This is a genomic window from Candidatus Baltobacteraceae bacterium (genome assembly GCA_035502855.1).
Classification (GTDB): Bacteria; Vulcanimicrobiota; Vulcanimicrobiia; order Vulcanimicrobiales; family Vulcanimicrobiaceae; genus Aquilonibacter.
Window position 1 is genome coordinate 1 of sequence record DATJTX010000035.1, and the last position, 43,233, is coordinate 43,233.

Sequence of the window (43,233 nt, forward strand, 5' to 3'; positions counted from 1 at the left end):
CGCTGCGGGTTTTCGACCCATGCGGACGTCAACGCGGCGCTGGAGATCCGCCGGCGAGCGCAGTTGGCGCTCTCAAGACTCCCGGATACCGGTGCGGAGCCGGTTGCAGCGTAGGATGCGTTGCAAGGCAGTCACAACGAATCCTAATATCGGTAGTTTTTTACCGGCGGAGATGAAGTGAAACGCAGGCGGGGCCGTTAAGGTTTTGTTTCGTGCGTTGCATGGGCCAAGCGGCCCCGTCCAGCGGGTTAGCCGCCCGACATGGCGCCGATGATGAGCAGCGGTTCGGCGCCGCTCGCGACCCGCTCGGGCAGCGGCGTATCGGGCGGCTCGTGCGAGAGGTCGCGTTCGCAGGCGAAGAAGCGGATGAAGGGGCGGCGCGTGTGCGTCGCGCGATCGCGAATCGTACCGAGCAGCATCGGATAGCGGCTTTCGATCGCCCCGAGCACGGAACCCAACGTCACGCCCTCGCCGAGATCGAACCGCACTTCGTCGTCGACCCGTGCGAGCGTACGCAGATGCGGCGGAAGCACGACGCGGATCACGGCAGCGTCTGTACCTCGACCGAGAGCACGGCCGGAAGATCGCGAACGATCGCGCTCCAGTTCTCGCCGGCATCGGCTGAAGCGTACACCTGGCCGCCGGTCGTGCCGAAGTAGATACCGCACGAATCGAGCGAGTCGACCGCCATCGCATCGCGCAGAACGTTGACGTAGCAATCGCGCTGCGGCAGGCCCGTGGTGAGCGCCTCCCACGCATCGCCGCCGGTGCGGCTGCGGTAGACACGCAGCTTCCCGTCGAGCGGGAAGTGTTCGGTGTCGCTCTTGATCGGAACGACGTAGATCGTCTCGGGTTCGTGTGCGTGCACGTCGATCGGAAAGCCGAAATCGGTCGGCAGATTGCCGCTGATTTCGCGCCACGAGCCGCCCGCATCGTCGCTGCGCATCACGTCCCAATGCTTCTGCATGAAGAGCACGTCCGGGTGCGAGGGATGCATGGCGATGCGGTGCACACAGTGGCCGACCTCGGCATCGGGGTCGGGAATTTGGGCGGATTTCAATCCCCGGTTGATAGGACGCCAGGTTTCTCCGCCGTCGTCGCTGCGAAACGCGCCGGCCGCGGAGATCGCGGTGAAGATGCGCTGCGGATCTTTCGGATCGATCAGGATCGTATGCAGACACATGCCGCCCGCGCCGGGCTGCCAGCTCGCGCCGGTGTTGTGCGTGCGCAAGCCCGAGAGCTCGCTCCAGGTTTTTCCGCCGTCATTCGAACGGAAGAGTGCCGCGTCTTCGGCACCGGCGTAGACGGTGTCGGGATCGGCGAGCGAGGGTTCGAGATGCCAGATGCGCTTGAACTCCCACGGACGCGGCGTGCCGTCGTACCACAGGTGCGTACCGGCAACGCCGTCGTACGCGAACGCGTTGCCGACCGTTTCCCAGGTCTTGCCGCCGTCATCCGAACGCTGCATCACCTGTCCGTGCCAGCCGGTGCTTTGCGAAGCGTAGACGCGGTTCGGATCGGCCGGCGACCCTTTTAGATGGTAGATCTCCCACCCGGCGAAGTGCGGGCCGTGGACGCTCCAGTTCTTGCGTTTGCCGTCGGCTTCGAGGACGAACGCGCCCTTGCGCGTCCCGACCAAAACACGCACGCCGCTCATCGGCGCTACGTCGTGCTAAAGCGGCGGCGAAGGGCACGCTCGCGCTGTTTGTATACCTTGATGGTCAGTTCCAGGCGCGACGTGGTGCCCGTTTTACGCAAAATGTGCGAGATATGGTTCTTGACGGTTTTGTCGGAAAGGCGTAGCTTCGAGGCGATCTCCTGATTGCGAAGACCGTTCAGCAGCTTCTGTAATACGTCGCGCTCAGCCGGGCTGAGCGACTCCTCGATTGTCGTCATGACACGGGTATTCGCCCCGGATCGCCGTAATCATACCCGTTGGGCTAAAATGACCAGCTAGGCCAAAGTGACCAACCGCAACCGCGCGAGAGGAGAACCGCAATGCTGAAACCGGGCGATAAGGTCTATATCGACGGAACGCAAGAAGAAGGCGTCGTCAAAGACGTGCATCCGCACGAGGTTACCGTACGCGTCGAGGTTGCCGGCGGTCACGAACTGCGCAAATACGCGCTGGAGGCGCTGCGCCTCGATCCGACGTTGGGCGAAGTCTCGAAGTTCGTCGACCACTAGACTTTCAGAGTGCTCGCTCCTTAGCCGTGTAATAGACGGAGTCCGGGAATTGGCGATCGCCGAACGCAAGGATTTGGATGCCGCCGTTTCCGGCTGCCCTGAAGATGAGGCGAAGGTCGGCGGTCTCGCGATTCTTCGACGGAAACTTGCTGCGCCGCCAAGAGTCCAGTTCGCGATCTAGTTCAATCCCAAAATCGCGCGGAGCCGCGAGTGCGCGTTGGATCTCGCTTGCAACCGCGATAATCGCGCGCGCATACTGCCCATCTTCAGGAAAGGCTCGCCGCAGATTCGCAAGATCCCTGGCAACGTACGCCGGAACAACGGCAACCCCGGTCGTCCGCAAAACGTCGTAGAAATTCTTCTTAGCATCTGCGGGTTTCGGCGACCTATTCGTCACGCGCCGTCAAGTCGTTATACTGTCGCTCGATGTCATCGATTACAACCGGCGTAACAGGAACGAAATTCGCGTTAGGTGCCCGGTCTGCAACGATGGTGTGGGCGGCTTGTTCTTCGTAGCGCTCGATGACCTGTTCAAGTTCGCGCAAGTGCGACTCGATGGCACGCCACGCGTGCGCATCGACGAGCACGCCGATCACGTCACTGCGCCGGCGCACCCGAAGCCGATGATGAGCCTCGAGCCGCTTGCGAAGAGTATCCTCCTCACGTAGCTCGCTCAGCGTAATATCTGCGTCTAAGTCGAAGCCCCCTAATGGTGTCATCCGCGTGTCCTCCCGTAAACAGCCTATTCCATCGACAATAAACTGTCAACATACCGCCAGGGCAAGTGCGTGAGAACTCGCCTACGCTGAGGGGGCAACGGTGGATGCGGCCCCTCGACTCCGCGTAGCGGAGCCTGTCCTGAGCGAGCGCAGCGAGTCGAAGGGCTCGGGATGACAAAGCGCTACGCTCGCGATGACAACGTAACGACGGTGGCGTTGCCGGCGAGGGCGGCGGCGAGCGGTTGCGGACCGCAGATGTAGGTCGCCGTGGCGCCGGATTCGACTGCGGCGATCGCGGCCTGCATTTTCGGAAGCATGCCGCCTTCGCAGGCGGGCGAGTTCACGAACGCGCGCGCCTCTTCGAGCGTGAGCCGATCGATGCCGCTAGCCGGATCAGCCGCATCGCGGCGCACGCGTTCGACGTTGGTGATCACGACGAACGCGCGCGCGTGCAGTGCGCCTGCGAGCGCCGCAGCGGCGAGGTCGGCGTTGACGTTGTAGGGATGCGCGTTGTCTTCGGCCGTGGCGAGCGGCGCGACGATCGGCAGATAGCCGGTCGCGAGCAAGGTATTGATGAGCGCGGGATCGCAGCCGGCAACTTCGCCGACGTAGCCGAGATCCTCACCGTGCGATCCATGCGCGCGCGTCGCGACGAGCGTTCCGGCGTCTTCTCCGCTGATGCCGACCGCGCGCGCGCCGAGCGCACTGCACGCGCGCACGAGCCGTTTGTTGATCGTCGCGCACAGCACCGCTTCGGTAATCTCGAGCGTCGCCGCGTCGGTGACCCGCAAGCCGTCGACCCGCCGGGTCGGCACCCCGCGTAGGTCGAGCCAGCGGTCGATCTCGGGACCGCCTCCGTGGACGAGCACGACCGGCGTGCCGCCTTGGTGGAGGGCGACGAGCTCGGCCAGGATGGGATCCCCCTTCGACAAGCTCAGGGTGACAGGGGGGGAGCTCGGGGTGACAGAGGCCCCCCCTACACCAAGAGCGTTGCCGCCGTACTTGACGACCACCGGACCAAAGGCCGAGGGGGTTGCATAATTATGCTCCATATGTATAAATATACAAGCAATGCCTTCCATCGCGCCAGCCCGCGGCAATACCCTGCGCGGGCGCAACATACTCGAGATCACGGACTTCTCGCCCGGCGAGTTGGCCGCGCTGCTCGCTCTGGCCCGCTACCTCAAGGCCGTTCCCGGCACCGAGGTGCGCACGCTCCTGCGCGGCCGCACCCTGATGCTGCTCTTCGAGAAGCCCAGCCTGCGCACGCGCGTATCCTTTGAAGTAGCGATGCAGCAGCTGGGCGGCCAGACGCTCTTTGCCGCCGGCAACGAGTTCATGATCGGGAGCCGCGAGACGCCCGAGGACGCGGCCCGCGTCCTCTCGCGCTACGTCGATGCGATCGTGGTGCGCACGCACGAGCACGCGCCGCTCACCCGTTTCGCCCATTCGGCCACGGTGCCGGTGATCAACGGCCTCTCGGCGGTTGCGCATCCGGCGCAAGCACTGGCCGATCTGCTTACCATCGAAGAGCGCTTCGGCACCGTCGAAGGGCTGACCATCGCCTACGTGGGCGACGGCAAGAACAACGTCGCGACCTCGCTCGCGCAAGCTGCGGTGATGCTCGGCGCGGTCGTGCACTTCGGTGCGCCACCGACCCATCGTCCGACCGAAGCGACGCTGACGCTCCTCAACAAACTGGGCGAAGCCGCCGGCGGGAACGCGCGCGCGTTCACCAATCCGATTCGCGCGGTGCGCGGCGCCGACGTGATCTATACCGACGTGTGGACGTCGATGGGCGAGGAGCGCTATCGCGAACGCAACGATGCGATGCTGCGTCCCTATTCCGTGACCGAAGAGCTGCTTTCGTACGCGCAGCCGCATGCGGTGTTCATGCACTGCCTGCCGGCGCATCGAGGCGAAGAAGTCAGCGCCGCCGTGATCGACGGTTTGCGCAGCGCCGTCTTCGATCAGGCCGAGAACCGTTTGCACGCGCAGAAGGCGCTGCTCGTGGCCTTGCTTACCGACGCCAAAGGAATGTTGTAGTCATGAAAGATCGTCGCCAACGGGCGATTCTCACGCTGGTCGCGACGCGGCCGGTTCACTCGCAAGACGAACTGGTCGCGCTGCTCGAAGCGCAGGGCTTCGCCGCCACGCAAGCAACCGTCTCGCGCGACATCAAGGAACTGGGTCTGGTCAAGGTGCCGATCAAGGTCAACGGCAACGGCCATGAGGACGATGCGCTCTTCAAATACGTGGTGCCCAACGCAACCGTCAACTACGTGAGCCGCCTGCACCGTGTGATCGCCGAACTGGCGGTCAGCATCCAAGGCAGCGTCAACCTGATCGTGATCAAGGCGCCGCCGGGCAGCGCGATGATGGTTGCCTCGGCAGTCGACGAAGCCGGCTGGCCGGAAATCTTGGGTACGCTCGGGGGCGATGACACGGTGATGATCGTCGTGCGCAGCGCCGAAGAGATGCCCGTGATCAAACAACGGTTCTTGGATTTGAAAGGAAGCAGCGCAGCGTGAGCCGCATCGTCCTCGCTTACTCCGGCGGTCTCGACACGTCGGTCCTCCTCAAGAAGTTGATCCTCGCCGGGAACGAGGTCGTCGCGATGACCGCGGATCTGGGTGAGTCGGACGGCGTCGCCGGCGCCGGCGCCGCCGCCGAACTCGAAAAGGTGCGCAAGAAAGCGCTCGCGCTGGGCGCGTACGACGCGGTGGTGATCGACGCGCGCGAGCGCTTCGTGAGCAACTACGTGCAGCCGGCGCTGGCGGCGAACGCGATGTACGAAGGCGTCTACCCGCTCTCGGCCGCGCTCTCGCGGCCGTTGATCGGCGCGCTGCTGGTCGAAGTCGCGCATCAATTCAGTGCCGACGCGGTCGCGCACGGCTGTACCGGCAAGGGCAACGACCAGGTGCGCATCGAGCTGGCGGTGCGCGCGCTCGATCCGGCGCTGACGGTGCGCGCGCCGCTGCGAGAATCGCCGCTCTCGCGTCCCGACGCGATCGTGTTCGCGGCCGAACACGGCATTCCGATCGCGCACTCGGCGGCGAAACCATATTCGGTCGACGCCAATCTGTGGGGCCGCTCGATCGAAGCGGGCGTGCTCGAAGACCCGTGGACGGCGCCGCCCGAGGACGCATACGCGTGGACCGCGTCGGCCGCCGTTCAACCGGCGAAGCCCGACGAGATCGTCCTGCACTTCGACGACGGCGTGCCCGCGTTGGATGACACGCGCGGTGCGGCGCTGATCGCCAAGCTCAATGCGCTCGCCGGCGTGCACGGCATCGGGCGCATCGATTTGGTCGAGGACCGGGTGATCGGTGTCAAGTCGCGCGAAGTTTACGAGGCGCCGGCGGCGACCGTGCTGCTGGCGGCGCACAAGGCGCTCGAGCGGCTGGTGCTCACGCGCGACGAGCTGCGGTTCAAGGCGAGCTGCGATCAGAAATACGCGGAGCTGGTCTACGACGGCTTGTGGATGTCGCCGCTGCGCGATGCGCTCGATGCTTTCAACGGCTCGTTCGCGGCGCGCGTAACCGGCGACGTACGCCTGTCGCTCTATCATGGCACCGTCACGACGGCGGGTGTGCGCTCGCCGTTCGCGCTCTACAACGAGTCGCTCGCGACCTACGGTGCAGGTGACACGTTCGACCATCGCGCCGCCGACGGGTTCATTCGCGTGTATGGGTTACCGCTGGATCAGTTGGCTGCGGTTCGGTCCCTCGACTCCGTTGCGCGGAGTCTGTGACACATTTGCAGTGGGGCGGCAGGTTCGGCGCCGCGCCCGATCCGGCGCTGCTCGCCTTCGGCTCGTCGCTGGAAGACGATCTCGTGCTCGCGCCGTTCGACGTGCAAACCTCGCAGGCGCACGTCGATGCGCTCGCGGGCGGCGGCATCATCGATCCCGCGGCGGCAGCCGCGCTGCACGGTGCGCTCGATGGCGTCGCAGCCGAGATCGAGAACGGAAGCTTCGATGCGTACGCGCGTGCGAGCGGCGCCGAGGACGTGCACGGTGCGATCGATGCGCGCGTGCGCGAGCTGCGCCCGCAGGCCGGTGCGCTCTTGCACGCCGGGCGCAGCCGTAACGATCAGGTCGCAACCACGCTCGCGCTCTACGCGCACGACCGCGCGCGGGCGGGCGCGCGGCGCACGCAGTCGATCGCGCGGCATCTGCTCGCGCGCGCCGTGGAAGAACTCAACGCGCAGACGCTGCTCGCGGCGACGACGCACATGCAGCCGGCACAGCCGGTGCTGCTGGCCTTCTGGCTTCAGACGGCCGCCGAACCGTTCGTTCGCGACGCAAAACGTTTCGCGCGCGTGGCCGATTCGGCACTGCATTCGTGTCCGCTCGGCTCGGGGGCGGTGTCGGGCTCGACCCTTCCGCTCGATCGCGAGGCGGCGTGCCGGCGCTTGGGATTCGAACGGCCCTCGCGCAATGCGATGGACGCGATCGGTACGCGTGAGAGCGCGCTCGACGTCGCGCACGCGTGCGCGCTTGCGCTCGTCAACGCTTCCCGCGTGAGCGCGGAGATCGTCGTGTGGGCGATGCCGGCGTTCGGGTACGTTCGCCTGGGCGACGCCAGTTCGACCGGCTCGAGCCTGATGCCGCAGAAGCGCAATCCCGACGTCTTCGAATTGGTGCGCGGCAGCGCGAGCGAGATTACCGGAGCGTATTTCGGTGCGCTCGCTTCGACCATCGGGTTGCCGCTTTCCTATCATCGCGATCTGCAGGAGACCAAACGCCTGACGATCGCGGTTTGCGAACGCGCGCTCGCGGCGCTCGACGCGTTCGAGCGGGCGCTGCGCGACACGAACTTCGTGCGGGCGAACCTGAACGCGCGCGCCGGCGAGGGATACACGGTTGCGACCGACATCGCGGATGCGCTGATTCAATCCGGTACGAGTGCGCGCGACGCGCACGCGTTCGTCGGCGCTGCGGTTCGCGCGGCGGAAGAAGCAGGGCGCGCGCTCGACGAGCGCGACCTCGACGCGCTCGCTCGAGAAGCCGGCCTTAAGAATCTTCACGCGCCGTTAACGCCGCAGGCGAGCGTGGCGGCGAAAATGACGAGCGGATCCACCTCGCCGGGTGCGGTGCGCGCGGGTCTTGCTTCGCTCGCCGCGGAATTGGATCAGATATGACGCGTGTGCACGTGTGGGGCGCCAGCGGCTACGCGGCGGGCGAAGCGATTCGATTGCTCGATCGGCACCCGTTCTTCGACGTGGGCGTGCTCGAAAGCCGCAGTCACGCGGGCGCCGCGCTCGCCGATCATTTTCCGCTCTTGCGCACGAGTGCGTACGTCTTTTCACCGGCGGGATCGGTTGCGTCGGCGCTGCAGGCCGGTGACGTGGTGATCGCCGCCGGCGGGCATGGGGAGGCGCAGACGCACGTCCCGGCGTTTCTCGACGCGGGCGCGCGCGTGGTCGATCTCTCGGCCGATTATCGCTTCGACGATCGCGCGGCGTACGGCTTGTGCGAATGGAACCGCGAAGTGATTGCGAGCGCGCCGTTGGTTGCCAACCCGGGCTGTTATCCGACGGCGAGTCTGCTCGGGCTGCTTCCGCTTCTGCAGCTCGCGACGCCGCTACAGCTCATCGTCGATGCAAAGAGCGGTATCACCGGCGCGGGGCGCAATCCGTCGGTCGGCTCGCTCTACGCCGAAGTTGCCGGCGATATTCGCGCCTACGGCATCGCGGGGCACCGGCATCAACCCGAGATCGAACGGTTCTTGCGCGTTCACGGCAGTGCCGCGCCGTTGCTTTTCACGCCGCACGTCGTTCCGCTCGCGCGCGGGATGCTCGCCGATTCGTACGCAGTCTTCGACCGCGTGCTCGATGAAGGCGCGGTGCGCGCCGCGTTTGCGAAAGCGTACGTGAGCAGCCCGTTTGTACGCATGCTCGAGGGCGAGCGCATCCCGAGCGTGGCCGCGGTGAACGGCACGAACGATGCGGAGCTGCGCGTCGACGTGGTCGGAAACACCGTGCGCGTGCTGTGCGCGATCGATAATCTCGGCAAAGGCGCAGCGGGTCAAGCCGTACAGAATCTCAACCTCATGCTGGGCTATCCCGAGGAGACCGGATTGCATGCTCGCGCCATTGTTGCAGGATGACGACGTCCGCCTCGTAGCCGTACGCGGCGGCATCGGCGCGGTGCCCGGCGTGCGTCTCGCCGGCGTGCACGCCGGCATCAAACCGCGCAAGCGCGATCTCGCGCTGATCGTTTTCGATGTGCCGCAGGCCTGTGCGTCCGTCATCACGACCAACGAGATCAAGGCTGCGCCGCTGCTGGTGAGCGCCGAACACATCGGGCAATCGGGCGGCGCGATGCGCGCCGTCGTGTGCAATTCGGGCTGCGCCAACGCGTGCACGGGCGAGCGCGGCGAGCGCGATAGCCGCGCGACCGCGCGGCAGACCGGCGCGCTGCTGAAGATTCCGATGACGAGCATCGTGATCGCCTCCACCGGCGTGATCGGCGTGCCGCTGCCGATGGATCGCGTGCAGCGCGGCCTCGAGCGCGCGATCGCCCAGCTCGAGAGCGGGATGAAGTCAAGCAACGACGCGGCAGAGGCGATTCTGACCACCGATCGCGTGCCGAAACTCGCAGCCTACGAGTTCTACGTCGGCGGGAAGAAATATACCGTCGGCGGGATCGCCAAAGGATCGGGGATGATCGCTCCCAACATGGCGACGATGCTCGCCTTCGTGGCGACCAATCTGCCGATGAGCCGAGAGGCGCTGCAGCGGGAACTGCGCGAAGCGTGCGATGCGAGCTTCAACATGATTTCGGTTGACGGCTGCATGTCGACCAACGACGCGGCCTATGCGTTCGCGCCCGCCGGCAAACAGGCACCGCCGGCGCCGTTTTCGCGCGCACTGCGCCAGGTTTGTTTGGACCTGGCGCTGGCGATGGTGGCCGACGGCGAGGGCGCGACCAAGACGCTCACCCTCCACGTGACCGGCGCGAAGGACGTCGCGCAAGCGCGCGCGATCGGGCGAGCCGCGATCAACAGCAATTTAGTTCGCACCGCGCTGTACGGTGAGGATCCGAACTGGGGACGCATCATCGCTGCGGCTGGTTCGGTCAACGCGGGACTCGATCCCGAGAAATGGTCGCTCTTGCTCAACGGCAAGACCTGGGTGCAGGTCGGCGCGATCGAAGCGCTCAGCGAAGCCGAGGCGCATCACGAACTGGAGATCACCGATATCGTGGTGGAATTGCGTTTGGGGCTGGGCGACGCGGCCGCCACCGCCTGGGGGTGCGACCTGTCAAAGGACTATGTCCGCATCAACGCAAGTTACCGCACATAGCCATGGATGCTCTTTTAGGTAATTATAATCGGGCGCCGGTGACGTTCGTGCGCGGCGAGGGCTGCTATCTCTTCGACGATCAGGGGCGGCGCTATCTCGATTTCATCGCCGGTATTGCGGTGTGTGCGCTCGGTCACAGCCATCCGTGGATCGCACAGGCGGTTTCGGAGCAAGCGCGCACGCTCGTTCACGTGAGCAATCTCTACTATCAGGAGCCGGCCGGCACTCTCGCGCGCGAATTGGTCGATCGCAGCGGCCTCGCGCGCGTGTTCTTCTGCAATTCGGGCACCGAAGCGAACGAAGCCGCGATCAAGCTCGCGCGCAAACGGGCGTTCCGTCGCGACGAGAAGGATCGCATGACGATCCTGGCCTGCACGGGATCGTTTCACGGGCGTACGTACGGCGCGCTGGCCGCTACCGACAACGCGAAGTATCAAGAGGGTTTCGGACCGATGCCGGCGGGCTTCGCGTTCACGCCGTTCAACGACGTCGCCGCGCTCGAGAAGAATTTGGACGAGCGCGTCGCCGCGTTCATCGTCGAGCCGGTGCAGGGAGAGAGCGGCGTCCACCCGGCGACGCCGGAATTTTTGGCTGCGGCGCGGCGGCTGTGCGATGCGCGCGGCGCGCTGCTGATCTTCGATGAGATTCAGTGCGGCATGGGACGGCTCGGACCGCTCTTCGCCTTCCAGCGCTTCGAAGTCACACCCGACGTGGTGACGATGGCGAAGGCGCTCGCGAACGGTTTACCCATCGGCGCGATGCTGGTGGCGGAGTGCGCGGCCGACGCGCTGCGTCCGGGCGATCACGGTTCGACGTTCGGCGGCTCGCCGATTCCGTGCGCGGCGGCGCTGGCGCATCTGCGCGTGCGCGATGCGATCGATCTCGCTTCGTACGTCGCGGTGCGCGAGGTACAGCTGATGGCGCGCCTGACCGATCTCGCGCTGGCGTTTCCCAACGCGATCGACGGGATGCGCGGAATAGGGCTTTTGGCCGCGCTGCAGTTGAAAGAGAAATATCCGGTTGGCGACGTCGTGACCGCGCTGCGCGAAGCCGGCGTGCTGGTCGGAAGCGCGGGCGGGAACTCACTGCGCTTCGCACCGCCGCTGGTGATCGGCGAAGAGGGCATCGACGAGGCCTACGACGCGCTCTACGACGTGCTCGCGAAGCTGGACGAACGCAAAGAACCGATCTTGGCAGGCTGAGCCTTGGGGTACATGTAGTTTGGCCTGCTCACGCGGCTGCAAATAGCTACTCACGCTTGTGGCAGAATGCGGATAGATAGGAACGATCTCGTAATTCGGCTAAAGCGTAATCCAGCGGGATGGAGCTTCCGTCTAACCGCCGAAAACGGCTAATGGCTCCTATCAAGATGAGCACCGTAGTCTTGACAGGAGTTTTTTCATGCGCAAGGCTTCATCGCGGTCCAAGATCGAGCATCCGAGACGGTCGGCCGTCGTCGCGGCCGTGCTCAGGCTGCTCCTCACATTGTCCGGAATGGGCTGCGCGATTGTGTTTAAAGAAGGTTTCGTCGCCATCGTTTCGGTGCTCGCATCGTATTTAATCCCCGTCGGCGGCTATCGCGTTCTGCGGGTGCAGGCCGTTGCGCTGGCCGCTATGGGCGCCTACGTATATACCGCGGTATCGCACGGCAGCGGAGAAGTCTTTTTCATCGTGGGCGCCGGATTATGTCTTGGCGCGATGGCGCAACGTTGAGCGTTCACTGAATCGATTGCGCGCGCCTTGGATCACCGGTGCAGGGCATGCGAAGGGCGCAGCGGTCGTCAGTAAGAACACGCTACCAACGGGGATGGAGCACCCCCTCGAACCGCCAATAATCGGCTGATGGCTCCTGGCCGGATCCGCTAAGCCAGGAGCTTTTTTATGTCACAACGCTCGCCGATGGGCGATCTTTTCGACGACCTTTGTCACGCCGAGGAAGCGGCGCGTGAACGGCTCCTCGCGGGCTGCGCGGATGACGCGATAAAGATCGAGCGCTACTTTAACCGCCCGCTGGAAATCGCCAAACGCAGTGCTCGCAATACCATGGCCGGCATGGGATTCTTGGAGGATGTGGATCTCGCGGCGGGCCTGCGCCGGGAGGCGTTCGAGCGTATCGGAACAGTCTGCGCCGATTCCATCTGCTCGAAGGCCGCGTTGCGCGTGCGCGCGCGGTTCCGCATTTACGCGGATGAGATTGCCAACGCCGAAGATCGCATCGCTGACGCCATTGCCGCGTCGCGTCTTGTTCACGTAGAGCGCATCTTTCCGCGCATGTTCTCGATTGGATGGATTGACTTCGACAATCTGCATATCCCTGATCCTCCGGGCGACGATGCCGCCATCGACGATTGGATCGAGCATCTGCGCCGCGCCGTCGGCGAAGAACTTGCCGCGAGTACGAAGCGTGCAGTCGGCGAGGTGCTCGAACAGGGATATGCTCGGCTCGGCGTGATCAAGTCGTGCATCGATGCCACGCTCCGAGCTCTACGTCGCACGGCGCAAGCGGAAATCTCCCACGTGGGACAGGTATGAACCAGAAGGGGCCGGTAATTGTCGACGTCTGCGCGGCTCCGGTCGCCAGGAAGCCGAACCGCAGACCCTGAAGGGGCTATTCGGGCGGTGGAGTTCGCCCGTGACGTACGTGTCGCAAACTGCCGTAGGGCCGATGACTCCTGACAATCACGCGTATCGTATTGTCAGGAGCATTTGTTGATCTTACACCCGATAGCGGTGCAGGCGGCCCAGGTATTGACTCTCCTGCTGCTCTCACCGCTGCTCACGGGATGTATCGCGCGCGCCGAAGCCGTCATTGCCGGCAAGCGTGGCCCGTCGATTTTCCAGACGTACCGCGACATCCTGAAGTTTTTTCGGAAGCAACCGCTTACACCGGAGCCCTCGTCGTGGGTTTTCCGAACGGCCCCGTATGTGGCGTGTGCGTGCTATGCGACGATCGCAACGCTGATCCCGGTCCTCACCACGTACCCGTTGCCCGGCGCCACCTTCGGCGACATTCTCGGCGGCGCGTTCCTCTTCGCTCTCGCGGGTTTCGCAACGGCGCTTGCCGGAATCGACTCGGGTTCGGAATACGCGCAGATCGGCAGCAGCCGTGCGACGATGGTCGGCATCCTCGTCGAGCCTACGCTGATCTTCGTATTTTTCTCGGTTGCCTTTATCACAGGAACCGATCTGCCGTACGCGATGAACGCCGCGCTTCGCGACTCCGCGGCCAACGTGCTTCGCCCAGCGCACGTGCTCGCGACCGCGGCCTTTTTCATGATGATGCTAGTGGATACCGGACGCATACCGATCGAAAGTTCGTCAGCGACCATCGAATTCGGCATGATCGACGATGCGCGCACGTTTGAGCATTCCGGCCCGTGGATGGCCCTCTTCAAGTGGAGCTCGTCCATGAAGCAATTTTTGCTCTATACAATTTTCGTCAACGTGTTGCTGTTGCCGATGGGTTTATCGTCAAGCGGTAGCGTCGGGTCAGTAGCGCTCGCGGTTGTGACGCTCTTCGGAAAGATGCTGATCGTCGGCGCGGTTGTGGCTGCTATCGAGACGACGTTCGCGAAATTGCGCTTGTACAAGATTACCGAATTCATCGCAACCGGTCTGCTCATCGCCATCCTGGCGGTCTTCGCCTATGCGGTGGGGTTCGGATGACGCTTCATCAACTCACTGTTCCTGAGGCGTTCGCCGGGACGATCGCGATGCTGCTGCTCGTCGTGCAACTCACGCTGTTCCGTTCCGTCGTGATCTCCGAGTTCATCCGAGTGTACGCTATCCAGGCTTGGCTCGTTGCCGCGATTTGCCTGGGGGTCGGCGTTACCGAGGGTGGCTGGGACCTCGTCGCCCTGGCTATGCTGACGCTGCTGTTCAAAGGCATCCTTTTGCCACGATACATGCAGCGGCTCGCTCGCGGTATCTCGGCGCGCATCGAGCTGCCGGCGCGTATAAACGTGCGGATTTCGTTGCTCATTGCCGGGGTGCTTATCGGCGTTTCGATCCTTACGTCGATTCAACTGCCGTTGCATCAAGGCGCTTTCTTACCCAAAGCGGATCTTGCAACCGCGCTATCGATGGTTTTCATCGGTTTTCTCGTCGCGATTCTCCGACCAAATGCACTCGCGCAGGTCGTCGCGTTTCTCACACTGGAGGATGGTCTGTTCTTCGGAACCATCACGCTCGCACCGGGGCTCCCGTTTATCATCGGTATCCTTCTCTTGATCGATGTGCTCGTTGCGGTGGTCGTATTCGCCGTTTTGGTCCGGGCCTTGGTCGGGCAGCGAGCCGCCGCCTCCGTGCACGTCTTCGAAACGCTCCGCGGATGAACGCCCTACCGACGGCGATCATCGCCATTCCCGTTGCGGCCGTCATTTTTTCGCTCGTCCTACCGTCTCGGGTAGGCCGCGTGGTGACCGGCATCGCCGGCGTCGCGACCGCGGCCTGCATTGGTGCCGTCGTCTTTCTCACCGCGAACGAAAACTCGCACATCGATGCGCTCTCCGCGCTTTTTCTAATCCCGGTTGGAATCGTCTACGGGGCGGTCGGTATCTACAGCACGTGGTACGTTCGTGCAGAATCCATTGGAGCGGACGGTGACGAACGCTACCGACGCGAATTCCTCGCGTTGACCAACGCCTTCGCTTGCGCGGAAGCGCTGGTGCCGCTCTTGACGAACATGGCCGGGCTCTGGGTGACGCTCGAGGTGACGACGATCGTCGCCGCGCTTTTGGTTCGTTTGCAGGGTACGGACGCGTCGCTCGAAGCCGCGTGGAAGTACATTCTCATCGCTTCATGCGGCTTGGCCGTTGGTTTGATCGGCGTGGTCGTTCTCTACGCCTCGGGTACGAGCGTACTGGGTTCATACTACACACCCGATTGGGCGAACTACATGTCCGTCGCCACGAAGCTAGACGTCGACGCGGTGCGTCTTGCGTTCCTGCTCGCGCTGATTGGATTCGGAACAAAGATGGGCCTTGCTCCGATGCACACCTGGCTGCCGGACGCACACGGCGCCGGCCCGACGCCGACCAGCGCAATGCTTTCGGGCGTGCTGCTTTCCGACGCGCTCTATATCATCACCCGCTTCGCGTCGATCACGAACGCCGCTATCGGCCCCGGCATGACGCGACATCTCTTTTTTATCGTCGGACTGCTCTCGCTCTTCGTCGGCGCCTTCTTCCTCCTATATCAACGCGATATTAAGCGTATGCTCGCCTATTCGAGCATCGAGCACATGGGCATCGTGGCGTGCGGCCTCGCATTCGGAGCGCGTATTGCGGTCATCGGGGCGCTGCTGCACGTCGTCAATCACGCGGCGACCAAAGCGCTCGCGTTCTTGGGCGCCGGGCGCCTCGCTGCGCGCTTCGAAACGCGCGATATCGCAGGTATCACCGGCGGCGTCGCCGTGCTCCCGATCTCCGGCACGCTGTTCGCGCTCGCGGGACTGGCACTCGCCGGCATGCCGCCCTTTGGTGTCTTTCGCAGCGAGTTGATGATTCTGAGCGGAGGATTCGGCGGCAGCACATGGCCGATCGCCGCAATCGTGCTCGGCCTACTATTGGTTGCGTTCGCCGGACTTGTTCGCTGGACGACCGGTGTGACGGCAGGTATGCCGCCGGGGGGTGTGCGTCGCGGTGAGCGAGATATCGGTGCTATTGCGTCGATGCTGCTGGCGTTTGCCGTCGTCCTCGGTCTCGGTCTCTATGTACCAGCTCATCTCGGAGTTCTGCTCGATCGTGCAGGCGATATCGTCGGAGGTCATCCATGAGCGGACCGATCGCACACAGCAGCATACAAACCGCGACGGAGCGACGTGTCCAAGAAGGTGCGCGCCTGGCATGGATCTTTGGCGACCGCGTCGGTTCGGACGTGGTACTCCACTACGTCGTGGATCGCGATGGTAAACTGCATGACGAATCGTCAGCGGTATACGATTCCGTCCGTTCGATCAGCGGTCAAGTGCCTGCCGCCGATTGGTACGAGCGGGAAATCGCGGAGCGCTTCGGCGTCCGCTTCCAGGGCCTAACCGAAAACCGGCCGTTAGTGAAGGTAGTTCCTGCGGAACTTCTGATGCGGGTCGAGTCCCCCGAGGTGTCGACGGTATTATACGGACCGGTACGATCCGGCATCGTTGAGTCGGTCCGATGGATCGTGGAGACCGCGGGCGAGGACTTCATCGACGTCTACCCGTCGATGTTCTTCAAACATCGCGGGCTCGAGGAGCGCTTCATTGGCGCACCGATCGAACTCGCACCGTTCGTGGCGGAGCATGCTTCCGGCGCGACGGCGTCGAGTCACGCGGCCGCGTTCGCCTGCGCAGCCGAAAGCGCGATGGGAATTGAGGTGCCGAGCCGCGCTCGTGCTACGCGAGCCGTCTTGGTAGAACTCGAGCGCGCCCACCAGCACCTCGATTCACTCGCCAAACTCGCCGAAGACGGCTCGTTGGCGGTCGGTTCCGCGCAGGTCTTTGCGGCGAAGGAACGCGTGCATCGGATCCTCTGCGACGCGACCGGCAACCGCTTTGCACGCGGGGTGATTTGCGTCGGTGGAACGCGCTTCGACGTGCTCGAGCGCCTGCGCGAGACCTGCGCACGAGACCTCGACGTCGCGGAGAATCACGCACGTACTGCGGTCGACCGGCTGATCAATACCCAGTCGTTCATGGACCGCCTCATCGGCACCGGAAGGCTTTCGCGCGAGCTCGTGGTGCGGCATGGCGGGGTCGGCCCTGTTGCACGTGGCAGCGGCGTCCCGTGCGACGTACGTACGCTCGATGGGTACCTATTCACTCCGCTCGCCGGCGAGGAAGCCTTGGAGGACAATGGCGACGCAGCGTCGCGGGCACTGGTACGCGTTGCCGAGCTTCAACGCTCGTACCAACTCGTGCGTAACGCACTCGACGCCGATCCGGGTGGTCCTTACGCCGTTCCCGTGGAGCTGCGCGACGGCAGTGCCATCGCGCGCATCGAGTCGCCTCAGGGGGAGTTGCTCTACTTCGTGCGTATCTCGGACGGCGCGCTTGCGCGCGTGGCGGTCCGATCGGCGTCCTATGCGAATTGGCCGCTTTTCGTGCCATCGCTTCCGGGAAACATCTTTACGGACTTCTCGTTCATCGAGCATTCCTTCGCTTCGTCACAGTCGGAAGTGGACCGATGAGCTGGATCGGATACGGGTTGCGGCGGGGCGTATTGACGACGCGTTATCCACTAGGCGATGATACGATGCCGCCGGATTATCGGGGTGAAATCGAGACGCTGCAGGTTGGCCGCGAAGAGGCCGCCGCGGCGGCAGCAGGATGCCTGTCCAACGCCATTTCCGCCGACGAAAGGCCGCGGGTAGATGGACTGCGCTGCTTCCAATGCGGACAATGCACGCGTGTAGCGCCGCGCGCGTTCGTCGCGCGTAGCCATTTCGAACTCGCGCGGCTGGCGGAGCCGGCGGACCAGACGTTCCGCAGTCTCCGCGATCGCGCTCGCGCGTTCGGCCGCTCGGTGCACCTTCGACACGTCGACGCGGGAAGCGACGGATCCGAGGAACAGGAGTTGGCGGCCATCTTCAATCCGTTCTACGATGCCAATCGCCTCGGTATTTTCCTCACGGCGACGCCGCGCCACGCGGACGTGCTAATCGTGAGCGGCGTCGTGACCAAAGCGATGGCCGATCCGCTGCGGCGCACATACGAAGCAATGCCGGACCCGAAGGTCGTCGTGGCGTTAGGTACCAGCGCCTGCTCCGGCGGCATCTTCGCAGATTCTCCACACGTCGTCGGGCCGGTCAGCACTCTGCTTCCGGTCGACGTGCTCATTCCGGGAGCGCCGCCCTCACCGCTGACGATTCTGCACGGCCTGTGGGTTGCGCTCGGGCACATGCTTGCGCGGGATGCGGCGTCATGATGACATTGCTGGTTGCACTCGCGCTTTGTGCCCTCGGAACGCTATTCTCAGTCATCGTGCCGTCCGCATTCGGACGTCTTTGCGGCTTTTTGCTAATGGGTGCGGCCGGCGTCGCCGCGGTGCTCGCATCGCTTCAAGGTTTGAGCGCAGGAACGCAATCGATCGGCTTCGCGGCTGCACAAACCCACCTATTGCTCAGGCTGGATCCAACGAGTGCCTTCTTCGTGGGCGTACTCGGCGTCGTCGCAATGCTCGTCTCGCTCTACGGTTTGGGTCCGCGTACGACCGACGAGCGCCGCACCGGTCGTGCCGCATCCGCGACCGCGTGCGCAATCCTCTTCGCCTCCATCCTCGCCTGCGTCGCTGACGACGTGTTGCTCTTCATCTTTGCATGGGAACTGCTGGCCCTCACCTTCTACTGGGCTATCGCCTACTCGGGCACAGACCCAAAATCTCCGAAGGCGGCGTACGTGACCATCGTTGTGACCCACATCGCGGGCGCGTGCATCGTCGCTTCGCTACTGTTCCTCGCGCACGTTGCAGGCAGTTTCGAAGTGGAAGCGGTCGTTGCAGCGGGCGCACGCACCACCGGCGTCGCGGCCGGAGTGCTTCTAATGCTGCTGCTGGTCGGCTTCGGCGCCAAGTTCGGGATGTTGCCGATGCAGGTATGGATGCCCTATGGCTATCGCTCGGCGCCGTCGGTCGTCGCGGCGCTGATGGCCGGCGGAGCGCTTAATGTCGGGTTCTACGGCGTCACGCGATTCATCGTCGGGTTTCCCGACGCGCCTCTCTGGCTCGGCATCGTCGCCATCGGCGTAGGAGCGATCACCGCGTTCTTTGGTATTGCGTGGGCATCTTCACGGCGTGACATGCGCCGGCTTGCTGCGTACTCGAGCGTTGAAAACGGCGGCATTATCCTCGCCGCATTCGGCGTCGCGATCGCCGGCGGTGCGTTGCACGACCGCATGCTGGTCGGCTTCGCGATCGCTGCGGCGTTGGTACAGATCGCCGCGCATGCCGCCGCCAAGACGACGCTCTTCCTTTCGATCGCCTCGATCGGTGACGCGTGCTCCACGCTCAGCTTCGATGCACTCGGCGGCCTCTCGCGCCGCTTGCCGGTCGTATCGGTCGTTGTTCTCATTTGCGGCATGTCGCTCGCCGCGCTCCCGCCGCTTGCCGGATTCGTCGGGGAGTGGCTGGTACTCGAATCGCTCATGCAGGCGTTCCGCACCGGAAACGTCACAAGCGAAGTCGCATTCGCGCTCGGAGGCGCCGTCATCGGCGTGGCGGCGGGCATTGCAGTTGTGACGTTCACGAAGTTCGTCGGCATCGGCGTCCTGGGCGCCGATCGTGCCGAACGAGTGCCATCGCATGGCGCGAAATCCCCGTGGCGCCATGCCGGATTGGTCATCGGCGCCGCATGCGTCATCTGCATCGGCGTATTCGCGATCTCGTTGCTCCGATTGGTCGCGCCCTCGATCGACGGGATCGCGGAGGTGCCGGCGACGCAGGCGATGATAGGTTCGTTTCCACTCGTGCAGCCGACGTTCGCGGGCTTCTCGTCCATATCACCTAGCGGACTCTGCATCGTGCTCTGCGGCTTCACCCTGATGTTCTGGATCATCGCTCGTTTGATCTCTCGTCCGCGCGGACGATACGCCTCGACCTGGACGTCGGGTGAGCCATACCGCCCGTGGACGCAGTACACCGGCACGGGTTACGCGAATCCGACCCGCGTGATTCTCGACGCCGCGGTGCGGACCGTACGGGACACGCAGGCGTCGGCGCGCGGATACGCGAGCGAAATACGCCCGTTCTTCGACCTACGGTTTTACGAGGTGCTGGCGAAGCCGTTTATCGCCGTCGGCGCATTGGTGCGAACCACGCAATCCGGCGTTATCGCCGCGTATCTTTCGTACATCCTCGTCTTCACCATCCTCATGTTGGTGCTGTTTCCTTCCATCCGGCATTGGTAGGTGTCATATGTTCTCTCACATCATCATCGCTTGGGACGGATCCGATCACGCAAGGCGCGCATTCGAATACGGGGTCGGCATCTCCGAAAAGTTCGGAGCGCGATTGCAACTGGTCTCGGTTGCGCGTCACACCGAGCACGCGGAGACGCAAGACGAAAGGCAAGACTCCCGAAGAAAAGCACGACACTTCTACGAAGCGGCCGCCGCCGAGCTCATCGAGTCCGGAAAGAGACGCGGAGTCAAGGCGGAGTTGCTGATCGTCGAGGGCGGTCACCCGGCCGAAGCGATCGTGGATACGGCGCGCAAAGTCGGCGCTGACCTCATCATCGTTGGCCGGCGCGGACTCTCGGGCATGACGCGATTTCTGATGGGAAGCATCTCCGATCGCATCGCCCGTTACGCCCACTGCCCGGTACTCGTAATCGATGGGTTTGCGACGCCGCCCTAACGATCGGTTCGGGCCGTAAACCGCCACCGGCCGATGGCCCTGGATCTCTTCTCGACGTCGCCGGTTCGAATCGCCTCGACGAGGGCGGGACGACCCGGTTTTCCGGTCCCGCTACTACGCTTTGCCGCGCGGGAATGCTACCTCCCCGCATAGCGCCGGGCTCAGGATGACAAGATACTGGCGCTCGCGATAACAAATGCATCCAAGCAAGCGGCCTTTTTCTGGGGCGTCCCAAGTCAATCTTTACAATGCTTTGATGAGTATTTTGTCCTACTTTCCAAGGCAAAACATTATTAAGCCGACAAACTAGTGGTAGGCAACTTTTTCCATCGGGTCGGGAGAAGAGCGTCGCTATTATGGGTTTCGGTCGTGGTTCGATCGCGCGTTCCATCATTGGTTTGAGCCTCATCCCGCTGGTGGTGCTGCTGCTGTTCGTCGCAATCGTCGCATCATTGCAGCATCAGACCGAGGCGGCGTACAACGCCGCGCAACAGGCGGACCGGGCCGATGCGATCGCGCTCAAACTGCAGAACGATCTCAACGATGCGGGGGCCGATGGTCGAGGCTACATCGCGACCGGAAGCCCCGCTTCGTACGCGGCGTATTTTCAGAAGATCGCGGCGGTTTCGTCCGATGCCGCGCAGCTGCGTGCGTCGGTCAAGGATTCGCCGGCGCAACTCGCACGCGCGACGAGCATCCAGACCCAAGTGCTCGCCGCAGCTGGCGAAGCCAGCGCGCTGATGCGTAAGATGCACGCCGGCAATCGGCGCGAGGTTTACGAAGCGCAGGCCGCGCAGTCGACGCACAGCACGAAAGCCGGGTCGAGCGGTAGCCATTTGGCGCAGGACTTCGCCGCTTTTCTCGCCGCGGGGCTGGCCGATCGCGAACGAGATCGGCAAGCGATCGAGCGGACCTGGTCTGAGTGGGGGCTCGTGTTGTTCGGCGGCGCGATCGCAGGTATTGCGGTCACCCTGGCACTGAGCCTGACGTTCGGGCGGCGTATCGTGTGGCGCTTACGTCAGTTGAGCCGCCAGGCCAATGATTTTGCGCTTCGGCGAACGGTGGCGGAGCCGCTAACCGGCGAGGACGAGATCGCCAACCTCTCGCGCGCGCTTCACGGTGCCGCGCAGCAGGTGAAAGAGGCGGAGCGCGCGGAGCGCGAGGCGTTGAACCAGGCGGTCGAGGCCTCACGGCTCAAGAGCGAGTTCGTGGCGACGATGAGCCACGAGATACGCACGCCGATGAACGGCGTGATCGGCGCGACCGGGCTGCTTTTGGATACGCAGCTCACGCCGCAGCAACTCGAATACGCGTTGACGGCGCGCGACTCGGCCCATTCGCTGCTGGCCGTGATCAACAACATTCTCGACTTCTCCAAGATCGAAGCCGGCAAGGTAGAGCTCGATATCGTCGAGTTCGATCTGGTTCCGCAAGTGGAAGGCGTCGGCAGCATGCTGGGCATGCAGGCCCACGCGAAGGGGATCTCGCTGATGACGTACGTCGAGCCGACGATTCCGGCACGCGTTACCGGCGATTCCACCCACCTGCGCCAAGTGCTGGTGAACCTCGTCGGAAACGCGATCAAATTCACCGAGCGGGGCGGCGTCGCGCTGCTGGTGGATTTGGTCTCGCGATCCGGCGACGCCGTTCGGGTCGCGTTCGCGGTTCGCGACACGGGAATCGGGATCGACCCGGAGACCTTGCCGAAGTTGTTCGGGGCGTTCACGCAAGCCGACGGCTCGACCACGCGCAAGTTCGGCGGCACCGGGCTCGGCCTCGCGATAACCAAACGTCTGGTGGAGCTGATGGGCGGGGAGATCGCGGTCGAGAGTTCGGCCGGGAACGGATCGACGTTTTCGTTCGACCTCGATTTTCGTGCGGTGAGCGATGCGCCGGTGCGGCCCATTCGTGAGGATTTGCGCAATATGCGCGCGCTGGTCGTCGACGACGACGTCATGTCGCGAGATATTCTCTCGCGCTACCTTTCGTCGTGGGGCATGCGCGTCTCGGCGGCGGCAACCGGCGAGGAAGGCCTGGACATGCTGCGCACGGGAGCGCTGCGGAAGGATCGCTTCGATCTCGCGGTGCTCGACTTACGGATGCCGCAGATCGACGGGCTGGAGGTGGGGCGACGGGTCCTGAGCGATCCGCTGCTGCGCGATACGAAATTGGTGCTGGTTACGGCGTTCGATGCCTTCGATCGGGGAAAAGAAGCAATCCAGATGGGATTCTCCGCCTACCTCACCAAGCCGGTTCGGCAGTCGCACCTCTACGACGCAATCGTCCAAGCGCGATATGGGTCGCAGGCGGTCGAACAGCCTGCGGCGGTGCCGGCCGGCAGCACCGCCGGCGCTGCGCACGGCACGACCATCCTGTTGGTGGAAGACAATGAGGTCAATCGCCGCATCACGCTCCACCAGCTCGAAAAGTTGGGATATCGCGCCGAGTGCGCGGTGAACGGACGTGACGCGTACGAGCGCGCGGAACGCGAGCAATTCGATCTCATTCTCATGGACTGTCAGATGCCGGTGATGGACGGCTTCGAGGCGACGCGTTTGATCCGCCGGCGAGAGGGGCGAACGGGACTGCACGTTCCAATCGTTGCGATGACCGCGAACGCGCTCACCGGCGACCGCGACGCATGCTTTGCCGCCGGTATGGACGATTACGTGAGCAAGCCGGTTGCAGTCGACGATCTGCGGACGGTGCTCGAACGCTGGACCGACCGATCCAACGCAGCCCACGTCATCGACTTTGGGCAATTGAGCGAAATCTTCGGCGATGATCGCGCGGCGATCGATGCCTTTCTCACCAGCGTCGTGCCGAACCTCACGAAGTTGTGCGGGCGGATCGAGGCCGAGCGCGACCACGCAGCACTTGCGGAGCTGGCCCACGAGCTCAAAGGAGCCGCCGGGAATCTCGGCGCGGTCGAATTGACGACCGCGGCACGATCGCTGGAGTCAACCCTGAAGAACGGCGCGGCTGGGGATCCACACGCGGTCGAAAGCGGGGTGCGGCACGTTCTGGACGCCTGCGCTCGATTCGCTGCAGCCGTCCGCGATGGCGGTGCATGACTGCACAAACCCTCGCCCGCCGGGGCACGGTTCGGTTTGCAGAACTACTGGAATTCGCGATCGAGCATGCTAACGACGGCATCGCGATCATGAAATTCACCGGTGATCCCGGCGTTCCGATTCGCATCGTCTACGCGAATAAGACGATCGAGCAGTTTAGCGGCTTTACCCGCGAAGAGCTGCTCGACCCCTCGAACCCCTTCCTTCGGGCGCAGCCGCAGAACCGGGCGCGCTACGATGAGCTGCTCCGCGAGATCCGAGCGGGGAATCCCGTCCGGTTCGAGATCGAGCTCGGCGGTAAGGACCGCGCGACGTGGACGGAGATTCGCTGGTCGCCGCTCCGATATAGCAAGGGCGTCGTCACGCACTACGTGGCGGTGCTGCGTGACATCAGCAAAGGGCGCGGGCATGGGGAACAGCTCGCGCTTTTTCAATCGATCCTCTCGGAAACGTCGGACTTCATCCTGACCGCGGACGGAACCCGGCCTTCGGAGGGAGGTCCGAGAATCACGTTTGCCAACCCGGCTTTTGCCGCGCTCGCGGGGCTCGAGCCCGAGCGCGTAGTCGGTCGATCGCTGGTAGACTTCTTCAGCCCCCACAACCCCGAAAACGTTCTGCCGAACATCATCGCACGGCTGGAGCATCGTGAGGGGATCTCGCATGAGTTGAGAGTGCGTCATTTCGAAACCGATCGGGATATCTGGATCGAGCTTTCCGGGCATCACGTTCGCAATGAAGGCGGACGTTCGAGCTCATGGTTCTTCGTCGGGAAAGACATCAGCGTGCGCAAGCACGGTCATATGCAAACGGCGCAGCTCATAACCGCGCTGGATTTAGCCGAGGAACCGATCGTCATTTACGACGTGGTACGGCCGTTGGAGTTGGAGATGCAGCATATGAACGAACGCGCGGCGGATTACGAACGGCCGCTGCTCGAACAGATGCTGCTTGATCCCCGGCAGCGCGAGCGGATCGAAAGCGCGTGGCCGGCGCTCGAGGACGGGAAGAGCGTGAACCGGCTGGTCTACGTGGGTGAGAGCGACGTGCGCCGCTGGGTCACGCTGGAGATTCGACCGATGCGCTCGGGGAGAGGCCCGGTTGGTTCGATCATTGCGATCGAGCACGGTCTTCAAATCAACGCGCGAGACGGACTGCCGGACAGCGTCAGCGTGGCGCTCCTACTCGGTCGTGAAATCTTGCGTTACACCGAGCGATCCGCGCGGCGCGATGCATTTCTCGAAGTGTTGCGCAACGAGTGGGGCGCCAAGGGATCATTCAGCCCGACTGCCGGCGAGGTGGACGTCGTTTTGCGGGTAAAGGACCGTAACGGCTATGCGGTCATGCCGCCCGGAGTGATCTTCGAGCGGCGAGGCGCGGTGAACTTCGGATGGTCGGACGTCATGTCACCGCGTCAGCTCACGTCGCTGCGAATCTTCTTGGAGACGTTAGCGCGCTCGGAATAATGTGGGTCACGGATGGTGGCCAGGGTGACGATGGTGGCGCCGGCGGCGACCGCGGCTGCGGCGAGCAGGGCGGGATCGTAGGAGTGCAAGCGTAGCGCGAGCTGCGTTGCGACCAGCGGCCCGACGATTTGACCGACGCTGTACAACGCGGTCAATCGGCTGACCGCGGCGCTCGTCTGAGCCGGAAAGATATCACGTCCGAGACCCGTCGCGAACAGCGTGATCGCGATGAACGTGCCGCCGAGCGCGATAGCCGCAAGGATGACCGCGAACGGGCTGCGCGAGAAGACCGGCGCCGCAATTCCGGCGGCCTGGATGCCGAAGGCCAACGCGAGCGCGCGTGCCTTACCCCACCGTTCTGCTGCGTGGATCCAGGGGAAGGTTGCGAAGGCGGCAGCTAAACCGACGAAAACCCATGCGAGCGCGGCGTAATGCGCAAGCGCGGGGATTCGAACGATGACGGCGACGAGAAACGTGGCCGGAATGATGTACGCGAACGCCTCAGCCGTATACACCGCCAACAACCACGTGAAGATCGTGCGATGCCGTGGAAGAGCCGCATCGGCGCCGGCTTCGACGATGCTCGTTGCCGGTGCGTCGTCGGTGAACCAGGAAGCCGTCATCAGCACGATCGCCGAAATGGCTGCCATGCCGATCCAGGCGGTGCGCGACCCGCCATGGGCGATCAGCGCGGGCACGGCGACGCCCGAGAACGCGATCCCCAATCCGATTCCGCAGAAGAAGAGCGGCGGCCACGACGGCGCGCGCGCCCGCGCGGCGCGCTCGAGCACGATGCTCGACGCGAAGACGAACACGAAACCGCTGCCCACTCCGGTCAGAAAGCGCAGTGAGAGCCATAACGGCGCGGGCCCGGCCATCAGCGCGGTCGTGATCACGATTCCCGCCAGGCTCCAGCGCACGATCGCTAGGCGTTTGCGATGGGTGATGGGGTGCATCGCCAGCGATGCGCCCACGAGATACCCGAACAGATTTGCCGACGCGAGGGCGCCGGCCATGGCGACGGAGAGGCCGGCGTCACGCTCCATGACCGGCAATAACGGCGTGTAGGCGAACCGGCCGACGCCCATCGCTACCGCGAGAATGATCGCACCGCTCGTAACGAAGCGCGCGCTCGTGCAGCGAACGTTGGCGCCAACCGGCATACCGACGTCTTTCGATGTGCGCCCTCTTTGCACCTCAGGATGACAAAGGCGGCAGGCTGCTTTCCCGTCGCGCGTTTTGGTCGTGGTTGCCCGGGGTATCGCAGCCATTGTGCAATGGCGTAAGTGGGCCGCCGAGTTGCTCGGAACGCTCCTGCTCGTATTTGTCGAAGCGGGCGCCAACACGGTCGACGGAATGACGCACGGCCAAATCGGCCACGTCGCGCGGTACTTTGCCGACGGACTGATGGTCACGGCGCTGATCTTCGCGCTGCAGGGCGTTTCCGGAGCGCACATCAATCCCGGCGTAACGCTGGCGTTTCTCCTGCGCGGCGAATCAACGTGGCTCAACGCGATTGCCTATTGGATCGCGCAATTCACCGGCGCCGCCGTTGCCGGACTGTTGCTTCTCGCGCTTTTCGGAAGCAACGTGCGCTTCGGCATCACGCAACCCGGGCCGGGCATTTCGTGGCTGGTGGCGTTGGTGATGGAGACCCTCCTGACGTTCATCTTGATCTTCGTGATCTTGAGCACGGTCGAAGAGCCGGCGACGGTTGGGAAGAACGCAGCGATTGCAATCGGCTTCACCGTCGCGTTGTGCGGGCTCTTCTCGAGCCCGGTGAGCGGGGCGTCGATGAATTCGGCGCGCTCCTTCGGGCCGGCACTGGCGAGCGGAGAGTGGAGCGGCCTGTGGATCTACTTCGCCGGTCCGATCCTAGGAGCGGTCGACCGGCGCGGCCGCGGTCATCCACCGCGGCGGTGGGTAGGATGAGAGGATGGATGACGACACATTTACCGTGCTCGACACGCAGGGCGACGTGCAGACCGCCGTCATGCGCTTGCGGCGCGCGGAAGCGAGCGGCCCCCTCGGTAACGAGCACGCGTCGAGCTCGCAGGTAATCGTAGTGATCCGGGGCACGATCGAGGCCGAGATCGGCGATCAAAAATTCCGCATGGGCGAGGGCGATTCGGCGATCGTGCCCAGGGGCGTCGCGCACCGTTTCGTCGGCGTTTCCAACGAGGCGGTGACGCTCAACGTGTACTCGCCCCCGGCCTACGGGCGACGAAGGTGATAACCGGGCCCGCACCGAGCTGCCTGGTTAGCACGATCGCGAATCATCCGCCGGGGATGCGTGATCATTGCTCTGCATGCATGAAGAAGTTCGAGCGAGGATTTCCGGCGGGGACGCGGATCTACGCCTACGATGAGTATGTGGTTATCAACGGCCGCGCGACGCAACATTTCTCTCGACTCGCAAAATTCTCATGCGTTCGCGCCGTACTGCACGTTGCCGACCCGGCCACCGGCGTCGCTCAGAGCTTCCCGCTGAGCGCCAAGATCGTATTGTGGAAAAACGCGAGGGAGGTCGCGGTGCAACCCGGCAAAGCGATGCCGGCGACGTTAGCGCGCGATCTTCGTCTTCACCTCGCTCATCTTGAGACGGTAGTCAACAAAACGTAAGACGACGAAAGCAAACCGTTACGACGGTCCTTCGACTGCGCTCACGATGACACGGAACGACCGTCTCAAAACGACCGGAATCGTGCGCCGGCGGCTCGAAAAGGACGGCCATATGAGGAACACCCGTTGGAAGTGGTTCCTGCTCGTTCTTTGCGGGCTGAGCTTGGTGGTGGTCGCCGCATATACGGCCGATGAGTTCGGCGTCGGCGGCCGGCCGTGGTACGGCTGGTGGGACAGCAACGTCGCGATGACCGCTCGCCCGTACGTCGTCTCGATCACCGGCACCGTTCCGGGCGGCGCCACGTTCCGCGCGGGTCTACGCAACGGCGATCTCGTCGATCTGCGCGAGCAACCGTTGAACGTTCGGGTCGCGCTCGTATCACAGTTGATGGCAACGCGCCCGACGAGAGTCATCGCGCACCGCGACGCGCAGCGCATCGTCGCGGACGTCACCGGCAGCACGATGTTCGAGGGCGACGTCGTTCCCAAGGTGCTCGCAAGGCTCACGCCGATCGTTTCGATGCTCTGGTTCATCGGTTGCGCCCTGGCGATTACGCTGCGGCGCTGGTCGGTGCGCGAAGGGCGCATCCTCGTCATCGTCCTTCTTTGGCCGGTCGCCTTTCAGTTGCAAGGCGGCAACATGGTTGTTCCCAGCGCCGCTCTAGCGGCATGTATCGACGTGTTCGCGGTGGCCGTCGAGGTGGTGGCGTTGCTGCTCCTGATGCAACTGGCGTCCGGCTTCGGAGTCCGGTACCCCTGGCGCGCACCGCTGGAATGGGCCGCACGATTCCTCGTCGTGCTCGAAGGAGCGCGCAACCTCATCGGTTTGCTGGGCGTGTCGACCCTTTGGTTCGATCCGCTACCCTATCTCGCGCCGGAGGTGTTGGCGCACGGTGCGTACGCAACGGCCTGGACCGCCGTATTGGGTATCGCGTGCATCGCGGTCGCAGTCGTCGCGGGCGCCGCGGTCATCGCCTCGCCCACCACCGAACGCCCGCGAGTCGCGTGGCTGACGCTGCCGCTGAGCTGCGCGATCGCGGTGGTCGGCATCGCCCGCAGCCTCTTGGCGCTCGCGCCGTCGTGGCTGCTCTTCACCGGGTTGGTGGGATTCTACAACTTGGTTTGGCTGCTCGCAGCGCTCGTTACGACGTACGCGCTGCTCAAGCGGCGCGTGCTCGACTTCGAGTTCGTGCTCAGCAGAACGATCGTCGTTGGAACGCTCTCGCTGATCGTCGTCGCTGCCTTCGCGCTGCTGGAGTGGCTGCTCAGCAGCGTGCTCGTCGGCGTCGGCCACCTGACCGGATTGATCGCCAACGCCGCTCTCGCGCTGGTCCTCGGCGTCTCGCTGAACTACCTGCACAAATCGATCGACGGGATCATCGAGGGTCTGCTCTTTCGTAAACGTCGCGACGACGAGCGCGCGCTGCGCGAGTTCGCAAAGGAAGCGACGTTCGTTACCGACGTCGGCGCGTTACTCGATCAGACGATCTTGCGCATCAAGCATCACACCGATGCCACGAGTGCCTCGGTTCTTCTCGACGACGAGGGATCGTTCACGCCGGTACGCAGCTTCGGCGAAAGCGTTCCGGAGGGGGTCAGCGAAAACGACGGCGCGATTCTCGCGCTGAAGTCGCGGCACGAACCGCTCGATCCGCATCACTGTGAGACGGCGCTCACGGGCGCTCTGGCCGTGCCGATGCTCGCGCACGGCAGGCTCCTCGGCTTGTTGCTCCTGGGCGAACGTTACCGGGGCGAAGCTTACACACCGGACGAAGTCGAGGCGCTCGCGCAGCTCGCACAGGGCGTCGGTTCGGCGCTCGACGTCCTGTTCGTACACGAACACATGCGGGGTGCAACACTCTCCGATGAAATCAGCGCGTTGAGGGAAGCGATCGTCGGGCTTCCCGACGCTATCGCATTGCGCCTCGCTCGCGAACGAATACCCTGACCAATCGAGTGTTCCACGGCGGTGGCGTTTGGAGAACACGTGAGCGAGGTATCAGCAAATATGGCTACACGCAAGAAATCGACGCGCAAGAAAACCAGCAGCCGCAAGAAAAAGTCGACCCGGAAATACGGCCCGAAGGCGCAGAAAAAGGTCAAGCGCAGCATGGAGGAGATGAAGGCGGGCAAATTGCGCTCGGGCCGATCGGGCAAGAAGGTCACCAGCCGCAAGCAGGCGATCGCAATCGGCTTGAGTGAGGCGAGGCGCGAAGGCGGCAAGGTGCCGGCGCGCAAGTCCGGCAAGAAATCCCGGTAGTCCGAAAACTAGCCGCTGGTATCGCTTGAGGGACCGCGCGATCGCCTTCGGGTCATTTTGAGAAAATATTGATGGTTCGAGATCGAGCGCATTGCTGTGCTCGGTCACGCTTTGGGACCATTTCCTCGTAGCCATGGTATACGCTCTCATACCCAAAGCTTTACGCGAGCATGGGAATTTCTGACCATTATCGGAGGAGCATCCAAGAATCGCTCGGTAAAGTACCCGGTGCTATGGAGCCGTCATCTCCGGGTGGTACATGGTCGTTCTGACCGTTGATGATTCCGACATCAACCTCGCCGTCTACCGCAGCGTGCTCGCGCGCATCGACGGGGTGGAGATCGCCGGGTTTACCTCCCCGCTCGAAGCGCTCGACTGGACCAAGGAACACCCGGTCGACGTGGCCGTGGTCGACTACCATATGCCACAACTCGACGGCGTCGGCTTCATCGTTCGCTTACGAGAGATGCCCAGCGCGGAGCATACGCTCGCCGTCATGGTCACCAGCGACGCCGAGCCGGAAGTGCGCCGTGCCGCGCTGCTCGCGGGCGCGAATGATTTTCTGACCAAGCCGATCGATCAATTCGAGTTTACGGCGCGGATGCGCAACATGCTCGAAGTCGCCTCGAGCCGGCGTAAGCTCGCCGACCGCGCCGAATGGCTGCACACCGAGGTCGAACGCGCGACCGCCGTCATTCTCGACCGCGAGATCGAGACGATCGCGCGTCTGACGCGCACGGCGGAATTTCGCGACGACGTGACCGGCATGCACGTGGTTCGCGTCGGGCATATGTGCGCGGCGCTGGCACGCACGATCGGACTTCGAGACGAGGATTGCCGGCAGCTCTTGCTGGCGGCGCCGATGCACGACATCGGCAAGGTCTCCACGCCGGATGCGATTCTGCTCAAGCCGGCGCGGCTGGATGCGGATGAGATGGAGATCATGAAGCATCATACGACCGCCGGTTACGAGATCCTCAAGAACAGCAAATCGCCGATGCTGCAAACCGCCGCCGAAATCGCGCTTACCCACCACGAACGCTACGACGGCGGGGGATATCCGCGCGGTTTGCGCGGTAGCGAGATCCCGCTCAGCGGCCGGCTGTGCAGCGTGGTCGACGTGTTCGACGCGCTCACTTCGGTGCGGCCGTACAAAGACGCGTGGCCGATCGAGGACGCGCTGGCCAATATTCGGGAGGGCGGGGGCAGCCAGTTCGATCCCGAGCTGGTGCAGATATTCGACCAAAGCCTCGACGACGTTTTGGCGATCAAACGGCGGTTTTCGGACGATAAGACGGGCGATTCGGCGTATCACGAATGGTGGCGCATGTAGCGTCTTCCCGGGACCTTCGCAGCCCCTTCCCTCGCGCCCCGTACAATCAACCCCATGGAACACCCGACGGCGGCTTTGGTGGCGCTGGATGACACATGGGATCTGCCTTCCAATCGTCTGCTGGAGTCACTTTCTTCCCGCGCCCGGGCCGAACTGCGCCCCTGCCTCGAACGCGTCGCCATGCATCGCGGGCAGGTGTTCAACCGCGTCAACACTCCGATCAAGCATCTCTATTTCATCGAGCGCGGCATGGTCTCGCAGGTCAAGATCATGCGCGACGGACGTACGGTGGAGATCGGCGCGGTCGGCATCGAGGGCGTCGCCGATCCGAGCGGTATCTTTCACATCGAGCACGCGATCCTCGAATCGATCGTGCAGATTCCCGGTACGGCGCTGCGCATCGAACGCAGCCCGCTTCTTCAGAAGATGGCAACCAACGCGGAGATCGCGCGACTCATGCAGCGGTACGCTGCGGTGGCGCTCAATCACCTCATGCAAACCGCCGCCTGCAATTGCCTGCACGCGATCGAGCAGCGCTTCTGCCGGTGGCTGTTGATCGCTCACGACAACGCTCTCGGCGACAGCTTTCCTCTGACCCACGAGTTTCTGGCGATGATGCTGGGCGTCCAGCGGGCGAGCGTGTCGATTGCGGCGCGCGGATTGCAGCGCGCCGGGCTGATCGATTATGGGCGCGGCCGCGTTACGGTCGTCGACCGGCGGGCGCTCGAAAATGCCGCCTGTGAATGCTACGGCACGCTACGGGAGCAGTTCGACTCGCTCTACGAGCGTGTGGAATCGCACAGACGGCGAGGGACGCTCTAACCGACCATTTAGGAAACGCCTGCGAATGGGGTGACCGTGTCATGAAGCTACGTTCGAGTTTGGCGGCAGTTGCCGCCGCCGCCGTGATCTTCGGCGGATTGCTATGGTTCGCGCCGCCCGGCGGCGTGCAGCCGGCGCAGGCGTATCCGATCTTCTCGCAGGCGCTGGGCGTGAAGTGCTCGATGTGCCACACGATGGTGCCCGAGCTCAACTCGTACGGACGGTATTTGCAGCGAACGTTCTACGCTCCGATCACGCAACCGGCGCTCAAGAAGACGCTTCCCGCTTTCCTCTGGTATCAGTTCGCGGGCAACAACGTGGGCAACGAACGGGGCGCCGTGAACCCCCATACGAAAGACTTTCTCACCAGCACCCTCTACCTCTACTTCGTCGGTCTCATGGGTGCCGGATCCGATTTCAGTTATCGCGTCGAGAACCCGCTGGTGACCAACGACGTGGCGGTGAACCAGAGCACCGGCCCGGAGACGATGTGGGCGGCGTATAACGACCTCTTTCATGGTAAAGGGCACCTCCAAGCCGGCATGGACTATCCGGGACCCGTGCCCGCGTTTGTCGCGAACCCGTCGGATTACGAGAATTACTTCGAACTCCGGCATTTGACTATCGGCACCCATGGCTACAACCTGATCAACAAGCGCTTGACCTTCCGCTTCAACTACGAAGATGGCCCGATCGACTTGGAAGTCGCCTGGCGCGGAGGAACCAACAACCCCATCGCCGGCGGCGCCTCGGATTTCGCGATCGCGCCGGGAGACGACAAGACGTTTCCGCAGTGGAAGGTGGCGTACGCCCCGCCGGGCCAGCCGTTTGAAATCGGCGCCTTCGGCAGCGCGGGCACCTACTACACGAAGCTCAGATTCACGCCCGCCGATGCCTACTATAACTACGGGCCGTACTTCCAGCTCGATCCGGGGTGGATCGGGAAAAGTACGCCCGGCGTGATGTTCTTCTTCCAGCGCGGCCACGACAGCAACCCGGGGACCACGACCTTCGGGATGATCGCACCGGGGGGACCCTACTATACGGACGGCGCCGTCGAGCTGATGGAGCCGGTCTTCAAAGGCGCGGCGGTCGTCACCGTACGCAATGAGTTCATCAGCAACGGGCTGGGAGTTTCGACGCAGTACTGGAGCACTGGAACCTCGTTCCAGCCTTTCCCCGATATGTTGCCGTGGATGTTCGGTCGTTTCGGCATCCTAATGGATGGCTACAGCAGCGCGCCGCACGGGCTTGGAACGTACCAGTGGGCGCTGCAGTTCGAACCGCCGCTCTCCGGGCCGCTGACGTTTCCGTTCAAGCGCGTGAAGGCCGGCTCGTCGGCCGCCGTTGCGCAAGCGCAAGCTTCGCCTGCGCCTCCGCCATCCGGCGCATCCCTGTACGCCCAGAATTGCCAAGCGTGCCATCGATCCAACGGCGTGGGCACCCCGCCGATGTTCCCGAGCCTGGTGAACGATGCGATGGTGACTCCGGATGACCCGACCGCGCTGATCATCGTGGTCAAGAAAGGCATCGGCGAGATGCCCGCCTACGCAGACCGTCTCTCCGACGCGCAGATCGCGGCGATCTTGACGTACGTGCGCGGGAGTTGGGGTAACCACGCCGCTCCCGTGACGGCCGACCAGGTAAGCGCGATCAAATGACGCTCACCGGCGTAGCGCGTCGTCAGCTGCTCATGCTGACGACGCTCTACTTCGCGATCCTGTTCCTCGAGAGCGAAGTGAGCCACATGCCGCTGCTTTCGGCGGGGATGAGTCTGGCGATTCTTCCGGTCGTGTGGCTGGCGGTTTCGCTGCTGGCGTTGATCGCCGTGCAGCTCTGGCCGTCGGCGGTGATGAGCCGCTTTCTGCAAGTCGCGATGATCGGCGCGGCGATCGTCGGAATCGTCGGCGTCTTTCCGCACCTTGCCGCGAACGGCGTGACCTGGAATCATCTGGGGGCGCTCGCGAGCCCGGCGCTGATGCACGGCGAGCCGGGTCCGCAGTGGCCGCTCGCGATCGCGATGGGAGGCGTGCTCGGCTATCTTGCCGGCTACGGCGTCGAGCGCGATCAGGAGTTCATTCGGACGGGCACGCGTTGGCCGACGTGGATTGCGTTCGCATTGGTGGTCATCGGCACCGCGCTCTCCGAATCGCTGACGACGCTCGGTTGGGGCTCGAGTGTGATCGTCGTCGCATCGCTGCTGTTGCTCGTGATAACACTTGCCGAGATTATTGCCGCGGCGCGAGGTGAAGTATGACGCTGCGCCGATTTTTGGTGGCGTTCACGGCGGTCTTCGCGGGCGCGCTCGCCATCGAAACGTTGAACTATCATCAACTTTCCACGATCGCGAAAGATCGCTGGGCAATCGTTCCCGACCTCTCCGGCGCACTGCTGGTGTTCGCGGCGCTGCTCGTGCTGGCATGGCCGAAGCGCGCCGCGATCGGGTTGTTCGTGTTTTCCGCCAGCCTCTCAGTCCTCGTCGGGCTGGCCGGAACGGCGTTTCACTACGCGAGCCGCGGCTTGCCGCTCGCGAGCGCGGTCAGCGTCACGTCGTGGCTCGGCAATCCGCCGCCGCTCGCGCCGCTCGAATTTGCGGTGGTCGGATTGCTGGGGCTGCTCGTCGCGGTTTGGGTAGGCGGCGGTACGCTCGATGTTTCTCTTCCGCCGGTTTCGGCCGTATGCTACGCGATCGGCGCACTGTCGGGCTTCGCCGCGCTGATCTTGGCGGTCGCGACGGCGCTTTTACCGGCGGTCGGCGCGATTACCGCCGCGCTTCTGATCGGTGCGCTCGGATTCGTCGTAGAGGTGAGCCGTGTTCGGGCCGTGTAGCCCAATTCATCGGGAGGAACCAAGATGAAAGCAGCAGGATCGATTCGACACGCGGTCGTTTGCGCGCTCGTCGTCGGCGTATTCGCATTCATTCGTCCGGCAGTAACGCCGCTTGCAGCGAGTGCAGCGTCCGACGGCGCGGCGACCTACGCGGCAAAGTGTTCGAGCTGTCATAAAGCCGACGGCAAAGGCGGCGGCCCGTTTCCGGCGCTCGCCGGCAACAAGAGCGTGACCGCGAAAGATCCGTCCGCGATCATTGCGGAAACGCTCAACGGCAAAGGGCTGATGCCGGGATTCAAGTCGCAGCTCTCGGCCGCGGACATCGCCGCGGTCCTCACGTACGTCCGTACGTCGTGGGGCAACAAGGCGCCGGCCGTCACCGAAGCGCAAGTCGCGGCGGTGCACTGACGGTGCAACGACTCGTCGTGGGTCTTTTGGCCCTTATTCTCGCTGCCCCTCTGGCGGGCTGCAGCGGAGCAAAGAAGCCGGTTGCGAGCACGGCGGCGCAGGCGCCGTACAGCATCGACCTAACCTTTGATCCTACACCGCCGCAGGTCGGCACCGAGAAGTTCGTCGTGACGCTGCGCGATGCGACCGGCGCACCGGTGACCGGGGCAAAGGTGCAGATCTTCCCGAGTTACGAATCGGTTCCCGGCGGACATCTGGTCGCGAAGACCGGCATGGGCGGCGTTTCCGCGACGCTCGATGCAACCGACGCGGGCGACGGAACGTATGACGCGAGCATGGTGCTGGCAAAGCCGGTCTACTGGACCTTCAACGCGCAAGCGACGCTCGGGGATCGGATCGTGAGCGTCCAGCGCGGCGTGCAGGTTGGGCAGTAGCTATTTGCTCGCGGCGACCTGCCCTTGGCTGACAGGCGAGGCTTTGTTGCCCCACGACGTGCGGATATAGGTGATCACCGCGGCGAGCTGCGCGTTCGAGAGCGTGCCCTTCCAGGGCGGCATCGCGCCGTTCCAGGTGACGCCGTGCTCTTTGAGCGCGCCGAGCCGGCCGTCGAGCACGATGCGGATGACCGCGTTCGGATTGCCGGTGACCGAAGCGTTGTGCGCGAGCGGCGGCGCGATGTTGATCGCGCCTTGGCCGGCGACCCCGTGGCAGCCCGAACAGTTGGCGATGTAGACGACTTCCGCGCGGGGGTTCGCGGCCGGCGCGGCGGTGCTCGGATGCGCAGCTTGCGGTGACGCGGCGGCGGCTTGCGCAGCGACTTGGCTCGCGCTGACGGATTTCGCGCGGTTGCCCCACGACGTGCGGATGTAGCTGATCACTGAGGCGAGCTGCGCGTTCGAGAGTGTGCCTTGCCAGGGCGGCATCGAACCGTTCCACGTCGCGCCGCGTTCCTTCACCGGGCCGACCATGCCGGTCAGCATCGTTTGGATGACGTCCTTCGGATTGCCGGTTACATAGGGATTCTTCGCCAGCGGCGGCGCGATGTTCACCGCGCCCTCGCCGGCGGCGCCATGGCAGCCCGAACAGTTTGCCAGATAGATCGACTGCGCGCCGCTATCGGTCGCAGCCAGCGTCGGCGTGCGCGGTGCGATCGCGAATACGAAGACGCCCAATGCGATAAGGCCAAACCAGAGAAGAACGGTCTTTCCCATGGTAGTGTGCTTCAATCAAGTGCTCGCGCACCCTGCTCTGACCATTCGAATGGGAGATCCAGGTCAAACAGACGAACTCGAGCTGCGTGATGACATGCGCCCTCCGACTTCGGCGCGGAGTTTATCCCGAGCGTTAGTCGAGGGGCGCTTACGCTCAGGGTGACACTGCGGTAACGTGTATGACGTATATCCTCGCACTCGATCAGGGAACGACCAGCTCCCGCGCGATCGTCTTCGATCACCAGGGCGCGATTCGCGGTGTCGATCAGCGCGAGTTTCCGCAGCACTTCCCGCAGCCGGGTTGGGTAGAACACGATCCCGATGACATCTGGCGCTCCCAACTCGAAACCGCGCAAGGCGCGCTGAAGAATGCGGGCGTCGCGGCGAGCGAACTCGTCGCCGTCGGCATCACCAACCAGCGCGAAACGACCACCCTGTGGGATCGCAAGACCGGCCGCCCGGTTTACCGCTCGATCGTTTGGCAAGATCGCCGCACTGCACCGATCTGCGAGAAGCTCAAGGCCGCGGGATACGGCGAGGTGGTGTCGGAGAAGACCGGGCTGCTGCTCGATCCGTATTTCTCCGGCACGAAGGTGGCGTGGATGCTCGACAACGTCGAAGGATTGCGGGCGCGCGCGGAACGCGGCGAGATCGCGTTCGGCACCGTCGATAGCTGGTTGATCTACAATCTGACCGGCGGCGCGGTTCACGCGACCGATTACACCAACGCCTCGCGCACGCTGCTGTTCAATCTGCGCACCTTGGATTGGGACGACGAACTGCTGAAAATCTTCAACGTTCCGCGGTCGCTGCTGCCCGAAGCGCGTCCGTGCGTGGCCGATTTCGGTGCGGTTTTGCCGCGCCTCTTCGGCGGCTCGATTCGAATCGCCGGCGTTGCCGGCGATCAACAGGCCGCGCTGATCGGACAGGCCGGCTTTGAGAAGGGCTTGGCCAAGAACACGTACGGCACGGGTTGTTTCCTGATGCTCAACACGGGAAGCGACATCGTGCGTAGTACATCAGGTTTGATCTCGACGGTCGCGTTTTCGTCGCAGCGCGGCAAAGCGCTCTACGCGCTCGAGGGGTCGATCTTCGTGACCGGTTCGGCGGTGCAGTGGCTGCGCGACGGGCTGGGCATCATCTCGACGTCGGCGGAAGTCGAGCAACTCGCCTCGCGCGTAGAGGACACGGGCGGCGTGTTCTTCGTGCCGGCCTTCGTGGGATTGGGCGCGCCGTATTGGGACCCGTACGCGCGCGGAACGATCGTCGGCCTCACGCGCGGGAGCACGAAGGAACATTTGGCGCGTGCCGCGCTCGAATCCATCGCCTACCAAAGTTACGATGTGGTCAAGGCGATGGAGACCGACTCGAAGGTGAAGCTCGCCGAGTTGCGCGTGGACGGCGGAGCCGTCGTCGATAACCTGTTGATGCAGTTCCAGTCCGACGTCTTGGGCGTGGACGTCGTGCGTCCGCGCGTCACCGAGACGACGGCGCTCGGCGCGGCGTATTGCGCCGGGTTGCACGTCGGATTCTGGCGCGACGCGGAAGAGGTCTCGAAACAATGGCAGGAAGAGCACCGTTTCCGTACCGCACTGGCCGACGACCGGCGCGAAACGCTGCTCGCAGGTTGGCGGCATGCGGTGACGCAAGCGCGTGCGTGATTTTGCCGCCCTCGACGACGCGTTCGACGTCGTGGTCGTGGGCGGCGGAGCCAGCGGGCTCGGTGCTGCGGTCGATGCGGTTTCGCGCGGATACAAGACGGCGTTGGTGGAAGCGGTCGACTTCGCCAAAGCGACGTCGAGCCGATCGACTAAACTGGTTCACGGCGGCGTGCGATACTTGGCCGAAGGCGACATCGGCCTCGTGCGCGAGGCGCTGCACGAACGCAGCGCCCTGCGAAGGAACGCGCCGCATCTGGTCAGCGATCTGGGATTCATCACGCCCGCGTATCGCTGGTATGAAGCGCCGTATTATTTCACCGGGCTCACCGCGTACGACGTGCTGGCGGGCAGGTCGAATTTTGGACGCAGCCGGTTCTTGACCGCGCGAGGGACGCTCGAACGCGCGCCGGCGCTGTGCGCACGCGGGTTGCGCGGCTCGGTGCGGTATCACGATGGGCAGTTCGACGACGCGCGGCTTTCGATTGCGCTGGCGCGCACGGCGATCGATCGCGGCGCGGTGGTCGTCAACTACGCGCGCGTCGTCGGCTTCGAGCGCAACGGCGCGCGTCTGCGCGGCGTGCGTGTTCGCGATGAAGAGAGCGGCGGCGAGGCGAGCGTGCGGGCGCGCGTGGTGGTGAACGCGACCGGAATCTTCACCGACGAGCTGCGGCGAGCCGACGATGCGGCGGCGCGTCCGCTGCTCTCGCTCAGCCGCGGGTCGCACATCGTGCTTCCCGGCAAGATTTTTCCCGGCGACGACGCGCTGCTGATTCCGCGGACCGATGACGGGCGCGTGCTCTTCGTGATCCCGTGGCATGGCCGGGTGCTCATCGGCACGACCGACATCGCCGAGCCGCAACCCTCGCTCGACCCGGTTCCCCGAGTGGACGAGATCGAGTACATGCTCGCGCACACATCACGGTACCTCGAACGCCCGTTGGCGCGCTCCGACGTGACGGCGGCCTACTGCGGATTGCGACCGCTCGTCAACCGCGCGGCGACGACGACGGCAAAGCTCTCGCGCGAACACGTGGTCGAGACCTCCGCGTCGGGCCTGGTTACGATCGCCGGCGGGAAGTGGACGACCTACCGCAAGATGGCGCAGGATACGATCGACGCGGCGCGCGAGGTCGGCGGGTTGGCTGCGGCGCCGTCGCGGACGCTGAATCTGCCGCTGCACGGCAGCGACGGCAGCGGCGCAGCCGCCGGTCTGCCCGATCCGTTCGCGCTCTACGGCAGCGATCGAACCGTGATCCGCGCGCTGATCGCGCAAGAGCCGACGCTGGGGCAGCCGATTCACGACGCACTTCCGTACACACGCGCCGAGGTCGTGTTCGCGGCGCGTCACGAACTGGCTCGGACCGTCGACGATGTGCTCGCGCGGCGGACGCGGGCGTTTTTCGTCGATACCGCCGCCAGTGCGGCGGCGGCGCCGCTGGTGGCAGGATTGTTGGCTCGTGAATTAGGCCGCTCGGAGACGTGGGCGCAGCAAAGCGCCGATGCGTATGCGGCACTCGTGCAGCCGACGCTCGCCGTGCTCAGCAGTGACCGGGGATCGCTGCCCGGATAGCGCGCAAAAGCCGTGCGTCCGCGGCGTCGCGGGGCGGGAGCGAGAACATCTCGGGCGTTCGGATGTCGCTCAAGCTGTAGCACGAGGTCGCCGCAGGCTGCTCGTCCGGCGGCAGAGCGCGCAATGCGGCGAGCGTCGCGCCCGGAAAGCGAGCGGCGGCAACTCGCAGCGCGCCGGAAAGCGTTTCGGCCACGAAACCGTCGCTGTGGTTATGACTGAGAAAGAGCAGCCGGATCGAGGGAACGTCGCCGCGCCGCTTCACGAGCGTTTCGAGGGCGCGGACGGGCCCGGTATCGGTGAAGGCAACGCAGATTTCCTGGATCTGCCGCCACGGATAGTTCCGGATGAAATCTTCGTCGTCGTTCTTCTTGCCGGCGAGAAAAAGCTCGACATGGTAAAGCCCGGAGAGCGCGGGCCAGTTCGCGGCAGCGACCTCGCTGCGCATCGCCTCGATGGCGCGCACGTCGTGTTTTGCCGCGAGCGATCGCAAGCGTACGGCGGTAGAAGAATTCGCGAGGCTCGGTTCGACCGCACCTGCGGTCAACACGAAAGCACCCGTCATAAATACGGCGAGCCCGAAAGCGGCAGTCTTGCCCATCGATCGGTGTTCGATGTACGCGGAGCCGATACATGCTCGCGCGTCGCGTCCGATCGGGTTACGCGCGCATCTGCCGGATGATACGGACGGTGGTGCACGCCCAAACGTGCAGTACCTTCGCCAGCGCGAACGTGACCGCGACACAGACGGCCGCGTGAACGCTCAAGCTGAACCAGATGGGGCCACCCAACCAAATCGTGCTGCCGAGGGAGTGGCCGTCAACCGCGATTTGTTCGAGCGTCTCCATCGTGGCCAGCAGAGCGAGTTGCATTGCGAAGATCGGCACGAGCAGGCGGCGCAGGTTCGTGTGCAGCGCATCGTTGGAGGCCTGCGAGAGATCGCGGCGCACGCGCAGCACCAAATAGAGGACGACGAGCAGCGCTCCCAACGCGAGCGTGGGTGCGACGGCGAGATACGAATGGTCGGTGTACGAGCCGGGCCCGAACCAACCGGCGTTCGACGCGCCTTCGACCAAAGGATCGGCAGTGGCGGCGGCGATGACCGCCGCAGCAATACAGAACCAGGAGCGGATCGAGGCGGGTTTGGCGGAATCGGTCCGCCGTGAGACGGCGGCGCTCCGACCGATGGGCATATCCGGGGTTTCGACCAGTTTCGCGCAGATCGATGCGGAAGCGGCAGCATGATGCGCCTCCGAAACGGTCCGATCGATCTTGGCAAAGTCCGAGAGCGCCGAGAACGCTTCGGCGTGCCAACGCTCGATATCGGACCCCGATATTCCCGCAACGGACCCGACCGCGGGAAGCGTATGCGCATCGCTGAGGTCGATCGCCATTCCGCTGCGCAACTGAATCATCCCTTCGGTTTCGCGACGATAGGCTCGCGAGCTGCCCAGCCGATCCGAATCGATGACGTCTTCAACGTTCGAGAGCGTACGATAGCTCGTGCTAACCCAAAAAGCGAGGAAGGCACGGTAGAGCACGCCGGGTGAGGTCGCCGCCGGAATGCCGCGTCTCAATCCCGTTCGCGTCAGCGTTTTCACGGCGCCGTTCAAGAGTTCGGGCGAGAGGCGTAGCGCCTTCAACGCACAAGCGGCGAGCGGATGATCGTGATTCCGCGCGAGTATCTCTAAGGGCTTGGCAACGAAGTACGCGTTACCGGAAGCTTTGTAGATACGCCATCCCGAGAGCCACTGGCCCCATGGAGAGCGGACGACCGCAATGTGACGCACGTTCGGAAAGTGCTTGCGCATCCACGCGACTCGTCCGATCGTGCGGCAATGCTTCATCACCGCCGTCTTTCCGTTCGCGTGCGCGAGCCGCACGAGCGAGTCGAGATAGCTCGCAAGGCCGGGGAGATCGGTCTGCGGTCCGGCGAGAAACCGATCGTAGGAAATACCGGCCGGATACCTGGGGACGCCGCGCCCCCGCGTTGGAATCAGCGCGGCGAATTCCTCGTAGTAGGGACGATCCGGGTCGGGATGTCCGGAGTCGGTGGCGCCCGGGCGCATCATCTGAACGTCGCGAAGCGTTATTGCCGCGAGCGCTTCGTTGAGCGGCTCGTAGAAGGCCATCACGTCGGCTCGCGACCGGAACAGCGACCATATCCATGTTCCCGCCGTACGCCACCCGCAGTGAAGGAAAATTGAGCCTACGGCTTCGGGCTCGGGCACTGCAGAAGCTCCTGTATAATTACTGAGAAATCACTGAGCGTCTCGTGGAACGTTTTGCTGGGATGCTCGCGATATGTTCGTTATTTTCGAGCAACTGCCGCGTGATTCCGTCGCCGTTCCGTCCGCGTTCCAGACCTTCCGTGCGTTCTCCGGATCCGATCCGATGGAGCGCCAGGACGGCGTGTAACCGCCTGCACGAGCTCAGTGAGTTGTGGTGGCAAGGCGTAGCCGTGAAGGCACGAGCAGGCCGAACCTGCAACGAGGTGATTGCCAGGCGTATGGCATTGATAGTCGCTAGACTCGAGGAAGCGTGAAACGCATCGAACGCGTGCGGCTTTATCCCACGTTCCGTCAGGCGGAGCGCCTTCGCTTTGCGCTGAACGTCACGCGGGAACTGTACAACGCGCTGCTCCAAGAGCGTCGCGACGCATACCGTCTGCGTAAGGTGAAGATTTCTGCCAGGATGCAGTACGCGGAAATCACGGCACTGCGTAAGCCGATTGACCGTCTTGACGGCCGCCTTGCGGCAGTCTACCGGGAATGCGAAGACGCCGTACTGCATCGCCTCGACCTGGCGATGCAGGCGTTCTTCCGACGCATCGAGCGAGGCAAGACCCCCGGCTTTCCGCGCTTCAAGCCGGCGGCCCGCTGGAAGCAGCTGACATTTCCACACGGCAATCGCGCGCTCACGTTCGATGTGGCGCAACGCTCGGTGACGATTCCCGGCATCGGCCGCGTGAGGCTGCGTAAAGGCCGATCGGTCCCACCGTTCGGGCGGGCATGGATCCTGGAACGTAACGGCCGCTGGTACGCCTGTTTCGAATGCGAACGAGCCCAGGTGCAAGGGCCGGTCGATCTGCGGCGGATCGTCGGTGTCGACCGCGGCATTCGCGTACTGGCGGCAACCAGCGAAGGCCGACTACACGATAATCCCGCGCACGCCGAGCGCAATCGGCAGCGCATCGCCCATCATCAACGCGCGCTCGAGGCAGTCACGCAGCGCGATGCACGCGGCCGCCCTCTGAATCGGCACGATCCCGCCCGCAAAAGCGCGGTACTGCGCTTAGCGCGCGCCAAGGAACGGGAAGCGAATCGTCGCCGGCAGACGCTGTATACGCTGGCGGGCAAGATCGTCGCCTGCACAGGCGTCATCGCGATCGAAGCGCTCAACGTGCGCAACATGACGCGCAGCGCAAAAGGCACGCTCCAG

The 43,233-nt window shown here is 64.0% G+C and carries 44 protein-coding genes and 3 riboswitches; of the genes, 34 read left to right on the plus strand and 10 right to left on the minus strand.

What is annotated here, in order from left to right; genetic code table 11:
* Nucleotides 1-248: 248 nt before the first annotated feature.
* From VMF11_14540 to VMF11_14550, 3 genes are read right to left on the minus strand one after another with little or no spacing between them, the layout of a single operon-like run.
* Nucleotides 249-545 (minus strand): MoaD/ThiS family protein, encoded by a 297-nt coding sequence (locus VMF11_14540; GenBank protein HTU71517.1) that lies wholly within the window; start codon nt 543-545, stop codon nt 249-251.
* Nucleotides 542-1,657 carry a hypothetical protein gene (locus tag VMF11_14545; GenBank protein HTU71518.1) on the minus strand — a complete coding sequence of 372 codons (1,116 nt, stop codon included), beginning with the start codon at nt 1,655-1,657 and terminating at the stop codon, nt 542-544. Before VMF11_14545 ends, VMF11_14540 begins: the two co-directional genes overlap by 4 nt.
* Before the next feature lie 5 nt (nt 1,658-1,662).
* Nucleotides 1,663-1,896 carry a LuxR C-terminal-related transcriptional regulator gene (locus tag VMF11_14550; protein HTU71519.1) on the minus strand — a complete coding sequence of 78 codons (234 nt, stop codon included), beginning with the start codon at nt 1,894-1,896 and terminating at the stop codon, nt 1,663-1,665.
* Nucleotides 1,897-1,998: 102 nt separating this feature from the next.
* Between VMF11_14550 and VMF11_14555 the strand changes: the two genes are divergently transcribed.
* Nucleotides 1,999-2,187, plus strand: a complete 189-nt coding sequence (locus VMF11_14555; protein ID HTU71520.1) for a hypothetical protein — start codon at nt 1,999-2,001, stop codon at nt 2,185-2,187.
* Between the two features lie 4 nt (nt 2,188-2,191).
* Here the strand turns inward: VMF11_14555 and VMF11_14560 are convergent, their stop codons facing one another.
* From VMF11_14560 to argB, 3 genes are all read right to left on the minus strand, one after another.
* Nucleotides 2,192-2,530, minus strand: a complete 339-nt coding sequence (locus VMF11_14560; protein ID HTU71521.1) for a hypothetical protein — start codon at nt 2,528-2,530, stop codon at nt 2,192-2,194.
* 43 nt (nt 2,531-2,573) lie between these two features.
* Complete coding sequence (locus tag VMF11_14565; protein HTU71522.1) at nt 2,574-2,906, minus strand: hypothetical protein; 333 nt, start codon at nt 2,904-2,906, stop codon at nt 2,574-2,576.
* 182 nt (nt 2,907-3,088) lie between these two features.
* Nucleotides 3,089-4,027, minus strand: a complete 939-nt coding sequence (argB, locus tag VMF11_14570) for an acetylglutamate kinase (GenBank protein HTU71523.1) — start codon at nt 4,025-4,027, stop codon at nt 3,089-3,091.
* Here argB and argF point away from each other — a divergent pair.
* The 18 genes from argF (at nt 3,978) to VMF11_14660 (ending at nt 25,079) form a co-directional block, all read left to right on the plus strand.
* The gene (argF, locus tag VMF11_14575; protein ID HTU71524.1) at nt 3,978-4,952 is read left to right on the plus strand and encodes an ornithine carbamoyltransferase; all 975 of its coding nucleotides are present in this window, start codon (nt 3,978-3,980) and stop codon (nt 4,950-4,952) included. The two genes, argB and argF, sit on opposite strands and share 50 nt — an antisense overlap.
* A 2-nt stretch (nt 4,953-4,954) precedes the next feature.
* Entirely contained in the window at nt 4,955-5,437 is a 483-nt protein-coding gene (locus VMF11_14580) for an arginine repressor (GenBank protein ID HTU71525.1), read from the plus strand.
* On the plus strand, nt 5,434-6,660 hold the full coding sequence (locus VMF11_14585) for an argininosuccinate synthase (protein ID HTU71526.1): 1,227 nt from the start codon (nt 5,434-5,436) through the stop codon (nt 6,658-6,660). The genes VMF11_14580 and VMF11_14585 overlap by 4 nt, the downstream gene beginning before the upstream one ends.
* Nucleotides 6,657-8,051, plus strand: coding sequence for an argininosuccinate lyase (argH, locus tag VMF11_14590; protein HTU71527.1), 1,395 nt, complete (start codon nt 6,657-6,659; stop codon nt 8,049-8,051). Before VMF11_14585 ends, argH begins: the two co-directional genes overlap by 4 nt.
* Nucleotides 8,048-9,019 (plus strand): N-acetyl-gamma-glutamyl-phosphate reductase, encoded by a 972-nt coding sequence (gene argC / locus VMF11_14595; protein ID HTU71528.1) that lies wholly within the window; start codon nt 8,048-8,050, stop codon nt 9,017-9,019. Before argH ends, argC begins: the two co-directional genes overlap by 4 nt.
* Nucleotides 8,994-10,217 carry a bifunctional glutamate N-acetyltransferase/amino-acid acetyltransferase ArgJ gene (gene argJ / locus VMF11_14600; GenBank protein ID HTU71529.1) on the plus strand — a complete coding sequence of 408 codons (1,224 nt, stop codon included), beginning with the start codon at nt 8,994-8,996 and terminating at the stop codon, nt 10,215-10,217. Before argC ends, argJ begins: the two co-directional genes overlap by 26 nt.
* Before the next feature lie 2 nt (nt 10,218-10,219).
* The gene (locus VMF11_14605) at nt 10,220-11,419 is read left to right on the plus strand and encodes an aspartate aminotransferase family protein (GenBank protein HTU71530.1); all 1,200 of its coding nucleotides are present in this window, start codon (nt 10,220-10,222) and stop codon (nt 11,417-11,419) included.
* Between the two features lie 107 nt (nt 11,420-11,526).
* Nucleotides 11,527-11,588, plus strand: a riboswitch (Fluoride riboswitch).
* A gap of 30 nt (nt 11,589-11,618) precedes the next feature.
* On the plus strand, nt 11,619-11,930 hold the full coding sequence (locus VMF11_14610; GenBank protein HTU71531.1) for a hypothetical protein: 312 nt from the start codon (nt 11,619-11,621) through the stop codon (nt 11,928-11,930).
* 81 nt (nt 11,931-12,011) lie between these two features.
* Nucleotides 12,012-12,076: riboswitch (Fluoride riboswitch) on the plus strand.
* 40 nt (nt 12,077-12,116) lie between these two features.
* Complete coding sequence (locus tag VMF11_14615; protein HTU71532.1) at nt 12,117-12,749, plus strand: hypothetical protein; 633 nt, start codon at nt 12,117-12,119, stop codon at nt 12,747-12,749.
* A 74-nt stretch (nt 12,750-12,823) separates the two neighbouring features.
* Nucleotides 12,824-12,899: riboswitch (Fluoride riboswitch) on the plus strand.
* 27 nt (nt 12,900-12,926) lie between these two features.
* The gene (locus VMF11_14620; GenBank protein ID HTU71533.1) at nt 12,927-13,883 is read left to right on the plus strand and encodes an NADH-quinone oxidoreductase subunit H; all 957 of its coding nucleotides are present in this window, start codon (nt 12,927-12,929) and stop codon (nt 13,881-13,883) included.
* Entirely contained in the window at nt 13,880-14,551 is a 672-nt protein-coding gene (locus VMF11_14625) for a hypothetical protein (protein HTU71534.1), read from the plus strand. The genes VMF11_14620 and VMF11_14625 overlap by 4 nt, the downstream gene beginning before the upstream one ends.
* Nucleotides 14,548-15,993, plus strand: a complete 1,446-nt coding sequence (locus VMF11_14630) for a proton-conducting transporter membrane subunit (GenBank protein HTU71535.1) — start codon at nt 14,548-14,550, stop codon at nt 15,991-15,993. The genes VMF11_14625 and VMF11_14630 overlap by 4 nt, the downstream gene beginning before the upstream one ends.
* On the plus strand, nt 15,990-17,381 hold the full coding sequence (locus VMF11_14635) for an NADH-quinone oxidoreductase subunit C (GenBank protein ID HTU71536.1): 1,392 nt from the start codon (nt 15,990-15,992) through the stop codon (nt 17,379-17,381). Before VMF11_14630 ends, VMF11_14635 begins: the two co-directional genes overlap by 4 nt.
* Nucleotides 17,378-18,118: an NADH-quinone oxidoreductase subunit B family protein gene (locus tag VMF11_14640; protein HTU71537.1), complete on the plus strand. Its 741-nt coding sequence runs from the start codon at nt 17,378-17,380 to the stop codon at nt 18,116-18,118. The genes VMF11_14635 and VMF11_14640 overlap by 4 nt, the downstream gene beginning before the upstream one ends.
* A complete protein-coding gene (locus VMF11_14645) occupies nt 18,115-20,094 on the plus strand; it encodes a proton-conducting transporter membrane subunit (GenBank protein ID HTU71538.1) in 1,980 nt (659 codons plus the stop codon). Before VMF11_14640 ends, VMF11_14645 begins: the two co-directional genes overlap by 4 nt.
* A gap of 7 nt (nt 20,095-20,101) precedes the next feature.
* Entirely contained in the window at nt 20,102-20,542 is a 441-nt protein-coding gene (locus VMF11_14650; protein ID HTU71539.1) for a universal stress protein, read from the plus strand.
* 356 nt (nt 20,543-20,898) lie between these two features.
* Entirely contained in the window at nt 20,899-23,616 is a 2,718-nt protein-coding gene (locus VMF11_14655) for a response regulator (protein HTU71540.1), read from the plus strand.
* The gene (locus tag VMF11_14660) at nt 23,613-25,079 is read left to right on the plus strand and encodes a PAS domain-containing protein (GenBank protein ID HTU71541.1); all 1,467 of its coding nucleotides are present in this window, start codon (nt 23,613-23,615) and stop codon (nt 25,077-25,079) included. Before VMF11_14655 ends, VMF11_14660 begins: the two co-directional genes overlap by 4 nt.
* Here the strand turns inward: VMF11_14660 and VMF11_14665 are convergent.
* Nucleotides 25,028-26,242 carry a YbfB/YjiJ family MFS transporter gene (locus VMF11_14665; GenBank protein ID HTU71542.1) on the minus strand — a complete coding sequence of 405 codons (1,215 nt, stop codon included), beginning with the start codon at nt 26,240-26,242 and terminating at the stop codon, nt 25,028-25,030. The genes VMF11_14660 and VMF11_14665 overlap by 52 nt on opposite strands.
* 109 nt (nt 26,243-26,351) lie before the next feature.
* Between VMF11_14665 and VMF11_14670 the strand changes: the two genes are divergently transcribed.
* From VMF11_14670 to VMF11_14725, 12 genes are all read left to right on the plus strand, one after another.
* The gene (locus VMF11_14670; protein HTU71543.1) at nt 26,352-27,011 is read left to right on the plus strand and encodes an aquaporin; all 660 of its coding nucleotides are present in this window, start codon (nt 26,352-26,354) and stop codon (nt 27,009-27,011) included.
* 4 nt (nt 27,012-27,015) lie between these two features.
* Nucleotides 27,016-27,312, plus strand: coding sequence for a cupin domain-containing protein (locus VMF11_14675; protein HTU71544.1), 297 nt, complete (start codon nt 27,016-27,018; stop codon nt 27,310-27,312).
* Nucleotides 27,313-27,392: 80 nt separating this feature from the next.
* Nucleotides 27,393-27,701: a hypothetical protein gene (locus tag VMF11_14680; protein HTU71545.1), complete on the plus strand. Its 309-nt coding sequence runs from the start codon at nt 27,393-27,395 to the stop codon at nt 27,699-27,701.
* A gap of 112 nt (nt 27,702-27,813) precedes the next feature.
* On the plus strand, nt 27,814-29,649 hold the full coding sequence (locus tag VMF11_14685) for a GAF domain-containing protein (protein ID HTU71546.1): 1,836 nt from the start codon (nt 27,814-27,816) through the stop codon (nt 29,647-29,649).
* Nucleotides 29,650-29,709: 60 nt separating this feature from the next.
* On the plus strand, nt 29,710-29,961 hold the full coding sequence (locus VMF11_14690) for a DUF6496 domain-containing protein (GenBank protein HTU71547.1): 252 nt from the start codon (nt 29,710-29,712) through the stop codon (nt 29,959-29,961).
* A 259-nt stretch (nt 29,962-30,220) separates the two neighbouring features.
* Complete coding sequence (locus tag VMF11_14695) at nt 30,221-31,294, plus strand: HD domain-containing phosphohydrolase (protein ID HTU71548.1); 1,074 nt, start codon at nt 30,221-30,223, stop codon at nt 31,292-31,294.
* Nucleotides 31,295-31,348: 54 nt separating this feature from the next.
* A complete protein-coding gene (locus VMF11_14700) occupies nt 31,349-32,116 on the plus strand; it encodes a Crp/Fnr family transcriptional regulator (GenBank protein ID HTU71549.1) in 768 nt (255 codons plus the stop codon).
* Nucleotides 32,117-32,157: 41 nt separating this feature from the next.
* Nucleotides 32,158-33,777 carry a cytochrome c gene (locus VMF11_14705; protein ID HTU71550.1) on the plus strand — a complete coding sequence of 540 codons (1,620 nt, stop codon included), beginning with the start codon at nt 32,158-32,160 and terminating at the stop codon, nt 33,775-33,777.
* Nucleotides 33,774-34,373: a hypothetical protein gene (locus tag VMF11_14710; protein HTU71551.1), complete on the plus strand. Its 600-nt coding sequence runs from the start codon at nt 33,774-33,776 to the stop codon at nt 34,371-34,373. Before VMF11_14705 ends, VMF11_14710 begins: the two co-directional genes overlap by 4 nt.
* A complete protein-coding gene (locus VMF11_14715; protein ID HTU71552.1) occupies nt 34,370-34,945 on the plus strand; it encodes a hypothetical protein in 576 nt (191 codons plus the stop codon). Before VMF11_14710 ends, VMF11_14715 begins: the two co-directional genes overlap by 4 nt.
* Before the next feature lie 24 nt (nt 34,946-34,969).
* A complete protein-coding gene (locus tag VMF11_14720) occupies nt 34,970-35,353 on the plus strand; it encodes a cytochrome c (protein ID HTU71553.1) in 384 nt (127 codons plus the stop codon).
* 2 nt (nt 35,354-35,355) lie between these two features.
* A complete protein-coding gene (locus VMF11_14725; protein ID HTU71554.1) occupies nt 35,356-35,787 on the plus strand; it encodes a FixH family protein in 432 nt (143 codons plus the stop codon).
* Here VMF11_14725 and VMF11_14730 read toward each other — a convergent pair whose 3' ends face one another.
* Complete coding sequence (locus VMF11_14730; GenBank protein HTU71555.1) at nt 35,788-36,564, minus strand: c-type cytochrome; 777 nt, start codon at nt 36,562-36,564, stop codon at nt 35,788-35,790.
* Between the two features lie 179 nt (nt 36,565-36,743).
* On the opposite strand from VMF11_14730, the gene glpK reads away from it, so the two are divergent.
* Together glpK and VMF11_14740 are read left to right on the plus strand one after the other, a co-directional pair.
* Nucleotides 36,744-38,225 (plus strand): glycerol kinase GlpK, encoded by a 1,482-nt coding sequence (gene glpK, locus VMF11_14735; protein HTU71556.1) that lies wholly within the window; start codon nt 36,744-36,746, stop codon nt 38,223-38,225.
* Nucleotides 38,218-39,795, plus strand: a complete 1,578-nt coding sequence (locus tag VMF11_14740; GenBank protein HTU71557.1) for a glycerol-3-phosphate dehydrogenase/oxidase — start codon at nt 38,218-38,220, stop codon at nt 39,793-39,795. The genes glpK and VMF11_14740 overlap by 8 nt, the downstream gene beginning before the upstream one ends.
* Here the strand turns inward: VMF11_14740 and VMF11_14745 are convergent.
* Both VMF11_14745 and VMF11_14750 read right to left on the minus strand, forming a co-directional pair.
* Nucleotides 39,764-40,393, minus strand: coding sequence for a hypothetical protein (locus VMF11_14745; GenBank protein ID HTU71558.1), 630 nt, complete (start codon nt 40,391-40,393; stop codon nt 39,764-39,766). The two genes, VMF11_14740 and VMF11_14745, sit on opposite strands and share 32 nt — an antisense overlap.
* Before the next feature lie 58 nt (nt 40,394-40,451).
* On the minus strand, nt 40,452-41,924 hold the full coding sequence (locus VMF11_14750) for a hypothetical protein (protein HTU71559.1): 1,473 nt from the start codon (nt 41,922-41,924) through the stop codon (nt 40,452-40,454).
* A 409-nt stretch (nt 41,925-42,333) separates the two neighbouring features.
* Here VMF11_14750 and VMF11_14755 point away from each other — a divergent pair.
* A partial coding sequence (locus tag VMF11_14755; protein HTU71560.1) for a transposase occupies nt 42,334-43,233 on the plus strand: 900 nt, incomplete at its 3' end.

Bases quoted from the DNA above. Each gene is read 5' to 3' on its own strand.
- VMF11_14545 (HTU71518.1), bottom strand. From the start codon at position 1,657: ATGAGCGGCGTGCGTGTTTTGGTCGGGACGCGCAAGGGCGCGTTCGTC.
- VMF11_14550 (HTU71519.1), bottom strand. From the start codon at position 1,896: ATGACGACAATCGAGGAGTCGCTCAGCCCGGCTGAGCGCGACGTATTA.
- VMF11_14555 (HTU71520.1), top strand. From the start codon at position 1,999: ATGCTGAAACCGGGCGATAAGGTCTATATCGACGGAACGCAAGAAGAA.
- VMF11_14565 (HTU71522.1), bottom strand. From the start codon at position 2,906: ATGACACCATTAGGGGGCTTCGACTTAGACGCAGATATTACGCTGAGC.
- argF (HTU71524.1), top strand. From the start codon at position 3,978: ATGCCTTCCATCGCGCCAGCCCGCGGCAATACCCTGCGCGGGCGCAAC.
- argB (HTU71523.1), bottom strand. From the start codon at position 4,027: ATGTTGCGCCCGCGCAGGGTATTGCCGCGGGCTGGCGCGATGGAAGGC.
- VMF11_14580 (HTU71525.1), top strand. From the start codon at position 4,955: ATGAAAGATCGTCGCCAACGGGCGATTCTCACGCTGGTCGCGACGCGG.
- argC (HTU71528.1), top strand. From the start codon at position 8,048: ATGACGCGTGTGCACGTGTGGGGCGCCAGCGGCTACGCGGCGGGCGAA.
- argJ (HTU71529.1), top strand. From the start codon at position 8,994: ATGCTCGCGCCATTGTTGCAGGATGACGACGTCCGCCTCGTAGCCGTA.
- VMF11_14605 (HTU71530.1), top strand. From the start codon at position 10,220: ATGGATGCTCTTTTAGGTAATTATAATCGGGCGCCGGTGACGTTCGTG.
- VMF11_14610 (HTU71531.1), top strand. From the start codon at position 11,619: ATGCGCAAGGCTTCATCGCGGTCCAAGATCGAGCATCCGAGACGGTCG.
- VMF11_14615 (HTU71532.1), top strand. From the start codon at position 12,117: ATGGGCGATCTTTTCGACGACCTTTGTCACGCCGAGGAAGCGGCGCGT.
- VMF11_14625 (HTU71534.1), top strand. From the start codon at position 13,880: ATGACGCTTCATCAACTCACTGTTCCTGAGGCGTTCGCCGGGACGATC.
- VMF11_14630 (HTU71535.1), top strand. From the start codon at position 14,548: ATGAACGCCCTACCGACGGCGATCATCGCCATTCCCGTTGCGGCCGTC.
- VMF11_14635 (HTU71536.1), top strand. From the start codon at position 15,990: ATGAGCGGACCGATCGCACACAGCAGCATACAAACCGCGACGGAGCGA.
- VMF11_14640 (HTU71537.1), top strand. From the start codon at position 17,378: ATGAGCTGGATCGGATACGGGTTGCGGCGGGGCGTATTGACGACGCGT.
- VMF11_14645 (HTU71538.1), top strand. From the start codon at position 18,115: ATGATGACATTGCTGGTTGCACTCGCGCTTTGTGCCCTCGGAACGCTA.
- VMF11_14650 (HTU71539.1), top strand. From the start codon at position 20,102: ATGTTCTCTCACATCATCATCGCTTGGGACGGATCCGATCACGCAAGG.
- VMF11_14655 (HTU71540.1), top strand. From the start codon at position 20,899: ATGGGTTTCGGTCGTGGTTCGATCGCGCGTTCCATCATTGGTTTGAGC.
- VMF11_14660 (HTU71541.1), top strand. From the start codon at position 23,613: ATGACTGCACAAACCCTCGCCCGCCGGGGCACGGTTCGGTTTGCAGAA.
- VMF11_14665 (HTU71542.1), bottom strand. From the start codon at position 26,242: ATGCCGGTTGGCGCCAACGTTCGCTGCACGAGCGCGCGCTTCGTTACG.
- VMF11_14675 (HTU71544.1), top strand. From the start codon at position 27,016: ATGGATGACGACACATTTACCGTGCTCGACACGCAGGGCGACGTGCAG.
- VMF11_14680 (HTU71545.1), top strand. From the start codon at position 27,393: ATGAAGAAGTTCGAGCGAGGATTTCCGGCGGGGACGCGGATCTACGCC.
- VMF11_14685 (HTU71546.1), top strand. From the start codon at position 27,814: ATGAGGAACACCCGTTGGAAGTGGTTCCTGCTCGTTCTTTGCGGGCTG.
- VMF11_14690 (HTU71547.1), top strand. From the start codon at position 29,710: ATGGCTACACGCAAGAAATCGACGCGCAAGAAAACCAGCAGCCGCAAG.
- VMF11_14695 (HTU71548.1), top strand. From the start codon at position 30,221: ATGGTCGTTCTGACCGTTGATGATTCCGACATCAACCTCGCCGTCTAC.
- VMF11_14700 (HTU71549.1), top strand. From the start codon at position 31,349: ATGGAACACCCGACGGCGGCTTTGGTGGCGCTGGATGACACATGGGAT.
- VMF11_14705 (HTU71550.1), top strand. From the start codon at position 32,158: ATGAAGCTACGTTCGAGTTTGGCGGCAGTTGCCGCCGCCGCCGTGATC.
- VMF11_14710 (HTU71551.1), top strand. From the start codon at position 33,774: ATGACGCTCACCGGCGTAGCGCGTCGTCAGCTGCTCATGCTGACGACG.
- VMF11_14715 (HTU71552.1), top strand. From the start codon at position 34,370: ATGACGCTGCGCCGATTTTTGGTGGCGTTCACGGCGGTCTTCGCGGGC.
- VMF11_14720 (HTU71553.1), top strand. From the start codon at position 34,970: ATGAAAGCAGCAGGATCGATTCGACACGCGGTCGTTTGCGCGCTCGTC.
- VMF11_14730 (HTU71555.1), bottom strand. From the start codon at position 36,564: ATGGGAAAGACCGTTCTTCTCTGGTTTGGCCTTATCGCATTGGGCGTC.
- glpK (HTU71556.1), top strand. From the start codon at position 36,744: ATGACGTATATCCTCGCACTCGATCAGGGAACGACCAGCTCCCGCGCG.
- VMF11_14745 (HTU71558.1), bottom strand. From the start codon at position 40,393: ATGGGCAAGACTGCCGCTTTCGGGCTCGCCGTATTTATGACGGGTGCT.
- VMF11_14750 (HTU71559.1), bottom strand. From the start codon at position 41,924: ATGGCCTTCTACGAGCCGCTCAACGAAGCGCTCGCGGCAATAACGCTT.